General features: G+C 41.1%; 41 protein-coding genes (1 of these 41 only partly in view). 25 read left to right on the top strand and 16 right to left on the bottom strand.

All coding sequences use genetic code 11. The features are described from left to right. Positions 1-206 precede the first annotated feature (206 nt). The 6 genes from AC1HJP_RS17900 to AC1HJP_RS17875 all read right to left on the bottom strand — a co-directional run bounded on the left by AC1HJP_RS17900 (position 207) and on the right by AC1HJP_RS17875 (position 6,618). A complete protein-coding gene (locus tag AC1HJP_RS17900; RefSeq protein ID WP_480362932.1) occupies positions 207-1,769 on the bottom strand; it encodes a PepSY-associated TM helix domain-containing protein in 1,563 nt (520 codons plus the stop codon). Further along, positions 1,766-2,035, bottom strand: coding sequence for a hypothetical protein (locus AC1HJP_RS17895; RefSeq protein ID WP_480362931.1), 270 nt, complete (start codon positions 2,033-2,035; stop codon positions 1,766-1,768). Before AC1HJP_RS17895 ends, AC1HJP_RS17900 begins: the two co-directional genes overlap by 4 nt. Next, entirely contained in the window at positions 2,035-2,370 is a 336-nt protein-coding gene (locus AC1HJP_RS17890; protein WP_480362930.1) for a hypothetical protein, read from the bottom strand. The genes AC1HJP_RS17895 and AC1HJP_RS17890 overlap by 1 nt, the downstream gene beginning before the upstream one ends. A 95-nt stretch (positions 2,371-2,465) precedes the next feature. Then, complete coding sequence (locus AC1HJP_RS17885) at positions 2,466-4,808, bottom strand: TonB-dependent receptor (RefSeq protein ID WP_480362929.1); 2,343 nt, start codon at positions 4,806-4,808, stop codon at positions 2,466-2,468. 316 nt (positions 4,809-5,124) lie between these two features. After that, complete coding sequence (locus AC1HJP_RS17880) at positions 5,125-5,673, bottom strand: hypothetical protein (protein WP_480362928.1); 549 nt, start codon at positions 5,671-5,673, stop codon at positions 5,125-5,127. Between the two features lie 93 nt (positions 5,674-5,766). Beyond that, a complete protein-coding gene (locus tag AC1HJP_RS17875; protein WP_480362927.1) occupies positions 5,767-6,618 on the bottom strand; it encodes a LytR/AlgR family response regulator transcription factor in 852 nt (283 codons plus the stop codon). A gap of 183 nt (positions 6,619-6,801) precedes the next feature. On the opposite strand from AC1HJP_RS17875, the gene AC1HJP_RS17870 reads away from it, so the two are divergent. Further along, positions 6,802-8,073, top strand: a complete 1,272-nt coding sequence (locus tag AC1HJP_RS17870; protein ID WP_480362926.1) for an acyltransferase family protein — start codon at positions 6,802-6,804, stop codon at positions 8,071-8,073. Positions 8,074-8,078: 5 nt separating this feature from the next. On the opposite strand, the gene AC1HJP_RS17865 is transcribed toward AC1HJP_RS17870, so the two are convergent. Further along, positions 8,079-9,206, bottom strand: coding sequence for a sensor histidine kinase (locus AC1HJP_RS17865; protein WP_480362925.1), 1,128 nt, complete (start codon positions 9,204-9,206; stop codon positions 8,079-8,081). A gap of 204 nt (positions 9,207-9,410) precedes the next feature. Further along, positions 9,411-10,880 (bottom strand): sigma-54-dependent transcriptional regulator, encoded by a 1,470-nt coding sequence (locus AC1HJP_RS17860; RefSeq protein WP_480362924.1) that lies wholly within the window; start codon positions 10,878-10,880, stop codon positions 9,411-9,413. Positions 10,881-11,303: 423 nt separating this feature from the next. On the opposite strand from AC1HJP_RS17860, the gene AC1HJP_RS17855 reads away from it, so the two are divergent. The 8 genes from AC1HJP_RS17855 to glmS all read left to right on the top strand — a co-directional run bounded on the left by AC1HJP_RS17855 (position 11,304) and on the right by glmS (position 24,054). Beyond that, positions 11,304-12,554 (top strand): efflux RND transporter periplasmic adaptor subunit, encoded by a 1,251-nt coding sequence (locus AC1HJP_RS17855; RefSeq protein WP_480362923.1) that lies wholly within the window; start codon positions 11,304-11,306, stop codon positions 12,552-12,554. A gap of 11 nt (positions 12,555-12,565) precedes the next feature. Further along, positions 12,566-13,273, top strand: a complete 708-nt coding sequence (locus tag AC1HJP_RS17850) for an ABC transporter ATP-binding protein (protein ID WP_404392305.1) — start codon at positions 12,566-12,568, stop codon at positions 13,271-13,273. 2 nt (positions 13,274-13,275) lie between these two features. Further along, positions 13,276-15,672: an ABC transporter permease gene (locus AC1HJP_RS17845; protein ID WP_480362922.1), complete on the top strand. Its 2,397-nt coding sequence runs from the start codon at positions 13,276-13,278 to the stop codon at positions 15,670-15,672. 83 nt (positions 15,673-15,755) lie between these two features. Then, positions 15,756-18,179, top strand: a complete 2,424-nt coding sequence (locus tag AC1HJP_RS17840; protein ID WP_480362921.1) for an ABC transporter permease — start codon at positions 15,756-15,758, stop codon at positions 18,177-18,179. A gap of 36 nt (positions 18,180-18,215) precedes the next feature. After that, positions 18,216-20,618, top strand: a complete 2,403-nt coding sequence (locus AC1HJP_RS17835; RefSeq protein ID WP_480362920.1) for an FtsX-like permease family protein — start codon at positions 18,216-18,218, stop codon at positions 20,616-20,618. An 86-nt stretch (positions 20,619-20,704) separates the two neighbouring features. Beyond that, positions 20,705-21,001, top strand: coding sequence for a DUF6482 family protein (locus tag AC1HJP_RS17830; RefSeq protein WP_480362919.1), 297 nt, complete (start codon positions 20,705-20,707; stop codon positions 20,999-21,001). Positions 21,002-21,280: 279 nt separating this feature from the next. Beyond that, positions 21,281-22,048, top strand: coding sequence for a DeoR/GlpR family DNA-binding transcription regulator (locus AC1HJP_RS17825; protein WP_480362918.1), 768 nt, complete (start codon positions 21,281-21,283; stop codon positions 22,046-22,048). Positions 22,049-22,233: 185 nt separating this feature from the next. Further along, positions 22,234-24,054 carry a glutamine--fructose-6-phosphate transaminase (isomerizing) gene (gene glmS, locus AC1HJP_RS17820; protein ID WP_480362917.1) on the top strand — a complete coding sequence of 607 codons (1,821 nt, stop codon included), beginning with the start codon at positions 22,234-22,236 and terminating at the stop codon, positions 24,052-24,054. 142 nt (positions 24,055-24,196) lie between these two features. On the opposite strand, the gene AC1HJP_RS17815 is transcribed toward glmS, so the two are convergent. Next, the gene (locus tag AC1HJP_RS17815) at positions 24,197-24,406 is read right to left on the bottom strand and encodes a hypothetical protein (RefSeq protein ID WP_480362916.1); all 210 of its coding nucleotides are present in this window, start codon (positions 24,404-24,406) and stop codon (positions 24,197-24,199) included. 167 nt (positions 24,407-24,573) lie between these two features. On the opposite strand from AC1HJP_RS17815, the gene AC1HJP_RS17810 reads away from it, so the two are divergent. The 11 genes from AC1HJP_RS17810 to AC1HJP_RS17760 all read left to right on the top strand — a co-directional run bounded on the left by AC1HJP_RS17810 (position 24,574) and on the right by AC1HJP_RS17760 (position 39,866). Beyond that, positions 24,574-25,401, top strand: a complete 828-nt coding sequence (locus AC1HJP_RS17810) for a TnsA endonuclease C-terminal domain-containing protein (protein WP_480362915.1) — start codon at positions 24,574-24,576, stop codon at positions 25,399-25,401. Next, positions 25,385-27,472 (top strand): Mu transposase C-terminal domain-containing protein, encoded by a 2,088-nt coding sequence (locus tag AC1HJP_RS17805; RefSeq protein ID WP_480362914.1) that lies wholly within the window; start codon positions 25,385-25,387, stop codon positions 27,470-27,472. The genes AC1HJP_RS17810 and AC1HJP_RS17805 overlap by 17 nt, the downstream gene beginning before the upstream one ends. After that, positions 27,469-29,139 carry an AAA family ATPase gene (locus tag AC1HJP_RS17800; RefSeq protein ID WP_480362913.1) on the top strand — a complete coding sequence of 557 codons (1,671 nt, stop codon included), beginning with the start codon at positions 27,469-27,471 and terminating at the stop codon, positions 29,137-29,139. Before AC1HJP_RS17805 ends, AC1HJP_RS17800 begins: the two co-directional genes overlap by 4 nt. After that, entirely contained in the window at positions 29,105-30,658 is a 1,554-nt protein-coding gene (locus tag AC1HJP_RS17795) for a TnsD family Tn7-like transposition protein (RefSeq protein WP_480362912.1), read from the top strand. Before AC1HJP_RS17800 ends, AC1HJP_RS17795 begins: the two co-directional genes overlap by 35 nt. Further along, complete coding sequence (locus AC1HJP_RS17790) at positions 30,645-32,264, top strand: Tn7-like element transposition protein TnsE (RefSeq protein WP_480362911.1); 1,620 nt, start codon at positions 30,645-30,647, stop codon at positions 32,262-32,264. Before AC1HJP_RS17795 ends, AC1HJP_RS17790 begins: the two co-directional genes overlap by 14 nt. A gap of 197 nt (positions 32,265-32,461) precedes the next feature. Continuing rightward, entirely contained in the window at positions 32,462-34,141 is a 1,680-nt protein-coding gene (locus AC1HJP_RS17785; protein ID WP_480362910.1) for an N-6 DNA methylase, read from the top strand. A 112-nt stretch (positions 34,142-34,253) separates the two neighbouring features. Further along, positions 34,254-36,602: a sensor histidine kinase gene (locus tag AC1HJP_RS17780; protein ID WP_480362909.1), complete on the top strand. Its 2,349-nt coding sequence runs from the start codon at positions 34,254-34,256 to the stop codon at positions 36,600-36,602. After that, positions 36,592-37,752 (top strand): protein-PII uridylyltransferase, encoded by a 1,161-nt coding sequence (locus tag AC1HJP_RS17775; protein WP_480362908.1) that lies wholly within the window; start codon positions 36,592-36,594, stop codon positions 37,750-37,752. The genes AC1HJP_RS17780 and AC1HJP_RS17775 overlap by 11 nt, the downstream gene beginning before the upstream one ends. Continuing rightward, positions 37,736-38,482 carry a hypothetical protein gene (locus tag AC1HJP_RS17770; protein ID WP_480362907.1) on the top strand — a complete coding sequence of 249 codons (747 nt, stop codon included), beginning with the start codon at positions 37,736-37,738 and terminating at the stop codon, positions 38,480-38,482. The genes AC1HJP_RS17775 and AC1HJP_RS17770 overlap by 17 nt, the downstream gene beginning before the upstream one ends. A gap of 467 nt (positions 38,483-38,949) precedes the next feature. Further along, on the top strand, positions 38,950-39,198 hold the full coding sequence (locus AC1HJP_RS17765) for a hypothetical protein (protein WP_480362906.1): 249 nt from the start codon (positions 38,950-38,952) through the stop codon (positions 39,196-39,198). A 110-nt stretch (positions 39,199-39,308) separates the two neighbouring features. Continuing rightward, positions 39,309-39,866 carry a hypothetical protein gene (locus AC1HJP_RS17760; RefSeq protein ID WP_480362905.1) on the top strand — a complete coding sequence of 186 codons (558 nt, stop codon included), beginning with the start codon at positions 39,309-39,311 and terminating at the stop codon, positions 39,864-39,866. Between the two features lie 93 nt (positions 39,867-39,959). On the opposite strand, the gene AC1HJP_RS17755 is transcribed toward AC1HJP_RS17760, so the two are convergent. The 3 genes from AC1HJP_RS17755 to AC1HJP_RS17745 form a co-directional block, all read right to left on the bottom strand. Further along, positions 39,960-40,127, bottom strand: coding sequence for a hypothetical protein (locus AC1HJP_RS17755; protein ID WP_157599098.1), 168 nt, complete (start codon positions 40,125-40,127; stop codon positions 39,960-39,962). Between the two features lie 217 nt (positions 40,128-40,344). Further along, positions 40,345-40,548, bottom strand: a complete 204-nt coding sequence (locus AC1HJP_RS17750; protein WP_058031413.1) for a hypothetical protein — start codon at positions 40,546-40,548, stop codon at positions 40,345-40,347. 215 nt (positions 40,549-40,763) lie between these two features. Next, entirely contained in the window at positions 40,764-40,976 is a 213-nt protein-coding gene (locus AC1HJP_RS17745) for a cold-shock protein (protein ID WP_058031412.1), read from the bottom strand. A 478-nt stretch (positions 40,977-41,454) separates the two neighbouring features. Between AC1HJP_RS17745 and argA the strand changes: the two genes are divergently transcribed. Further along, positions 41,455-42,795 carry an amino-acid N-acetyltransferase gene (gene argA / locus AC1HJP_RS17740; protein ID WP_480362904.1) on the top strand — a complete coding sequence of 447 codons (1,341 nt, stop codon included), beginning with the start codon at positions 41,455-41,457 and terminating at the stop codon, positions 42,793-42,795. A gap of 106 nt (positions 42,796-42,901) precedes the next feature. On the opposite strand, the gene AC1HJP_RS17735 is transcribed toward argA, so the two are convergent. The 4 genes from AC1HJP_RS17735 to AC1HJP_RS17720 all read right to left on the bottom strand — a co-directional run bounded on the left by AC1HJP_RS17735 (position 42,902) and on the right by AC1HJP_RS17720 (position 45,797). Next, complete coding sequence (locus AC1HJP_RS17735) at positions 42,902-43,978, bottom strand: SMP-30/gluconolactonase/LRE family protein (RefSeq protein WP_480362903.1); 1,077 nt, start codon at positions 43,976-43,978, stop codon at positions 42,902-42,904. A 173-nt stretch (positions 43,979-44,151) separates the two neighbouring features. Beyond that, positions 44,152-44,544 (bottom strand): ribbon-helix-helix domain-containing protein, encoded by a 393-nt coding sequence (locus AC1HJP_RS17730; RefSeq protein WP_480362902.1) that lies wholly within the window; start codon positions 44,542-44,544, stop codon positions 44,152-44,154. A 19-nt stretch (positions 44,545-44,563) separates the two neighbouring features. Then, on the bottom strand, positions 44,564-45,127 hold the full coding sequence (locus AC1HJP_RS17725) for a DJ-1/PfpI family protein (protein WP_480362901.1): 564 nt from the start codon (positions 45,125-45,127) through the stop codon (positions 44,564-44,566). Between the two features lie 181 nt (positions 45,128-45,308). Next, positions 45,309-45,797, bottom strand: coding sequence for a DUF2938 domain-containing protein (locus tag AC1HJP_RS17720; RefSeq protein WP_480362900.1), 489 nt, complete (start codon positions 45,795-45,797; stop codon positions 45,309-45,311). A 76-nt stretch (positions 45,798-45,873) separates the two neighbouring features. Here AC1HJP_RS17720 and AC1HJP_RS17715 point away from each other — a divergent pair, with 76 nt between their 5' ends. The 4 genes from AC1HJP_RS17715 to AC1HJP_RS17700 all read left to right on the top strand — a co-directional run. Beyond that, positions 45,874-46,275: a helix-turn-helix domain-containing protein gene (locus tag AC1HJP_RS17715; protein ID WP_480362899.1), complete on the top strand. Its 402-nt coding sequence runs from the start codon at positions 45,874-45,876 to the stop codon at positions 46,273-46,275. Positions 46,276-46,349: 74 nt separating this feature from the next. After that, positions 46,350-46,793, top strand: coding sequence for a hypothetical protein (locus AC1HJP_RS17710; RefSeq protein ID WP_480362898.1), 444 nt, complete (start codon positions 46,350-46,352; stop codon positions 46,791-46,793). Between the two features lie 262 nt (positions 46,794-47,055). After that, positions 47,056-47,487, top strand: a complete 432-nt coding sequence (locus AC1HJP_RS17705; protein WP_480362897.1) for a TraR/DksA C4-type zinc finger protein — start codon at positions 47,056-47,058, stop codon at positions 47,485-47,487. Positions 47,488-47,606: 119 nt separating this feature from the next. After that, on the top strand, positions 47,607-47,867 hold the 5' portion of the coding sequence (locus AC1HJP_RS17700; RefSeq protein WP_480362896.1) for a DUF6841 family protein. Its footprint extends 240 nt past the window's final position; the window shows 261 of its 501 coding nt (coding positions 1-261); it begins with the start codon at positions 47,607-47,609; the stop codon falls past the right edge of the window.

Below are 47,867 nucleotides of genomic sequence, written 5' to 3'. Positions count from 1 at the left end.
CTGTAGGTCGTGCTTTAGCGGGACAAAGAGTAATTAAAGATATTTGTCGCCGTAAACGACGACCTACAAGTGCAGGTTAAACTTCTGTAGGTCGTGCTTTAGCTCGACAAAGAGTAATTAAAGATATTTGTCGCCGTAAACGACGACCTACAAGTAAAGGTTAAACTCCTGTAGGTCGTGCTTTAGCGCGACAATATTTTCGCTAATTAACTGACCGCAGGCGCTAGATTGAACGCTTTTGCTCTTGGTCTGTGATGTCTCACCAGCAATAAACAAAATCCAGCGACTAACATTTGAGCTATGGTCACCAGCCAAACATCCACAATGAGATAACTCGGTGGCGTGTGGCCAAGCAGCATCTGGATCAAGTCGTACAGTGGGCAAATTAGCGCTAACACCGCAGCAATGTAAAGCTGTTGGATCATGCCGCCTCTGACGTTTTTACTAAACCAGCCATGTACTAAACAGACTAAGATCATCACGCCAAACAAAGGCGGGAGTAGACTGACTTGTGACCATGACTCTGGTGCGAAGCGTGCCGCAATGAAGGTGCTGGCAACGGCGATCAAAGTACCGCTCGATAGCGCTAAGGTCATGGCTTTCACGAATTGCAGGCCGCGTTTACTTTGTTTACGGTTATTTTCACGCTTTTCTAGCCAGATTAGATTACCTGTTAAAATCATATAACAGCATGCTAAACCGAGTAAGAAATAGATAAACTTCAGCATATTGCCGCCATATTCACCGAAATGCAGAGAGCTGAGTACACTATATGTGCCTGCGGTGGCTGATTGGCTTGGCTTATATTCTTTGATTAAACGGCCATCTGCTAACGAGTATGTCAGGCGAGTCAGTTGGTCGAGAGTATGGTGCGCTGTCATTGCAACTTCAACTTGGCCTGCTTGATCGTTGGGCGCAAATATATTCAAAAAGTACACGCTTTGTTCTGGGTAGCGACGCTGTGCATCTTCCACCATATCATCTAGCAAAGTTAAGTCTGCAGGCTGACCCGAGAGCTCTGTAATTCTTGGTGGCGCGTAAAAGTCTGCGGTTGCCATTAAAGCAGGAATATTGCCCTTAAATACCGCAAAGCCAAACCCAGCTTGCAGTAAAATACTCAAGTTGAACATCACACCCGTGAGGGCAAATAAAAACGTATAGGGCAAGGTGCTAATACCTATGATGCTGTGGCCATCAAGGTAGGTGTCTTTGCGGCGGTCTACTCGGTATTGGTAATAATGACTGATGATTTTCTTCAGCAGGATCAGCGTGCCGGTAAACACCATGACAAAGAAGATCAACGATACAATACCCACCAACTCGGTTCCACCGGGTAGCATCAAGTTAATATGCATACGATAGAGCATGTTACCAAGATAAAAGTCTTCTTGATCTAATTCGTAACGTTGACCTGTTTCTGGATCAAAGCTCTGATTGACGTCGATATGTTCACCTTCAGATGTCTCTATCTCAAAATAACTGACATAAAAAGGCTGGGCTTGGGTGGGAAGTTCGATAAACACACCATGATCCGCCGGCATGGTATGCCCTTGGTCGCTGATCTGTTTGGCAATCGTCGACACCGGTACGTGTTGTTTCTGACTGGCTAAGTCTGTTTTCGGTGCATCATATTGCATATCCCACAATACAATGTTTTCTCTGAAAAACGACATTGAGCCACAAACAAAAACGATCATCAAAACCCCTGAGATGATCAAACCAAGCCATGCATGTGCATGGGTAAAATTCTTTAACGTAGACTGTTTCATCCTGTTGGTCCTGCTGCAGTAAAGAAGGTGATCACAAAAATTATGATGGTGGGAATGGCCAGTATGCCGGCTCGTTGCCAAGCTTGTTTGCCACTTTCAGCGCCATAGCACCAAGTCATTACGCCTGCCCAAGCTGCTAATGCCAGTACCAGTGAAGTGGCTAAGATCACATTGATGTGAGCGACTAACCACAGGCTTAAAATACTGGGCACTAAAATCATCACGACGACGCCAGATAAGAACCCAGCAAAGGTTTTATGCCACATTATTGGCCTCCCGAAATCAGCTGCAAACCTGCACTAAGCAAACAGATAACAATAATGCTTGCGATGGCCCACTGAGGTTTATGGTTAAGTAAGAACACTGGCGCGGGAATAAACAGCATTAAACCAAGTAGCGCAAAAATTCCGGCGACCACAGGGCTGAAGTGCGCACTAATCAGCAATGACAGAGTAATTACACTGAGTATGGCAATGGTGACTAATGCCAACCAGCGAGGGGGTTTAAATTGTTGTGTCTTTAAAAACTGTTGCCGAGGGCTTGAGGCATAGAGCAACATGCCTGTTAACCAATAGGCAGGAAGGAGGTAAAAAAAACTCATATTTAAATCCTTGCTACTGAGTTATATTTCCTAAAACCGCGAAAAGATGTCGCATTGCTACGACATCTTTTTATAGGGGTTAAATGTTGATTGTCTTACCAGTCGAATACGCCACGGAACGAAATCGCATATTCCGCTGGCGCACCTAAGCGTGCATTACGGGCACGGTGTGCGACGTAATATTCTTCATCAGTGATGTTTTTACCAATGAAGTAAATGCCGTAGTTATCCCATTCGTAACCAAGCTGTAAATTAACCAGCGTGCGCTCATTGTTATGCAAATCAAAGAATGCATCGCCAGGCTGCAAACCATCACGGTATGGGTTTGGTCTATTCGGTGCATCACTGGCATAGTTAATATTGATGTTCGCGAATAAGCCTTCAGGTCCTTGATAAGTTAAGCCTGCGCTTTGTGTACGCTCAGGTGCAGAAAACTGTCGGCCAGTTAAGTCATACTCGGTTTCTGGAGTTGTGATCTTAAAGTCAGTGAACTCAGTGCCTGCATAACCAATCGCTGCATAGGCTTTTAGGTAATCTGTTACGTTGTAATTCACTTCAAACTCGAAGCCTTTCACTTCAGAGCTACCCGCATTGACTGTTTCTAGATCAAAATTGTTTGAAGAAAGTTGTACAGAAACTTGTTGATCAGTCCAATCTGTATAGAAGAAGTTAGCATTTGCAGTTAATGCGCCCTCTAACCAAGTAGAGCGAACTGCTAATTCATAGTTGTCTGTATATTCAGGCTCATACTCGAATGTCACTGATTTCGCTTGGTTGATACCTACACCGCCCGAACGATAGCCTTTCTGGAAAGTAAAGGTTGAGGTGATGTCGTCATTCAGATGATAACTCACGCCAATTTTAGGCAAGAAAGTATTGAAGCTGGTATCTGATAGAGCGGCAGGCTTTGAAGCGTCAGCTGCAAGACCTAGCAATAACCCGTTAATACCTGTGATAAGCGGCGCAATACCTTCATAAGGCGTACCCACATAACTAGCAGGGTTTGGCATTTTATCTTGGTTTAAAATGGTGTATTTCGCATCATTGCCATTCTTTTGCTCTTCACGATCAAAACGCACGCCCGCTAAAATATCCCACTGATCATTGAGGTGCCAAACACCATCAGCGAAGAGTGCATAGCTCGTCACTTCTGTTTCAGTAAGAGAGTAAATTTGCGTTCTGGCAGGGTCAAAATCTGCATATTGTGCAATGACCAAGTCAGCAATTTGTGGGCTTAGTTTATATCTTGCTTGTAACACGCTACTCGATAAGCCAAGACGAGATAAGTTGTAGTTGTTTAAACCATTGCTCAGAGCTTCTCTGTCGCCATTAAAATAGTAAGCGCCCGCTACACCGCTAAAGCTTTCATAATCAAATGTAAGCCTGAATTCTTGAGTCAATGTCTTTTCAGTATTGTCGTAGAGTGTGCTACTGCCTGTGTCGACGATTGGTGTGTTACCTAGACCTTGTGGGTAGTCCGAGTCCCAGTCAAACGCTTCAAGCACATCTGAGTAAGTTGTATAAGATGAGAACGATAACTCGCTATTGATGTCATAATTCAAAGTTAAAGAAACCAGTTCAGTTTCGGCTTTACGCTCTCGAGTGTCGTTATAAATTGTTGTACGGTTATCAAAGTCAACTTCACCGGCATTGGTGGCTAAGTTTGCATCACCGTATACGCGCTCTGCATTCATGTAGCTGAGCATTGCCGAAAAGTCTTCAAATCCTGCCGGCTCGTATAAAAATTTTAATCGGTAAGTATGTTCTTCATTAAAATCTGAGTCAGAGTTGTCATGAAGGTTAATAACGTTACCATCGTAGCGCTTTTCTTCACCGCTGAATCTAAATGACAACTCATCTTCAATCAAGCCTCCGCCAATGGCAATACCCGCTTCTTGCTGGCCATTCTGGCCAATCAGTAATTTGTATTTACCCTCGTTTTCATGGCTTGGCATTTGGGTATTTAAAATAACTGCACCAGCAAGTGCATTGCGCCCTTGCAATGTAGACTGTGGGCCACGCAATATTTCAACTTGCTGTGCATCCCATGTTGAGAAGCCACCATTACGAACTAAGCCTTGTGGTAGCGGCGCGCCATCAATATATACACTTGCTAGGTAGCTATTACCACCGCCAGATACATTAAAGCCATCAATGCCTCGAATGCTGAAACCATAGGTATCGCCATGGGTATTGGCGGTATTCACCATCACATCGGTGAAAGTGTTGATCTGTTGTTGCTCGATCATCTCAGGAGTCAGTACAGCAACACTCGTGGTGGTTTCTTGCAAGCTGCGCGCAACTTTTTGACCTGTGACCACGATGGTTTCGATTTCTTTTTCATCACCTTGATCATCGGCAAAAACAAGTTGGCTAGACAGTGCCATAGGAATTGCAAGAGACGCACGTAGTGCAAATGAGAGCGCAGAGAGTTTCATTATTCGTCCGTATAAAGTATTTGCTCAAAAAAACAGGTTGCAAATACTAACATGACCAAAATTGCAAATCATTATCATTTCGACTCTTGTTGTTGGTGTTTTAATTTTGCTTTTTATTCTGTGCTGAGTAAGGTGAGGTAATAAAATTATATAGAGTTGCTTTTAAGATTCTGATTTATAAAGTTAAGAAATTATTCTGGCTGCTTTGTATGAAAGGTTTCTTAGCTTAAATGTAATTATAAGTTTCGATAAAAAGAATGCATATATTCATAACTGTACCGATATATGCATTAATAACGTCAGTAAAAACAGTTGTTTAGAAGCTAAAAGAGAGCTGCAACCCAGTAAAATGGTTATCTTCTGCCTCCCAGCCATTGCCATCAATTTGTCGATAACGAGTGTAGGCTTCGAGTTTAAAGTGTTCAATCTGCACACCGATGCCTGCACCTAAGTAAGCATCAATTTCGTTGTTAGGCGCATTGTAAACGATGATACTTGAATGGTTACTATAGCGGTCATTGTTACGTTGGTCGTGAAACATAAGCTCAAAAGCATCAAAGCCCAACTCACCATACGCGTAAACAGTAGAGAAATAACCAAATTTAAGTCCAGTATCTAATGTGAGAAAGTCCTCGCGATAGCCTTGCTCGGTAGTCACGCTGGCGTTGCCTAAAGCGCTAATAAAACCAATACCAAAAGGGGTTTGATTGAAATAGCCAATCATTTCAAATCCAGTTGAAATGATGTGATCGTCAAGTGCATTAAACTCTGATTTGGCAAATACAGAAAAGTCGAAATCATCATTGGCGACACAAGGTAGTGAGGTTAAACCGAGTAAGAAAAGAGAAGCAATGTAGCGCGTCATGCGGGGGTCCTTGCAAGTAAAACTGATGAAATTGTAAGATGAGTAAAGGGCGCTAACTGTAAGAAAGTGTTCATACTTTGTAAGTGTCTTCGGCTAATTAGGCCTTAATTGACCTTTAAACTGTTCCTTATAGCGTCTAGAAAGATTGAGCTTTTTACCGCTTTGCATAGTGATTTCGCTGTCACCACTTTGGATGGGAGTTATGGAACTAATGGCATCAAGCCTTACCGCGTGACTACGGTGAATGCGACAAAACCCCTGAGGTTCAAGTTGTTCACTGAGTTTGGTCAAGGTGGCGCGAAGTGGATAAACACGTCCATCAATATGTAAATTGACATAGTTACCCGCAGATTCTAACCACTCAATATCACTGACTTTGATAATAAATTCTTTGCCGAGTTTTCTAACCAGCAAGCGCTCAAATTGCGGTTGTACAGACTCTTCGGTTTGTTGCAGTAAATGGGCTTCGCCCTTTAATTGACCGATAAGATAGTGATAGCTTTTGATCACCACAATTAAAAACACAAACCCCCATGCATCTTTGCGGTATTCATACAAAAACTCATACCAGAGCAAACCAAAATCGTAGCTACCTGCTTGGCTCCAATAAACGAGTTTGCGAAGCGCCACCATAATACTGACGTGTAACACACTAAACACGACTGACGCGAAAAAATACAAACCGAGAGAACGCGCTATGGCTTGAAAGTTAAAAGCTTGGTATTTAAGAAGAAAAATTATACCTGGCACTAATATTAGCGTGCTTAAGGCGCTGCTATATTCCCAAACAAATGGTTCCCACAACTGAAAAGGCAGTGCGCCATCACGTTTCGCTTCCATAATGTCAGAAGTAGCATTAATGGTGTTGTTGATAAAAATATAAGCCATCAAAAACAGCGCACCATATTGATTTGAATAGTGCAGAAAGTGAGGTGAGCGCGCCATATATGATCCTCTAACCGTGAAACTAAAATCAGCTTAACAACTAACCTTGTCAGTCCCAAGTGGTTTATCCCACAATCCCACCGCTTATCCCTAGTCGCTGTTTTTTAAGCACATATTTATTTTATTTCGACAATTACTCAGAAATTATAAGACAACCAAGTTTGAGAAACTGACGGAAAAGGTATGTTCAAATCTATCGCTAAATGGTGGCAGCCCACTACTTTTGTAAGCCAACCGAAAGAACGCTTTGTTGAATTAGACTGGCTGAGAGTACTCGCGTTTGGCCTGTTGGTGTTCTATCACACGGGCATGTTGTATACGCAAAACTGGGGCTTTCATTTTAAAAGTGCCTTTTTAAGTACAGAAATAGAAAATCTGATGTTGCTTCTCTCACCTTGGCGTATGGGACTGATTTGGTTTATCTCAGGTGCCGCATTGAGTTGCTTATTACAGAAGTCGCCATTACCGCAGTTTTTAATGAGTCGCACCGTAAAGATCTTACTGCCCCTGCTGGTGGGTGTGTGGTTTGTCGTGCCTATTCAATTGTATGCGCAAATGCAGCAAGAAGTTGGCTTATCGCTTAGCTATATTGAGTTTTACATCGCGTTTTTTGACCTATCTAACCCGTTATTTGCACAATATCAAGCGGGCATTTGGCCTCATGTCGATGTAAATCACCTGTGGTACTTGCGCTCATTATGGCAATTCACCTTGTTGCTGGTATTGATGTTACCTGTGCTGCAAAGTCGCTTGTTACATAATGGCATAGCGCGCTTCTTAAAGCTTCCTGTGCTTTGGGTGTATTTAGGTTTACTGGTGCCGCTTTGCGTTTTGAAACTTTCATGGCCGAGTGACACGTTTCGTTACCCTATGGGATTTATTTTTTTACTGTATGGCTTTTTATTAGTTCATCACCGAGCGTTTTTTGCATCGCTGGTTCAGTGCTGGCACATTTTACTCGGGTTATTTGTTTTAGGTTATCTTGGCGTAGTTTGGGGGTATCAGAGTATTTGGCTAGACAGCCAAAGCGTGCAATGGCAGATCACCAGTATGGATATGTTGTACACTGCACAAAGGCTATTAGGCGTGATGACCATACTTGCATTGGCAATGCGCTTTTTAACTCGTCCTCATCCTATTTTAAATAAGCTCAACGGCTGGGTGTTTCCATTTTATATTTTTCATCAAAGTGTGATCATCGGCTTAGCTTATTACTTTAGCCCATTACAGTTAGGCCCATGGTTAGAGCCAACATTCATTATTGTGCTGACATTTGGGTTGTGTGCGCTAGCTTGTTGGGGGTTGAGTTATGTTGCATTACTTAGGCCGCTATTTGGCATGAAAGTAATTGGTAAATACGATAAAGCGTCGCAGTACATAGGCTATGCCTTAACTTTGTTATTGCTTATGCCTTTGCTTTTTAAATTGCTTTTTAGTTGGCGCTATATGCTATGAGTACATCATCCAAATACGCACCTAAAGCAAGCGCCTTGCTCACGTTGGATGTAAATTAAATCTCCGCCATGGTTTAACATGATCTGACGAGACAAGCTTAAACCGATGCCTGACCCCTTTTGCTTAGTAGTAAAAAATGGCACGAACATCATATCGACCACATGCTCTGCCACGCCCGGGCCGTTATCGCTGACTTCAACATAGTGCTGGCCTGCTTCGTTACAGCCTGTTTTTAATTGGACGGCTGCCGAGGCTTCGTTGCTATTTTGCTGCACCGCTTCAATGGCGTTTTTGGTTAAGTTAATAAGTACTTGCTCAACTTGTGCGTTATCTAACATAGTCAGTTGTGAATGTGATACGTCTAGTTGGAAGTCAATATTCGCAGTGCTACAAGTTTGTTGATGGAGCTGGAATACGCCCTCAACCAATGGAGCGAGTTGCTCAGGGTTAAGCGTAGGCGCAGGTAAATTACTGACTTCTCTAAAGCGGCCGATAAAGTCACCTAAATATTCGGTGCGTTTTGCCAGCGTTTTTAACGCCATAGCCAAATCGTCTTTGTCTTCTTCATCATCAAAGGTAAGTGTTTCTGGTAAAAGGCTTTCACAGCTTTGTGCAATTGAAGCGAGCGGCGTGATGGAGTTGGCAACTTCGTGAGTGAGCACTTTAGTAAGCCGCTTATAGGCTTGTTGCTCTTTGTTTTGTAAGGCATCACGAATAGAGTGCAGGGTAATAATTTTGCGGATCTTGCCTTGAATATGGGCGACACTCACTTGTATAGACAAGGTATCTTGCTGTTCACCATATTGCCAATTGGCAATGGTTTTGAGACTGCGCTCACAACTTTCGACTAAGGGTGCGATATGCGCCAAATCATCACAGTGGCGAACTGCTTTACCGAGTAATTTGGCAACAGCTGGGTTTGATTCAATCACGTCACCTGTGTCATCACACACCACGACGGCCAAATCAATATGCACTAATAAGGCCTGTAAAAAGTGTGCCTGTTGCTCGGCATTAAAGCGCGCACTTTGAATGTTTTCTTTGATCTCTTCAAGGTGGCTATGCATAGGATGGTGTTTACTTAACCCCAAAGAGCTATCGCCATTCGCCAAAGACTTTAAAACAAAACTCATGTGCTTGTTTTGCTTATTAAATTGCGAAATAAGCGAGAACAAAGTTGCGGACGAAAATAAGCTTAAAAGCAGTAAAGTTGCTGAAAACCCACTTTGTATATACAAGTTTGCGCTAGTGGTGATTAGCACGCAAAGTAACAAGATGGTGGCAAAAAATACCGTTGTCGGATGCTTGGTAAAGTAACTCAAAATACTCAGCTCCGGTTATAAGTCGTATTTTTCGAGGCGGCGGTACATGGCACCACGGGTTAACCCAAGCGCTTTGGCCGCCTGTGATACATTACCTTGATAATGCTTTAATGCCGCGCGTACAGTGCGGTGTTCGAGTTCTTCAAGGTTAAAGGTGTCAGCATTTATCAATTGATTGCTCTCGTTTTGTGTACTCTCAGCTTGGCTTGGTTGTGCGGTAGTCGTTACTTGGCCAACCACAGTGCTGATATCGAGTAGTTCACCTTCACTTAAGATCACAGCACGCTCAATAGCATGGGCCAACTCGCGCACATTACCCGGCCAAGTGTAGGCACTCAAGGTTTGCATGTCGGTGTCACTGACACTTAAGGTGCGTTTGTATTTGTGGCAGAAGTGCTCGAGGTAATAATTCACTAATAACGGAATGTCTTCACAGCGCTCACGCAACGGTGGTAAACGGATCTCAATGGTGTTGATACGGTAAAGTAAATCTTGTCTAAAACGCCCTTCGTCTACGGCTTGTTGTAAGTTATCGTTGGTGGCACAAATGAGGCGAATATTCACATCGATGGCTTTATTACCGCCAACGGGAGTGACTTGACGGTTTTGTAGCGCGGCTAACAAGGTGGTTTGCTGGCTCAGTGGCAAGTTGCCTAGCTCGTCTAAAAATAGGCTGCCTTCGTTGGCAAGTTCGAAACGACCGACTTTGTCTGTTTTGGCATCGGTGAACGCGCCTTTCTTATGACCGAACAGTTCACTTTCAAATAGGTTGTCAGCAATTGCGCCCATATCTAAGCTTATTAGTGCATTTTCGCGACGTAAGCTAGCTTGGTGAATGGCATGTGCAGCGAGCTCTTTACCTGTACCACTCTCGCCGGTGATTAAAATATTGGCATCGGTTAACGCGGCTTTTTCTATGGTGCTAAATACTTGCTGCATGGCTGCACTTTGACCTAAAAAGTCGAAGTTTTTACCTCCTGCGCCTTGGTTAAGTGCTTGATTTAAGCCTTGTGTTTGGCGAGTCAGTTGCCCAACTTTCTGTTTGTCTTGGGCGTGTGCATAGGCGGCCGCAACCGCCCCTAATAGTTGGTCGTTTTGCCAAGGTTTGGCAACAAAATCAGCAGCGCCAGCCTTAATAGCGTCAACGGCTAATTGAATATCGCCATATGCAGTCATCAGTAGCACTGCAATGCTGGGGTCTTGCTCAACGACTTTCTTTAACCAGTAAAACCCTTCTTTGCCGCTTATGGCGTCTTGGCTGAAGTTCATATCGAGTAAGATCACATCAATAGGCTGCGTTTTTACGATCTCTTCAATATCAAACGGATTATCTGTGGTGTGTACTTTTTGATAGTGCTTTTTTAGCAGTAGCTTAGCCGCGATTAAAATATCGGTGTTGTCATCGACAATTAAAATGTGTCCAGCTTGTTTGGCGGTTTGAGTCATGATCCTTGCCTGTTGGTTTTTTACTGATGCATATGTCATGAGACCCCGAAACAAGTTCGGGATGACACTGATTTTACCCTACCAGAGCTAAAACGCTGGGTCATTCTGAACTTGTTTCAGAATCTATTGCGTACGCGATGAGATGCCGAATTAATTTGGATGATAGCTGTTTTAACGTTTATCAGGGCTTTGTACATCAGCTTTATTATTATCTTTTTAGCCTACCTCATTTAGCGACAGCGCGTCTATCAATGTGTTCATAAATGGACATATTACGGTTTTCGATGTGTTCTATTTCCGGACACTCGGATTATTACCAAAAACATCAATGATTATAACTTGTTGATTTGTAGGTGTTTAAAAGTTGGCATAGAGTTTGATTTATCTCTGCCATATTCGGACATCGTGTCTTAGTTGTCGAAACGAACATCAATCAAACTCTCAACGATTTAGAGGTGTGCTATGGATAAGAAAATTGAACGCTCAGGATTACAAAAACATCTTAAGAAAGCCGTTGCTGCGGGTGTGCTACTGAGTATTGCTGCTGCGGCATTTGCATTTACTGATTCATCATCGGGTCGCAGTCAAAACTTATCACTAAGTAGTGTCACCATTAATGCGGTTGAGCAAGGCGCGTTTGTAGATGCGTTAAGTCTGCGAGGTCAGGTTGTACCAAAAACTACCATCTACTTAGACACGATAGCGGGTGGACAAGTTGAAGAACGTTTGGTTGAACAGGGTACTTATGTGACTAAAGGTCAGCCTTTGGTGCGTTTGAGTAACACCAGCTTACAGTTAGATGTGATGAGCCGTGAAGCGCAAGTCACTGAGCAGCTTAACTTTTTACGCAATACACAAATGAACATGGAAACCAGTCGTTTGAACCTGCGTCGTGATTTATTAGAAATCGATTTACAAATTACCCATTTAGAGCGTCGTTACAAGCAATCTAAGCCACTGGTTGAGCGCGGGGTATTAGCCCAAGACAGACTTTCTGAAATCTCAGAAGATCTAGCTTACTACAAAGCGAGAAAAGAGCTGACCTTAGAGCGTCAAAAGCAAGAAAATTCAATTCGTAAAGTGCAAGTCGAGCAGCTAGAAGATAGCGCCGAAATGCTACAGAAAAACTTACAGTTTGCCCGTGCAAACTTAGATAACTTATTAATTAAAGCGCCTGTGTCGGGTTACTTGAGTGAGCTTGATGTAGAAATGGGTGAATCAAAAAGTCGTGGCGCGCGCCTTGGTCAAATCGATATTCCAAATGAATACAAACTAGTCGTGCGCTTAGATGAATTCTACTTAAACCAAGTTCAAAAGGGCATGGATGTCAACGTGCACTTAGATGGCGGTAGCGTGATGGCAACAGTGAGCAAAATTGATAGCCGCGTGACCCAGTCGCAGTTTCAGGTTGAAGTGGCGCTACCAAGTGGCCAACAAGATATTAAACGTGGCCAAAGCATCGATGTTGAGCTGATGCTAGGTGGCAACAAAGACAACGCATTATTACTAAAACGTGGCGCATTCTTTACTAGCTCAGGCGGTAACTGGGTGTACGTACTATCGAGCGATGGCACAACAGCAGAGCGTCGAGAGATACGCTTAGGTAAGAAGAATCAAAATTATTTCGAAGTGTTAGACGGCCTGTCGGCGGGTGAACAAGTGATCACCTCAGGCTACAGCAACTTCGACAAAGCACAGACATTAAAATTTTAAGGACCAGCTTCATGATCAAATTAACTAACTTAAATCGCGTATTCCGTACTCAAGACGTTGAAACAACTGCTTTAAACGACATTAATTTAACTGTAGAACAAGGTGAATTCGTCGCCATCATGGGCCCTTCTGGCTGTGGTAAGTCAACGTTGCTGTCGATTTTAGGCATGTTGGATTCACCAAGTTCAGGTAGCTTTGATTTCGATGGTACCGATATCGCGGGTTACAACGAAAAGCAGCTATCACAATTACGTAAAGCCTCAATTGGCTTTGTATTCCAAAGCTTTAACTTGATTGATGAGCTTACGGTATTCGAAAACGTCGAGCTGCCACTGCAATATCAAAATATCTCAAAAAGTGAGCGTAAACAGCGTGTTGAAGCCATCTTAAAGCGTGTTGCTATCGATCACCGTGCCGATCATTTACCGCAGCAACTATCGGGCGGTCAGCAGCAGCGTGTGGCTGTTGCCCGTGCTCTAGTGATCAATCCAAAGCTGGTATTAGCCGATGAACCAACCGGTAACCTAGATTCTAAAAACGGCGAAGAAGTGATGGCCATGCTGCGCGAGCTAAACCGCGAAGGCACAACCGTGATCATGGTAACTCACTCAGAAAAAGAAGGTGCGTATGCTGACCGTTTAGTACGTCTATTAGACGGCCAGATCATGTTAGACAAAGCTAATAGTGTATCTCAAGGACTTGAAAGCGAGGTTGCATAGTTATGATAGTTAATTACTTAATCACGGCACTTCGTGCCTTTAAGCAACAAAAACAGCACTTTTTATTGAATGTCATTGGTTTGAGTGTGGGTCTTGCAGCGGCGATTCTCGTGGCGTTATTTGCGAAAAATGAACTGTCGTTCGATCAGCACCAGCCTAATGCGGAGCGTGTTTATCGTGTCGGTCAGGATTATTCAAAATTAGGGCTAGGGGTTATTCCTATCTTTAATTATAACCAAGGGGTTCGCGCGACAGAATTCAGCCAGGTTGAAGATGTCTTCGCACTCAAATTGATTGAATTTACCCGTGAGGCCGAAGTCGATATTAAGCATAATAATCAAGGCTTTAAACTGAATAACTTATATGCTGCAACGGCTAATATCGAAAGCTTTATTGATATCAAAACACTTGATGGTGATTTAAAAGAAGCCATGAGTACGCCAGAAAGCCTAGCGTTAAGCAGCTCTGAAGCACAGCGTATTTTTGGTCGCACCAATGTCGTTGGTGAAACACTTAATCATGCCAAAGGTAAATATACGGTTCGTGCGGTCTTTGCTGACTTACCTGAGAATACCCACTTTGGGTTTAAAAACTTAGCGTATGTAGATAACGACCCTAAAGATTTAATGATGACGGCCCATTATGTCTACCTAAGAGTGGCGGCTGGTACAGATATCAAATCGCTAGAGCAGCAGCTGACGGAGCAAACTTATACTGGCGAATATAAAGGGCAGATGTTTGTCGAGTTGCACCCATTACTCGACTTGCATTTAACCGCTAAATCACCGTTTGAGATGAAAACAGGTGGCACTAAGCAAGTGGTCACCATCTGTGTTGGTTTAAGTATTTTACTTGTCTTGATCGCGAGCTTTAACTTTATCAACATGACCGTCGCGCAATCGACGAAGCGTGCAAAAGAAGTGGGTGTTCGTAAAGCATTGGGTGCGAGCAAAACTCAGTTAGTCAGCCAGTTTTTGTCTGAATCTGTATTAGTTGCTGTGCTGTCTATGATGTTGGCTTGCGTGTTAGTTGAGTTAGTTATGCCAAGCTTCAATAACCTAGTTGATCGCGAATTGGTACTTAACTATGCGTCAAGCTTTGGTGCGGGCATTGTGGTTGTTGCCATTGCGGTTGGTGTGTTGGCAGGTCTATACCCAGCGTTCTTTATTTCATCATTCAGCGCTAAGCGTGTATTAAGTGGTGACTTGCAACGCGGTAGTACAGCAATCTGGATTCGTAAAAGCTTACTTACTTTTCAAGCTTCTTTAGCCATAGGTTTAATAGTTGGCTCTGTGACCTTACTACAGCAGTTATCGCACTTACAAAACTTGCCGCTAGGCTATCAAACTAATCAGCGCTTAGTGATCTCAGAAGTGCCGGTTGGCAACATCTTTACTCAGCAGCCTAGTGCGGTATTTAACAAATTGTCAGCTATCAATGGTGTGCAGCATGTTGGTGTTATCGACACGCAATTAACCCGCTCGATTAACAATACCTTAAAACCAACTTGGCCTAATGGCGAACAATCGAGTGGTTTGACGCCGATTATTGGTAGCGGCTATGAAGTCGTAAAAAGCTTAGGTTTAGAGCTGTTAGCTGGTCGTGATTTCTCTTCGCAATATGCAGGAGATTGGGCAAACCGCGCTAATGGTGTAACGCATGTAGGTGTGATTATTACTGAAACCGTTGCAAAACAAGCAGGTTTCAACAATATGGCCGACATCATAGGTAAAACGATTAAAGACACAGGTCGCAATGTAGAGATGCGTGTTGTGGGTGTGGTTGCAGACGTTAAAGTCGGTAACGCGCATAATTCAAATTCAGACATCATGTTCTTACTGGGCTTTAGTTACTTCAACCCAACCTCAGAAGTGGTGTTAACAGTAAACCCACAAAATGTATTGAGTATCAGACAGCAAGCCGCTGAGATTTTAGCGCAGCACGCTAACGTGTTTGAACCGAAGATCAACTTACTATCTGACAGTTATAAAGCGGTATTAAGAGGCGATGAGCGTGTCTCTCAGGTGGTGCTTATTTTTACTGGCCTTGCGGTGTTCTTAACTTGTTTAGGTACGTTTGGTTTAGCGTCATTCGCAGCAGCGCGTCGTCAAAAAGAAGTCGCGGTTCGCAAAGTATTAGGCGCATCAAGAATCAGCATTGTGAATATCTTAGCGAAAGAGTTCTTAGTGTTAGTTGGTGTGAGTATCGCCATAGCTTACCCAGTAACTTACTTGTTAGTGGGTGATTGGTTAGCCAACTTTAACGACCGCATCGACCAAGCTGTGTGGGTATATGGTGTGGCAGCGATAGTGGTTGCAGGTATCACTTGGGTAACGGTTGCAAGCCTCGCTTTCAAAGCAGCTAGCACTCGCCCTTCGCTAATTCTTCGTTATGAATAAATTAAGTTTCTAGCCAAAGCTATGGTCTATCGGTGTAACTGATAGGCCATTTTTGGGTGAGAGCAAGATCGAATGGGTGAGATATGTTGATATCACATGTAACAACAGCATTTCGAGTATTCAAGCAACATAAGTTGTACTCGTTATTGAATGTTTTTGGGTTAAGTATTGGCTTGGCGGCTGCACTTCTGGTGGCATTATTTGCTGAGTATGAATTGTCGTTTGATGAGATGCAGCCCGATCATCAGCAAGTCTATCGTTTGCATGTTGATGTGAATGTACCAGGGTTAGAAGAAATTCCACTGACTATGGTGAACATTGCGCAAACTTTAACAACGCGAAGTGATGTCGCCGATCTTTTTATACTCGCGGATGTGGTCGATAGTGGTTTGTTATCTGAGCATATAAAAATTGCTGATCAGGCATTTAAACTAAACAACCTGTACGGTACAGCCAAGAATATTCGTGATTTTGTAAATATCTCAGTCATTTTAGGTGACCTTGAAGCGGCTCTTTCAGCACCTCAGCAGATTGCTTTGAGTCACAGTGAAGCCAAGAGACTATTTGGCAGTGCAGAAGGTGCACTCGGGCAAACGATATTGATCGAGGCAAAACGTTTTACCGTTAAAGCCATTTTTGAAGACTTACCTGATAATAGCCACTTTTTGTTTCATGCCTTAGTGCCCATTGATTTCACAGAACATAGCGACATTTCGAGCTATATTTACCTCAAAACTCAACAAAATGCTGATTTAAGAGCGATAGAAAAGCAGTTAGCTGATCGACTCATTGAAAAATACCAACTTAAAAACAGTCAGCTTGAATACCGTTTAGTGCCGATGCGAGAGGTTTACTTTAAAGCCCATTCGCCCTTTGAGTTAAAAACGGGTGGCTCTGCCTTTTTAGTCACTTTGAGTGTAGCGCTGAGTGTTTTATTACTCGCCATTGCCGCAGCCAATTACATCAATATAGCGGTGTCGCAATTGTTGTATCGCAGCAAAGAGATCGCCATGCGTAAGACTTTAGGGGCGAGCAAGCGTCAGCTCATAGCCCAATTCTTGTTAGAAGCCTTATTGATGGTGATGTGTGCCACATTACTTGCGGTGTGTTGGGTTGAACTGCTTTTGCCAAGTTTTAGTGACTTTGCAAATCGACCGCTTGACTTAGTGTGGGGAGCTGCAGAGTTTGCGGTGATCATAGCTATAACCGTTTTGTTAGCATTCATATCAGGTGCTTATCCTGCATATTGTGTCGCACGCGCGCCGTTAAACACCTTGCTTGCAGGGCAATTAAAAGCAGGCCAGCTAGTTCGAAAAGGACTATTGGTCTTTCAGTCTGCAATGGCAATAGCCTTGATTGTTTGTACTTTAGTGAGTTTACAGCAGTTGTCGTTCTTACAAAGCTTGTCGGTAGGTTATGACGCGACAGATCGCATCGTGATACACGATTTAAGCAGCAGGCAACTCATGGAAAAAGAACATGCAATACTCAATGAGATCCGTGCGCTGCCAGGCGTTACTCAAGTTACAACAACCGATACTGACTTAACCGATAGCATCTTAGAAAGCTTTTATTTCCGTTGGCCAAACGGCTATGAAGAAAGCGAACTGCCACCCACTATCGGCACCGGTTTTCATGCCGTCGAAACTCTAGGTCTAACACTACTCGCTGGTCGAGACTTTTTACCAGAATTTCAGAGTGATTGGCTGCACTATTTAAATAAAGTAAATAAAGCGTCAGATGATCAGCCAGATGAAGAAGCACCTCAGGCAATGGCTATTTTGGTGACCGAACAAATGGCCAAGCGCGCAGGCTATGACAATGTGAGTGAAGTGGTGGGGCTACAAGTTCAGGGGCTTTATCGCAACATCAATGCAACCATTGTCGGTGTAGTAAAAGATATCAAAGTGGGGTCGGCGAAAGATGATTGGCTGCCAGTCTCATTTTCAGCAGGATACAGCTCGCAATCAACAGTTCGATTGGTGATAAACACCGAGCAAGCAAATTTTCCGCAGTTATTTAATCAGTTACGCCAACTTTTAAAACAGTTTAACTTAACCGCTGATCCGCAATTTAGCCTGATGCAGCAAGACTTGGCTAAGGTTTATCGCGTCGAGCAAGACTTGTTTGTGCTTATCAGAAACTTCTCCGTGCTGGCTATGCTTTTAAGTTGTTTAGGCTTATTTGGACTCGCGGCATTTGCAGCTAAACGTCAGCAAAAGCAATTAGCAATAAGAAAAGTGCTTGGTGCAACACGCATCAGTTTAGTGAATCTACTCGCCCGCGAGTTTCTAGCCATAGTGCTTGCAGCAGCGGTAATCGCCTTACCATTTGCTTATTGGCTCATGGATAACTGGCTGCAAGACTTTAACGACCGTATTGAGCAAACCATTTGGGTGTATGGCTTAGCAGGCCTATTAGTGGCTGCGTTCACTTGGTTTATAGTTGCGGCGTTGGCATTTAAAGCGGCCAGTGCGCGCCCATCAGAAATTTTACGTTATGAATAACAACACAGATATACAGCAGTCAAAAAGGAACACAGTATGTTAGCGTCATATGTTACTACCGCTTTAAGAAGCTTTGCACAGCATAAACAACATGCCTTGTTGAGTTTGGCTGGGTTAAGTTTAGGCATGGCCATGCTAATGTTGATTGGGCTTTTTATTCAGCATGAGCTGTCTTTTGAGCAAAGCCAGCCGGATCCGCAAAACCATTATCGACTGGTGATGTATGCCCAAGAGAATGGCAACGAATATATTCTTACCACCCCAAGAGCACATCAGCAGTTGCTCGATATTCCTGGTGTTGAGTCGGTTTTTTATTTATTGAAAACGCAGATGGTCAGCGACGATAAAGTAGCGATTGACAATAATGCATTTCAGCTCGCTGCAAACTACGCTGCGACCCCAAATCTAGCCAAGTTAGTCAATATTGATGTGCTGGCAGGCGATCTCGTAACAACCCTTAATACACCCGAAAAAATAGCGTTATCACGCTCTGAAGCCGCGCGCTTGTTTGGGGCTTTTGCTACGCCAGATAAGATAATAGGCCGTACCTTAAAGCTGCAAAGTAACAATCGACTACTTACGGTCAGTGCGGTGTTTGCCGATCTTCCAGTGAATAGTCACTTTTACTTTCACTCATTAACCAGTGTTGAACCCTATATGGGCATTCGAGGTAATGTAATGCATACCTATGTTGCGCTATTACCTAATACAAATATTGAGTTGGTTGCACAGTCGGCAACTGAAATCTATGCGCAAATTTGGCAGTGGCAAAACATTCATTATTGGTTGCAGCCTATCAAAGACATTCATTTAGGGCCTAACTTTGCCCAAGATATGAAAATAGGTGGAGACGCTACATCAGTGATGATCTGTGCAGTTATGGCGCTGGTTTTACTAATCATCTCGTGTGTGAACTATGTCAATTTCAGTGTTGCGCAGTCCTCTAATCGTGCCAAAGAGATTGGTGTACGCAAAGCCATGGGCGCGACGCGCGCTCAACTGATTACCCAGTTTATGAGTGAGTCTATTTTGCTGGCATGGTTCGCTATGTTAGTGGCCTGTGTGCTGGTTGAGTTATTTTTACCTGGTTTTATGCAACTGATTGGCCGACCACTGCCAGCACTGGAGTGGCCGATGTGGTTAGGGCAGGTATTTGTTTTGGCAACAGGGATTGGTGTGTTGTCGGGCTTATACCCAAGTATCTACATGGCAGGGTTTAACACCAAAGCCATTCTGAATGGTGAGCTAAAACAAGGTCGACAAGGTGTGTGGATCAGAAAGGCTTTATTATTGCTGCAAATGGCCTTGTCGGTGGGTTTATTAATAAGCGCTATGATGTTGAGTAAGCAACTGCATTTTTTACACTCTCTACCAGTGAATTATCAAAAGTCGCAACAACTAGTTATCAATAATATGCCGCAAAAAGCATTATATGGACAGCAAAGTGCATCATTTTTGGCAAGTGTTGAGTCTATTCCTAGTGTGACAGCCAGTGTGGCCATGGACTTCTCAATCACACAGTCTACCAACGCTGGCCTCTTCGTTAAGCTCCCTCAAACACCAGATACACCGCTGTCGTTATCGCTTGCTGGGGTACATGGCAAAGTAGTCGAAACTTTGGGGTTAACCTTGTTGGCTGGTCGCGATTTTTCCGACGAGTTTGCATCAGACAGATTCAATCGAGACACCGAGCAAGGCAGTATTATCGTGCCTGAATCTGTGCTCAATACGTTAGGGTTCAGCAGCCCAGCAGATGCGATTGGCAAACCAATCTCATTTTTTGCCGGACCATTCTCGAATGCAACAGGCACCATAGTGGGTGTGGTTAAAGACATTAAAGTTGGGCCAGTCAATCATCAAGGCGCGCCTGTAGTATTTGTAAATGGTTTAGGGGTAGGCGGCACGTATTCGTTGCTGGTTAAAGTTGAAAACCCCAACGATGCCCAACTAAAGCTCGATTTACAAAACTTTGTGAAAGCGCGCTTGAACATTGCACCTGTCGACATCACCTTACTTGAAGATGACTATCAAGCGCTTTATCGCGAGCAACAAAAGTTATCAGAGGTGGTAGCTATCGGCGGTATTATTTCATTGACCCTAATTTTGATGGGCGTGTTTGGTTTAACGGGGTTTATTGTTAAGCAGCGTCAAAAAGAGGTGGCTGTTCGTAAGGTACTAGGGGCAAGTCGTTTGGTGATCATTAATGGGCTCGCTAAAGAGTTTATGCTGCTGGTGTTATTTGGGTGTGCGATCGCTTGGCCTATTTGCTTCTTGATATTGAGTGATTGGCTAGCGAGCTTTGAACAAAGTGTTACGCAAAGTATTTGGGTTTATATGGTTGCTTCTTTGCTTATCACTATAATCACTTGGCTAACCGTGGCGGGCCTTACATATAAAGCTGCGAGTATTCGACCTGCTCAGATCTTAAGGTATGAATAATAGGCTTGAATAAAAAGTGAACAAACCCGGTGTTTGCTTCGTTTAATTACTACACTCAAATAACACTTGTTGGTCAGAGGTGAGTTATGCAAGCAACCGAATTGAAAATGCAGTTTGAAGAGCAAAACCTAGTCGCCGTTATCTTAAGTTATGCCGACTCTAATCATTACCTTGCGGGGGGCGTCGATACGCAAGGTAATTACTACTTATTAGAGAATAGAAAAGGCAGTACTGAAACTTTTAATTCAATGCGCGAAGCCGAAGTGACTTTGGCTGAACTTGGTGCTGAAAGTGCGATCTTTGAAATGGAAACCGCCTATGATGAGATGATCGGCAACGCGAAAAGTGAGCGTTGTAAAATGATGGTGCATTTGGTCCATTAACTGGAGTCCATTAATTGGGGTCCATTAATTGGGATCCGATAACGGAACTTAACAGTATAATTTTATTTTTGTACCTATTTCCTACTCGATGGCTTACTGATTTTTATGCCCAAGTAAGCCATTTTTCTTTCTTTAATACCTCTATTTCGCCTTCGGAATGAATTTTTTATTACTAGAATAAAAATCGATCAATTAAAACTTGCTCAATTGCAAAGGTTTCGTTTAAACTTTCGCAAAAGTTACGAAACGAAACTTATCAATCTGCAAAGATAACGGATTATGACCAAACGCAACACTCAACAACGCCGACATACTATTCTTGCCCGTGTTAACCAACATGGCGAAGTCAGTGTCGAAGCACTTGCTTTAGAATTTGAAACTTCAGAAGTTACGATCCGAAAGGATTTAACCGCCCTTGAAAAGAGCGGTTTATTGTTGCGTCGATATGGTGGTGCGATTGCATTACCAAAAGAAATCGTGGCAAAAGGCAATGAAAAACGCGATACGCTTCGCAAAATGGCAATCGCCAAAGCCGCTTCAGCTTTGATAAAGGATCACAACCGCATCATTATCGACAGCGGCCGCACGACAGCAGCGATGATCCCTGAGCTGTCTAAAAAGCGTGGTTTAGTGGTCATGACCAATGCGATGAATATCGCTAATCGTTTGTTATCTTTAGAAAATGAGCCAACACTTTTGATGACCGGAGGGACCTGGGATCCTCATTCGGAGTCATTTCAAGGGCAGGTAGCAGAACAAGTTTTACGTTCGTACGACTTTGACCAGTTATTTATCGGTGCCGATGGCATCGATGTTGAAAGAGGTACAACCACTTTTAACGAATTAGTGGGCTTGAGCCAAGTGATGGCCGAATCAGCGCGAGAAGTTATCGTCCTGGTGGAGTCAGATAAAATTGGTCGCAAGATCCCAAATTTAGAACTGCCATGGCAGCAAGTAACTACCTTGATCACCGACAACCTCCTTGCAGATGATACGCGCAAGGCGATCGAGGAAAAAGGCATACAGCTGATCTGTGCAGAGGCTTAATAAGTTCAGACGACAACACCTGAATTTATAAATCATTATGACAACAGCCTAATTAGTCTGATGACGTGCAAATAATTCAACTGTTTAACGGTGGCCGAATTATGTTCATCAACTAAATTTTACCTAAACTACTTGGAATTACAGGTAGGGTAAATGGGCAAACAACATGCAAAAATGGAGCATCTATGTGTGGCATTGTTGGGGCGGTAGCAGAGCGTCCAGTAAATAAAATCCTAATCGAAGGCTTAAAGCGTCTTGAGTACCGTGGTTACGACTCAGCAGGTGTAGCACTGAGCTTAAACGGCGAATTAAATACAGTTAAAGCAGTAGGTAAAGTTGCTAATTTAGATGCAGCATTAACTGATGCAGGCGTGAAAGGCACTACAGGTATTGCACACACGCGCTGGGCAACACACGGTGGCGTAACAGAAGCAAACGCGCACCCACACATTTCAAATGATGAAATTGCGCTAGTACACAATGGTATTATCGAAAACCATTCACAGCTTCGTGACGCACTGAAAGGTGACGGTTACGAGTTCTTATCTGAAACTGACACAGAAGTTATGGTGCACCTAATTCACCAGCTTCGCCAGCAGCATTCAACGCTATTAGAAGCGGTAAAAGCAGCAGTAAAACAGCTTGAAGGTGCTTACGGTACCGTTGTATTCGACAAAGCAAACGACAATGAAATCATTGTTGCGCGTTCTGGTAGCCCACTGGTAATTGGTTTAGGTCTTGGCGAAAACTTCATTGCCTCTGACCAACTTGCACTTCTTCCTGTAACACGTAGCTTTATCTTCTTAGAAGAAGGCGACGTAGCGCGCATCACCCGTGAAACGGTTGAAATCTTTGATAAAGATGGCAACCCAGTTGAGCGTGAAGTAGTTGAATCAAACATCACCCAAGACGCATCTGGCAAAGGTGAATACCGTCACTACATGCTGAAAGAAATTTACGAGCAGCCAATGGCAGTTCGTAATACGCTTGAAGGTCGTTTGGTAAATGACACAGTCGCAATCGATGCATTCGGTGACAGTGCACAGCAAATTTTCAAAGATGTGAAACATGTTCAGATCATCGCATGTGGTACGTCTTACCACTCAGGTATGGTTGCTCGCTACTGGCTAGAGCAGTTCGCTGGTGTAAGCTGCAACGTTGAGATTGCCTCTGAGTTCCGTTACCGCGAATCTTTCGTACACGAAAACAGCCTACTTGTGACGATTTCACAGTCAGGTGAAACGGCAGACACATTAGCCGCTCTTCGTCTTGCAAAAGAGCAAGGTTACATGGCTTCAATGACTATCTGTAACGTACCGGGCTCTTCACTAGTACGTGAATCAGACTTAGCATTCATGACTAAAGCCGGCGCAGAAATTGGTGTTGCTTCAACTAAAGCTTTCACCACCCAGCTAGTTGGTTTATTAATGCTTACAGCCTCTATCGCGCAAGAGAAAGGCCGTGATCAGAGCGTGATTGTTAACGCAATTAAAACGTTACCAAACAAGCTTGAAGAAGCACTTAGCATGGCTGAAGGCATTGAAGATCTTGCTGAAGAGTTTGCAGACAAGCACCACTCACTATTCTTAGGTCGTGGTTCACAATACCCGATCGCGATGGAAGGTGCGTTAAAACTGAAAGAAATTTCATACATTCACGCTGAAGCGTATGCTGCAGGTGAACTTAAGCACGGTCCTTTGGCGCTTATCGACGCAGATATGCCAATCATTGTTGTTGCACCAAACAACGAACTACTTGAAAAGCTTAAGTCGAACGTTGAAGAAGTACGCGCACGTGGTGGTATCATCTACGTATTCGCAGACAAAGACACTGCGTTTGAGTCTGACGACACAATGCGTGTAATGAACGTAAACCATGTAGAAGACGTGATTGCACCAGTGGTATATACAATTCCACTACAATTACTTTCTTACTACGTAGCGGTTATCAAGGGTACTGACGTTGACCAACCTCGTAACCTTGCAAAATCGGTGACGGTTGAGTAATTAAAGAATTTGAGGGGATACTTGTGTGGCTTAGGAATAAAGATTCATACTAAGTATTAAAGTGTCATCCTAAGTAATAAAGTCTCATACTCCAATAAACTATAAAAGCCGACGAAAGTCGGCTTTTTGTTTGTATTGTTAATTATTCGAGGCGAAATTTTTGTGTTAAAACGTACTTATGGAATTCGCCATGTTGTAATCGGTACTTCCCTGTACTCGCTTTGAGCTCTTCGCCCATCACTTTTAAGATCTCTCGGTTTGACTCTGTTTGTCGCTTGTCAACTTTTCTTAACTGATAATTAAGCTCATATTCTTCAGAAAAATTTACATAATCGTGATCACTTATACCCATTCTAATATCCTTGTATAAAAATAAAACAGCATCTCGAATGAGGTGCTTAAGTTTTGTTTTGGTGATTACTTGGCTGCTTTTCAAGAAGAAAAATTAGAAAGTAATAAATTTGCATACCAAAACCGCACTGACTATGATGAAATTTCAATCAGTTATAGCGGTATATTATGTCTAGGAAGATTGGCCATACTGAGGCTCAATATCGTAAGTGGATCAAAGCAGGTCGAGGTTCTGGTGAATATCGGGACTATAAGCCTTGGCTAACGGTTTATGATTCACCATCAGATGGTCGTGTACATCGCGTCTTTGGTTATAAGACTAAAAGAACTCATCATTTATTATCTGACCTTGAACTATCAATGTTCTATCTGCTCGAGTGGCGTAAAGAAGTACTACAAATTAAAGAGCAATTTCCATTAGAGCGAGACTTAACCGCTGAATTAGCTAAGTCAGCGGGTATAAAACACCCTAGTGTAAGAGGTGTTGACCAATATATGTCGAGCGACTTCCTCGTTGAAACATCATCAACAGAGCTCCCCTATTATGCATTGCAAGTGAAATACATAAATGCACTTGAAGAGCAGCGAAAGATAGAAATTCTTGAGTTAGAGAGGCGCTATTGGTTAGAGAAAAATATACCTTGGCAAATAGTGACTGAAGCAGAAATCCCCAAAGTCGTTAAAGCCAATATTGAGTGGATTTACCCTATGCAGGGCGCTTATGAAGAAGCCCCTCATTCAGCTGTAGATCAAGCTCTTTTTTATGCAGATTACTTTTCTAAATACCCAACTAAAACACTAATAGCAGCCTGCAAAGAGATAGATACAGCCTATGGACTAGACTTAGGTGAGTCACTGTATGAAATTCGCTGTTTATTGGCTGATCGATATTTCACTTTTGACATTTTCAAGCCAGTTCAAAAGGTGCATGTAGGTGATTTTAAGCTAGGTGAAGTGGGTATCATTCAGGAGGCTTTCCGTGTTTCGAATCAATGAAGTATTGCAATACGAGCAAACTCTTTATCGCATTCTAATGCTTTTTGAATATTATGTACTCTGGATAAAAGTACATGATGATAAGGCTTTTCCTCAGCTCATTGAAATTGCTGAGTTAGAACAAGGCTTTCAAGATGAAATGCTAAAACGTGTGGATGACCCATATAGTGACTTAATCACTGCAACTCCTGAATATGGTTCTACAGCTCAGATAAAGCGCGATGAAAATTATGAAGTAATTAAACCGCTAGTAGATTTTGAAAATAGCTATCAAGCAAAGGCTCGTGGCAAAATCGTCAATCAAATTGTTGCTGAGACAGGAAAAACGAAACAAACAATATATCGTTTTGCTCGAAGGTATTGGCAGCGTGGCCAGATCCCCAATGCACTATTACCAGACTATAAAAATTCAGGCGGTAAAGGCCAAAAGCGAAGAGCAACGACTAAAAAGTTAGGGCGTCCCCGCGTATATATGCCGGGTGTTGGTGCTTTAATCGATGATTTTACTGAAAAGCTCTTCAGAGTCGCTATCGATCGTCATGTAATGACTGATAAAAGCAAGTCCTTTCGTTATGCGCATAATCGGCTTAAAGATATTTATAGCCAGTATTTCCCTGAGCTACCAGAAGAAGAACTGCCTACATATTGGCAAATGGAGCACTTTTATAAGCGCGAATATAGGCAAGTAGAGAAGCTCGAACTACAAGCTGGTAAAATCAGATCTAAGAAAGACATTCGCCCTTTATTTGGTACTGCTACAGCTGATGTTTTAGGCCCTGGTATGCGTTATGAGATTGATGCAACGATTGCTGATATATATCTAGTATCCAGCTCTGAACGAGGCAACATAGTCGGCCGCCCTGTCGTTTATATGGTAGTAGATGTGTTTAGCCGTATGGTAGCTGGATTCTATATCGGTTTTGAAAACCCTTCTTATACTGCTGCTATCCAAGCTTTGTATATGGCTTCTACAGATAAATCAGAATATTGTCGAGAGCAGGGCTTTGAAGTAAAGCCCGAGCAGTGGCCATGTATTGGCTTACCTTCTGCATTGCTAGCTGACAGGGGGGAGTTAATGGGTCATCAAATTGAGTGTTTAGAAAAAGGCTTTGGAGTACGCCTTGAAAATACACCGCCTTTCAGGAGTGAAGCAAAAGGCATTGTTGAGAGGTCTTTCCGCTCTTTTCAGCAAGTATTTAAGCCATTTGCACCTGGCGTGGTTACTGGTACAAAAATTAAAAAGCAAGGAGATCGAGACTATCGCTTAGATGCCAAGGTTACGATAGAAGACTTCACTAAGATAATCTTAGCATCTGTGCTTTATCACAATCAGTACCATGTTATCGAGCGCTATGATAAAGCCTCTGATATGCCGACGGATTTACCTAATAACCCATTAGCTCTTTGGAACTGGGGGCTTCAGCACCGTACTGGTCGATTAAAAAAATCTGAACCTGAGCATTTGCGTGTGGCACTTATGCCTCGTATACGTGGAACTGTGTCTGAATCAGGCGTTTGTATTTTTGGCTTGTACTACACGAGTTCTGAGCTTGTGCAGCTCGGTTGGATGCATCGAGGAAAAGAGGTTAAAAGGCCAGAAAAAGTTGATGTTGCTTACGACTTAGCAACGGCTGAGTACATATATGTCTACCCAGAGGCTAATAGTAACAAGTACTTTGTTTGTCAGTTAGCAACACGCTCAAGGCAGTTTACAGGTGCTAGCTTTTGGGATGTTTGGGAGCAGAATGAAGCCTTAAAATATACAGAGGCTCAGGCTAAGTTAGTAGCGAATGAACAAGAGCGAGCGCTCGAAAGAAAGATAATAGAAACCATAAAACAAGCTGAAAAAGCAGCACCTGTTAATTCAGGGCTTTCCGATGCTGAACGCATTAACAATATTCGAGAAAATCGAAATGCAGAAAAAACAAAAGAGCGACAAGCGCGAGCATATAGGCCTGTAGAAATCGATACGAGCCAATCAGCTCAAGTGCACTACCTTTCTGAGCCAGATGATGAATTAGACTTTCCTGATTTTTCAGATGAATTATTTGGTGAGGATGATCAGTCATGAGCTTACCGCAGAATATATTTCGAGCTATTTATGCTGATTCAGATATTGCGCGTTATAAAGGAAACCCTTTTATTGAAGCACTGCCTGCAATAAGCACAATTAGAGGCATCAAGAGTAAACTTGAAGGAAAAGTGATATATAACCCGACTGCTAGTTACCTTGATGCAAGGCAAAGAGCGCATGAGTTATGTGGTCTGCTAGATGATTTTTTTCAGCCTTTATCTATGCATGTTGCACTTGAAGAGAAAATCTCTCTCATGATACGAGGAGGTTATGTTGCTAGAAACATAGAAACCGGCCAATTGCAGCAACACTTACAAAATGGTTATGAGCGAATGATGACGGGTGATATTACCAGTTTTCGTTTCGCTGAAGCGCCCTCTACGGCTCGATGCTTGTCACTTATAGGTTGCTCTGGAAGTGGTAAAAGCTCAAGTGTGATGCGCATTTTAGCCACTTACCCTCAGGCTATTTATCATGAGAAATACAATACACATCAACTGTCGTATTTGCGTATAGAGTGCCCTGTAGATGGTTCTTTAAAAAGTTTATGCTTAAACTTTTTCCAAGAGGTAGATAAACATTTACATACAGACTTAACTGAGCGATATGGACGTAAAAGACACAGTACAGAAGTACTTCTGTCTTTCATGGCGCAAGTAGCAAACCAATATGCCATTGGCGTATTAGTAATTGATGAAATCCAGCGTTTAAGTCGCAAACAAAAAGCAGGACAAGAGCGAATGCTCGAGTTTTTTGTAGCCTTAGTAAATATTATTGGTGTGCCTGTTATTTTGGTTGGTACCCCCAAAGCAAGACCTATTTTTGAACTTGAATTGCAATCGGCAAGAAGAAGTACAGGAATTGGTTCAATGGTTTGGGAACCCCTACCTCAGAATAAAAATAAGATTGATAAGGTGACAGGTAAGCCAAAACCTTCGGAGTGGCGGTTGCTGACCGATAAACTTTGGCAGTACCAGTGGCTTATTCATCGTGATGAGCCACTAACCGAAGAGATCCGCAATGCTTGGTTTGAGCTATCACAAGGCGTACTAGATATTGTTGTAAAGTTATTTGTATTAGCACAACTTCGCGCAATAGTTACTGGTGTTGAAAGGTTATCTTCAAAATTACTCATTAAAGTATACGAATCTGAATTACAGCCAATCCACCCTATGATTGAGGCGCTTAAATCAGGTAAAGCAGCTACTATCGCTAAATATTCAGATTTAAAATACAAAGCAATCGATAAGCGCTTACTAGAACTGAGTAAGCAAATTTCGGAAATAGAGATATCTAAAACAGAAACGATACCTTTTGCGAGTAACTCTGAAGGGATGAGGCTTTATAACCTACTGTTAGGCATGGGCTGCGAATCTAGTTTACTTGTCCCTTTAGTGCAAAGAGCAATAACAGAACACTCAAACTTACAAGTTAGAGCGCTTATTCCACTTGTTCTTGAGTGGTATGAACAAAAACCAAATGAAGCTGAAGAGATAAAGGAGAAGCCAAAGCTGGTCAATGCAAAAAGTTGGCATACGTTACCTAGTGAAGACTTACGTTATGGCTACTCTCAACACAAAAAGTGCTCTGCGGAACTACATCAGTTTTATAAACAACAAGGAAATGTATTTGATATGGCATCATGGCTTAAAAAAAGCATTTAACATGGCATGTTTACCCATACCTTACCCAGATGAATTGCTTTATAGCGTTATAGGGAGGTATGGGGTTCATACACTAACTACTTCACCAAAGCAGCTATTGGATGATGTGTTTCAAAATAGACAAATTGTTGCTTCAGTAGCCTTTCAAGGGCATTTAGGTAAGATCTCATCACATTATCAAGGTAATCCTAACTTAACCCCGCACAAGCTTTTACAGAAGCATACGCTTTACCCCTTATATGCTCCTTTTGTACATCCAGAGAAGGCTTACCTCTCAAAACAGGCCTTGTTAAAAGATGAGTCTCACTCAGCCGATGTGCAATTAGGTAAAGCTGCTTCATGCGTAAAGAGCCCGGTATATTTAAGGTATTGTCCTAATTGTGTAAGTGAGCAATTAAATAGATATGGCGAAGCATTCTGGCAACGCGGTTTGCAAATACCAGGCATGTCTGTTTGTCCCAAACATGCTTGTATTTTATTGAATAGTAATGTGCAGATTAGTGGACTACACAAGCATGAATTCATTGCTTTAAACCCAAGCTCATTGCAAAGCGGAGTTATCCAATATGGCAGAAGTAAGCAGCTATCACTTGCTACAAATGCAGTAAGATTTTTAGAGTTAAAAGCACTAAAGATATATCCAGAGCAATGGACTTTATTCTACAAAAAGCTCGCGTTAGAGCATGGTTACAACCATGGCGAGCATATTGATCATGATAGGGTTCTTGAACAGGTAGAAAGCTATTGGCAAAGTAACTTCTTGGAGCAATTAGGTTTAAAAGTGGATGCTTGCAAAGACACTAATTGGCTTAGGTCTATATTCAGAAAGCATAGGAAGTCATTTAGTTACCTTCAACATTTATTAGTTTGGCAAGCTTTCTTTGGTAATGGGTTAAATATCGAAGCGGTTCTAAGAAAAGCCTCTAACCAAAATTTAGATAAGTCGCCTGAAAGTTATGATTCGGCTCAAGAGGTAGTAATAGATAAAAATAAAAGAGCACTTTGGCAGACCTCAGCAACTAAATTAGGCATTAAACAGGCTAGATTATTAGGGTTTGGCAGCCTTTATGCTTGGCTGTATCGGCATGATAAAAAGTGGCTTTTGGATACTAACTCTAAACTAGGTCTGCCAACTGTAAGCATTAATAAGCGAGTTAATTGGAAGGCAAGAGACTTATGTTATGTGAAGCGATTTATCAGTCTTCGCAACCAGACTGAAATGCATTTAGAGTCGGAGCACTTTTCAAAAAATTGGTACTTTATCAACGCTGATATTTCTTTATCTCAGATCAAACATATTGATAAGTTACCATTATGTAAATTGTTTTTGGCTAAATATTGTGAAACTATAGAAGAGTACCAATGCCGTCGTATCGCTGTGGCATACATCAAAAGTGAAAGAAATCATCACGACTTAAGGAAATGGCGCATACTGCGATTCGCTCGGCTCAGTAAGGATAGGATCTGCCCCCTAGCGGCAGAATTATTGGGATATGTAGTAGCGTATGACTCAAGCTGATCGCTTTAAAACTCTGCCTGACAACGCCAGAATTCAAGGCATGGGAAATATTTTCAAATACCACGATCGTAAAACGTGGGATATTGGCATTCGTTTCAACAACACATCTCGTAAGTCACTTAAATTTAGTCAACTTCCTTATTTGAGTCGTCAGGTTGTATTAAACCAAACGGAATCATTACAACAATTAGGCTACCCCATTGAGTTTACTTTTCCTAGTGTAGCAGACTTGCTAATCGCTCAAGTGAGTGACAGTGGATTAGTCAAATTTCGAGATAAAGAAGAACAAAGCCAATGGTGCTTTGTTCTTAAGAGCCAAGATAAAACTATCTATTTACCTCAATTAGAGCTAGCAAGGGCGCTTTTTTTTACTAATAACTACTTCGCTAATGCTGCGTTAGAACTAAATATATTAGATCTAGAGTTTTATGTTGATACTGCACCAGAATTAGATGAAGAAGCTGAACCCGCTGATGCCATTATTCATGCACTTTCTGTTACTCAATGCCCTAAAGTGCTTTTTGATAATCTGAAATTTCGACAACTTTTAGCTTGGCTATTGCTCAACTCTGAGGCCAAATCATCTTTTAATAGTATCTATAAACACTTTATTCATGAGCGTGAACAAAACGCTAAGTCGATTCGTTGGAACTTCAAATTTGAGCCCCCTAATTTAGCTGGAGTAACAATTAAAGGTAGTGGTTGGCATTCAGAAGATGGGAAAGTTAGCTTTATCAACCGAATAAATTCAGTTCTAAACATAGATTTTCCTGATATACAAAATATAGGGTTTACTCACCCGAACTTTGTAGAAAATAAGCAAGGGACAGGCAAAGCAAGTGGCGGCACTTATCCACAAAAACCACATGAGAGAGACATTAATGCTGATAGTGATGGCAGTAATGAAAATCAACCAGCTCTAATTATTTGTGATGCAACAGTTATCCAATTTAACAGGCATGTAAAAAGTCATAAAATCTATAAGAAAGCTAAAAAACCTAGTGGTGCAAATGAGGATGGACAAGAGCCAAGTAAACTTCCGCCTGATGTAAGTACAGATAATGAAAACTCAAGGGGTGAGAATCCTAGAGCTGCTATAGATGGGCTTGATGATAAAAATGATGATGCTTACATGTACCTCAATAAATTTGAGAGCTTTTTTCAAATGCTTGACATTCTTAAGCAAGAGCATGGAGTTAAAATAGGCAAGCCAATTATACGTAGGTTGCCAGAATTCGGCAGAAGTAAGAAGCACTTGCTCAGCTATGATGGTTCTCCCAGGTGTATTGCAATTATATACATAGAGTACCAATCAAAAGGCTATTACTTACTAGAGGTGGATACATCAGACGGTAAGGCATCTTTATCAACGAAAATACTTTCATCTGCCCCGTTAAAGGCTAAGGGGGCATTAAGTGAGTTTATTCCAGAGATAGAATCAAGATTGATGGAAGGTCAACTTGCATGGTCAAAGAAATATTTTGATATATTGGTTGGCGATGAAAGCCATAAGAGCATTCCACATCAACAATCAAAGAAAGAAAATAAATTAAATAGTGGAGATTTAAAAAAGTGGGCTGAACGATTTAGAAAAGTATTTTTTTAATAGTAAACTTGTTTTTTATTGATAAATTACACCCTACACATTGAATTTACTCGATAAAAACCTTTTCTAACTCAATGAAAACAAAGGTTAAGAGTTACCTGCTGTTTCATATGCTATTCAATAAAGAAGCTCTATAATATAGAATGCTAACTGCGCGTTTTAAAATTATGCCTAGAGGCTAAAGAGTATCTTAAACCATGAACTTGCATTCATTACCCAAAAAAAAAGAGCTTGGAGCTTATTACACTCCACCAGAGCTTAGTCAAGTATTGGCTAATTGGGCAATACAGACAAAAGATGAAAATATCTTAGAGCCAAGTTTCGGAGGGTGTGGTTTCTTTGAAAGCAGTATAGTTAGATTAAAAGAACTAAATTGCAAAAGGCCAGAAGAGCGACTTTTCGGTGTAGATATTGATAGTCAAGCATTTGATATTTTAAGCAGTAAGTTTGGTAAATTTATCGATACCCAAAGTCGATTTATTTTAGGTGATTTTATCAAACTTAAACCAACAGATTTTAAAGTCCCTTTATTTGATGTTGTTTTGGGTAATCCGCCTTATGTTTCGATGCATAACATGACAACGGAACAACGCAGGTCTTGTGAAAGTGCTCTAGCAAACTCCGATTTTGTTCAGCATTCAATTGGGAGAAACGCTAGTCTTTGGGCTTTTTTCTTATTACATAGCTTATCGTTCTTAAATGAAGGCGGGAAAGCCGCTTGGGTTTTGCCTAGTAGCTTACTCCATGCTGACTATGCAAAGAAGTTATTAGATGTACACCAAAAGCACTTTAGGCGAATAAAAGTAATTAAGCTTGCAGAACGTTTTTTTAAAGCTGAAGGAGCCGAAGAAACTTCAATCATATTGATTGCGGAAGGTTTTACTAAAAAGCCTCATGAAACCAGTGGTTTAATTATTCATTCAGTAGATAATCTTGCAGATCTTGTTGCTTGTATTGAGGCAAATGAGCAGTCAAATACTTCTGAAATAAAAGATTATAAACTTAACTTAATTTCTCAAGAAGCGAAACAAATCTATTTTCAAATAATAGGCTCTCATTTCGTCAAACCCCTTGGTTACTATGCTGATATAAAAATAGGAATGGTAACAGGCGCAAGTAATTATTTTATTGTTAATAAAGAAACTATTGATAAAAACTCTTTACCTAAAGAATGTTTAAAGCCTGTAGTTGGTAGATTTAAATCTCTAACTGGTCTTACTCATGGGAAAAAGCAGCAGGACTTAATCCAAAAAGATGGACATAGAGCTTTTTTAGTTTGTCCTACCAAAGAGCAAATGCAAGATTTAAGTAGTCCTGTGACTAAGTATTTACTGCAAATCTCTCCAGAGGAGATTAGGAACAACAAAACCTTCAATAAACGGCTTAATTGGTTTTCGCCTGGAGAAGGTATTGACGGTATTGTCGCTGATGCATTCTTATCTTATATGATTCATCGTGGCCCTCGCATAGTGATAAATAAAGGGCGTTTTAACTGTACTAATTCAATTCATAAAGTGATCTTTCATGACAAGAAGTTAAGAGCTAAGAAAAAACTCGCTTTGGCAATCTCAATGCTGTCAACATTTTCACAGCTTTCAGCCGAAATAGAAGGTAGGGCTTATAGTTCTGGAGTCTTAAAACTAGAACCTACAGCTGGAAAAAAGATTATGTTACTTTTTTCAGATGAATGTGTGGAGCGTTTATGTGAGTTACAGAAGCCAATTGAAAAAGCACTACGGAACGAAAGATATGATTATATATCTGCTCTTGTTGATGAGGTTTTGATAGAAAATGGTTTGATATCAAAGCCTATGTGCGAGAATTTAAGGGATGCAGTGAATGATTTAAGAGATGAAAGGTACAAAGGAATTAAATAGTGCAACGTTAGTTACTTTCTGGAGTTAGTAAATGCTAGTTAACTCAGAAATAAGCTTTCAAGTTGCTGCAGAAATATAAAACTTTAAATAGCTCTGAAAGGAATAAGATCAAATGGCAGAAGAATTTGAGTTAAAAGAAAAATTAAAAGCCCTAATTGATAATGAGGAAATCGATTATGGCGCAGTGTTAGAAGCAGCCTCAGAGTTATCTGAATTTGATAATCATAATGTCAGATTTTCCGTAGATGCCAACTTAGTAAAGAGGCTTGGTGAGCAATTAGTTGCAAAAAAAACAACAGCGCTTAGTGAGCTGATAAAGAATTGTTATGATGCGGACGCAACTGAAGTAAAAGTTGTATTCGAGAATACTGATTCACCTGGTGGGAGTATCACTGTTTTAGATAATGGCAGTGGAATGTCAAAAGCAGCATTAATTAGAGGTTTCATGAAAATAAGCACCTCTGAAAAAGAACATAACTCTTCTTCAGGCTTATTTGAACGCCCAAGAGCTGGTAGAAAGGGAATTGGCCGTTTCTCTGCTCATAAGATTGGTAGAGAGTTAACTGTTGTAACACGTACTTCAGAACATAAACCATTTTACGTACTTAAGATCGACTGGGACAAGTTTAAAGCGGATATTAATTTAACAACTATAGCAAGTTCTATAGTTGAGACATCGGAAGACATTGGACATGAAACATTTAAGAGGTTTGGTTTTAAAACAGGAACCAAGTTAATTATATCGAACACTAGAGAAGCATGGTCCTCAGATAATGTAGTTACTGCATTTAAATATACCAGCCAAGTAATTAGAGTTGCTCCAAAGTCTTTACCATCAGGTGTTGTAGATCCTGGCTTCGTTCCAACTTTTTATGATCGTTTACCACTTTGTGATGAGCCTGTACCAATAGTTAGTGATGAAACAGAATTTTTGAGTGATGCTAAAGCTATTATCCAAGCCAACATCACCGATGAGGGGAATTTACGAATTAATATTCAAGGAAGGCATAACCTATCGGGAATGGATGAGTCCTATGAGCTAAACAGTTTGAATTATCAGGCTCTTCAGAAGACAAAGTTTTCTTTTAAAGCCCATTATTTCCCTCTTGAGAAAGGAGAGAAAAAACCTCCTCATTTACAAACTTATTTAAGGGAAAATGGAGGTGTAAAGCTGTTTCGTAATGGTTTTTTTGTCCCTCCATACGGTGAAAGGCATGATGATTGGCTCGGACTGGATGATTCATCACGCCGGCGATTACTATTGACCCCTCACGCTAATACCAACTTTATAGGTAATATTGATATTGTAGATAGTGAAGGTTTGTATTTTGAAGAAACGTCATCAAGGGAAGGGCTAATAGAAAATGAGCACTTTCATGAATTACACCGTGTCGGTTATGAAATAATCAAAAGTGCTGTTAAGAGAATTTCATCTGAACGAGGACGAAAAGTCACATCTAGCCAAAAAGGCTATATTGCGGCAGAGAAGACCTTAGAAGATAAGTTACTACAGAGCTTAGAACGAGTATCTGCTGGGTTGGAAACTCTAGAAAGAGACTCTGTAAGAGTTGAAAAGGAAGTTCTAGAAGTGGACAACAGAGGTGAGAATGAATTAGTAAAACCACTAGTGAAACATGAGGAAATTCGGCAAATTCGAAATGTTCTCGAAGAAAGAGAAGAGATCATAAGAGAAATTATTGACGAAAAAAATATGTATCGCGTATTAGCATCTTCTGGATTGGCAATAGCTGAGTTTACTCATGAGATTCAACTCTATTTGAATAACTTAACCCTAAATAGCAAGCAACTTGCAAGGTTATTACAAGAGTGTGCAGTACCCTTAGACTCTATAACTGATATGCGATCAAATATTGAAATGCTGGTGTCATACACTGACTTTTTTACAGACACAATTCGTAGTAACTCTCAACGAAAAAAGCAAGTGATAGAGTTAAGGGATGTTATTAACAGCTTTGTTGATGCTATGTCACCTACTATTGAAAGAAGGGGATATGACTGGAAAATAGACTTTCAAGGAGATGAGTTTTGGACAAAACCAGTGCATTTATCTGAACTGTCTTCAATACTTATGAATTTATTTACTAACTCATGTAAGGCTATAGTGCGTGCTGGTAAGTCGAAAGGTTCAATGCTTCTTGAAGTCAAGGCGAATTCGGATGATATTGTGCTCAGATTTGAAGATAACGGTGATGGAATACCAAAAAAAGATTGGGGTAGGGTATTTAATGCGTTGTTTACAACTGAGATTTCATCAGAAGCTTATGCTATTGAGAGTCAACAGCTAAGAGGAATGGGGTTAGGGTTGGCTATAACAAGAGATATAGTTGAAGGTTTTGATGGAGAAGTTTCAGTAGTAGAGCCTAGCACTGATTATGCAACATGTATTGAAATAGTAATTCCTAAAGCTGATGAGAGTGAGATCCCAGATAATGCCTATTAAATTCTTATATATAGATGATGATCAACATAAGGATCTAAGCCCTTTAATTAAAGAATTAGAGCATCACGGTAACGAACAGCTCTCTATAAAGCACATTAGAGTCAAGCCTATGAGTGAGGTAATGAGTGAGTTCATAGCGGGAAGCTTTGATGGACTTCTTGTCGATCAAAAGCTGGATGCTTCAAATGATGAAGGTGAAACAGTTGATTATTGGGGAACCTCCTTAGCGCAAAACTTTAGGACTGAAATGATTGGGAAAAATATTGATAATGCTCCGATAGTTTTATTGTCTAATGAAGATGTCTTTGTTCAATATTATGCTCCAGATGAGAGTGCCCATAATTTATTTGACTTTACTGTAAAGAAAAAAGATATCGCAAGTTGCTCCTCTCATGCAGCTAAAGTAAGCCAAATTATGTTGGCGTTAGCTCGAGCTTATAAAGTTGCAACAGAAAAAGTTTTACCTGAATCAGGAGGGGAAAAGGGTTCTTTCGAATTACTGATGCCTCTTTTGAAATGGGATGAGGCTATTTATAAATACACAGATCCGAGACTCATCGAATATTTATCTGTAAAGACTCATGATACTCATACTTTAATTTCTCTGATACTTAATAACTTGGTTCGTAGTGCCGGAATTTTAATAACAGAAGAAATGTTAGCTACAAAACTTGGTATCGATATAGCTAGGTCTGAGGATTGGCATGTTTTAAAGAAAAAATTTAATGACTGTAAATATCTTGGGGTTTTTTCTGAGCTAAAAGAACGTTGGTGGTTTTCTAGAGTTGAGGATTGGTGGTTTGAACATGTTTCATCCCAAGAGTCTATTAGAGGGTTTAGCGCTTTAGAAAGAGTGGCTCTGTTGAAGGAAGTAACTGCATTAGAAAAAATAGAAGCGATAGCTAAGAAATATCCAAAACAAAGTGAAAAGTATTGGGTGAATTGTGTTTTTTCAGGTACGCCGCTAGATCCTCATGATGCTTTAGTCGCCAGCTCTGTTGACTTAAAGTCTTGGGAGCAACAAATGTATCTAGATGTAGAAGTTGTTTATACAAGAAAGCATAAGCCAAAATATTCGGTACATCCTGATTACCAAAAGAAAGTAAGACCGCTCTATAATAGGTTGCACCAAAATGACATACAAAAATAATTTGGTGAATCAAATAAGGGATTTTATTAGAGTTTTAGAAGAGCATTGTGTAATTGCTAACTCGAGCCCTTTGCATGAATTGATAAGAGGTTTAGAACGAACAACTGAGAGTAAAGGTTTGTCGTATAGGCTTATCGAGTTGAAATTTCTTAAAGTTTCTAGTAAGCAGCTGATAGCAAGCGATAAATGGGATGGAGACTCCTTATCAGTATACCTTAACGTACATATTTCGTTAACTGAGAATGGAGAGTTTAGGTTCGGTGATGTAGATAGCTCTGTTATTGAAATTGTTTATGAAACGTTGTCTGAAGAAACAATCGAATTAGCTAGGGGAGCATGGCATTTGGATTATCATATGGACAAACCTGGTTCAAATAAGCCTCATTTTCTTCATCCAAGCTATCACTTTCATCATGGGGGAAGAGCTATAAAAGATACTATCAGCAACTATGGTGAGATAGTACTTATGGATGCTCCTCGTGTAATGCACCCTCCATTAGATTTGTTCTTGGCTGTAGATTTCTTATTAACAAACTTTTTAGAAAAGCGGGTTTGGAGCAATGTGAGAGCAGACACAACCTATCAGGAAATAGTGCAGCAGTCACAAAAAAACTGGTGGAAAGAATACTTTCAGCAAATTGGTGAATATTGGAATCATCTAGGCATGAGTGGAAATGAAAGTGTAAATGCCCGTGAAACAGCTAAGCTTGCTAATCCATACTTGTTTTAGTATGAAACTTTATTACTTATAAAAATGTGGAGTTAGTCGGTTTTATTTATCAGGTATGAAACTTTAACTTTCTAGCCCTAAGTTCAATATCACAATATTAAACCTAATAGTTTGGCTCAGTATGAAACTTTATTACTGGGCCACAACTTGTCCCCTTAAAATCAAGACACTAAAGGCGCATTCAGCGCCTTTTTTATGACTATGCCAAAATAATTTCTTTTTAAAACAGCTTATAATCTGCTTCCCCTCATGGGCTTCTGAAGTTTGCATTCATAAAAACTAAAACAAAAAACTTATTTATAAAATACATATTCTTACCAGTTATTTTTCTATTTTCTTGAGTTGTAAACTTAGGGGGCTGGGCACTTAAAAAGGCTTCATTAACAACAATCAGGCACAATTCATCAGGTTTTTTGTATTTGAACTGCTAATTTCAGTAGTTCTTAAATCACCATTAAGGATAAATCATGAAGCCGAATTTAACTTTACTCACCCTATTATTTTTAAGTCTCAGCGGTTGCTCTATGAGTCATACTGAAGACAAACCTAATGTAAAAGAAAGTGCGTATTTTGGTGAGCAACCTCCGGGTTTAGTGCCTAAAGTCTTTGAGCCTAAAATAGTTTCACCAAACGGAGAATTTGAAAGCGGTACATTCACGCCAGATATGCAGTCTTTTTACTTCACAAAAGCGATAGGCGAAGACAAAAAGCGATAGGCGAAGACAAAAAGCGAGGCTTTTTTGTTACCCATAAAGAAAATAATCAGTGGGGAAAGGCGTCAGAATCAGATCTACGTTGGCCTCAGTTTTCAAACGATGGCAGCAAAATGTTCATCGGCAAAATGTATCGAGAGCGTCAAGGTGATGGTTGGTCAGAGCCTAAAAGCCCAGGTGCATTTATAAAACATATGGCGCATGGCAGGTCGGTGTCTGCGAGTGGTACTTATTATTTTACCGGATATAAAGAGCGGGGTGTTGTCGGCGCTTTGTATTATTCGCGTCTTATTAACGGGCAGTATGAAGAGCCCATAAAACTAAGAGACGATATGAATCAGGGTGAGTACATAGCAGGTTCTATGATAGCGCCCGATGAGTCTTATTTGATTTGGAGTGTGCAACGAGCAGAGGGTTTTGGGCAATCTGATCTCTACATTAGTTTTAAAAGGCAAGATGGCACTTGGTCAAAAGTTATAAACATGGGAGTAACGATTAATACAGAAAAACAAGAAAGCTCTCCTCAATTATCACCTGATGGAAAATACTTCTTTTTTAATCGGGGTGATTGGCGTGTGAATGGAAGCGGCAAACGTGTTTATGAAGGAAAACAGCATTGGGTAGATATTCAACTGATTAAAAACTTAAAACTAAAAAGTGAGTTAACTTAATTATCTTGTGTTTACAAACAAAGGCGCATTTGGCGTCTTTTGATTAATATCTATAGGGCACGTGACCGCTCAACGAGTATGCTTATTTACGAGTTACATGGTAAGTAACCAAGTGACAAACTGCTTAGCTTCTAATGTATTGCTAAGGCTTACTTTTCTGAAATTTGAATGATCTTTATAAACAACATTTTGTTTGTTTACAGAGATCGATGAAATCGGTGGTGTGGCTTCAATATTTGAGCCATTAAATCTATGTGTCATATTTTTCTTAAATGGTATTAATGGTTTTCTTTGAAAGTAGATAGTATTGGGTCTTTATTTAACTAATTTAAAAATACTATTACTTAACAGACATGCTAGGTTATATAGCTAGCTGGTTTTTCAGGGTATTTCTGATGCGCTTTAATTTAAGTTTCCATGTTTATATTTAATTATATAAATCAAAATGGAACATAAATATAAAGGCGAAAACGAGGCGTTACTTCTGTCTTTCCACAAAACGTTTAACATTAGCGCTAAGCTTATCGCATTTACTTTTCTGAGCGTTATATTCAGTTGAGCCTTCTTCAAGCGCTTCAAGTATCTCTTGCTCTTGGCGGTATTCGCCAACTAACTGAGCCAGCTTATCTTCGAAACTCACTCTTTTCGTTTTTTTACTATTACTTCGGTTTGTCTTACGCATGGTACATGTAACCCGTGGTTCTGATTCTTTACTTACTACTTAGTTTTGATGTCTTTAATCGTATTGCTGAAAATGATTTTATTCTTTTTTAAATCAATAGTTTGATTTAAAAATAATCGCAGTCAGTTCGTTGCAAGGGGTGATTTAGAAGTGCTTTAAAGCTAAGTACTTAAAATGTGAGGTGCCTTTAATGTAAAAGCACCTCTGCAAAAAGCTTACGCGAGTGTAACGCTATTTGCTTGAGGACCTTTAGCGCCCTTTTCGATATTGAAAGCAACACTTTGACCTTCAGTCAGAGTTTTAAAACCTTCAATTTCGATTGATTTGAAATGAACAAAAACATCTTGGCTACCATTATCAGGTGCGATAAAACCAAAACCTTTTAATTCATTAAACCATTTTACTTTACCAGTTGTCTTATTTGACATATATGCCTCTATCTACGAGTGAATACTTTGAAAAGCTACTAATTCTGTAATGTAGGAAAAAAATCGCAGGGTATATATGACGAACTGAGTCGAAAAGAAACTGAGAAGAATTTGAACTAAATATATTTCATTAATAGCTCGCTGTTTGAGCTAAGGTCACTATACAGTAAAAGAAACTAATAGATAGCTATTTATTTTTTATTTTTATATGTTCATTAAAAACAATAACTAAAAGTTATATCTCTAACAGGCTGATTGCGAGTATGTCGTGCTCAGTGGCTGATGGCCTTGTTTAGCCTTATTTTTGCTCTGTTGTCAGATTCATTTCTCTTCCTCCTTAATATTTATTTCAAATGATTGATGTAGCCTCAAGATCTAAAAATGCACAAATAAAGAATATTAATTCTTTATTTGTGCATAATAATTCTTTAAAGTTGTAGCCAATATCCATTGATGGTTGAACAAAGGTAAGCGGCAGGTGCGTACAACAGAACTCGTAGACGGTTTTCGTCAATCAACGCCTTATGTAAATGCGCATAGGGGGAAAACATTCGTAATCATGCTTGGTGGTGAGGCCATTGATCAGCCTGGCTGCCGAAGTATTATTAATGACATTGCGTTACTAACGAGTCTCGGTATCAAGATTGTATTGGTATTTGGCGCGCGACCTCAAATTAATGAGGCGCTGAGTGATGCTGGCATAATTACCCAGTTTCATAATGATGTACGGGTGACCGACAATGAGTCGCTTAAAGTCATTAAGCAAGTTGCTGGTGCCATGCAGCTCGATATCACCGCGCGTTTGTCTAAATCGTTAAGCAGCACCCCTATGTCTGGCTCTAATCTCAACGTTGTCAGTGGTAACTTTGTGATCTCCCAGCCTTTGGGCATTGATAATGGTGTCGACTATCACCATTCAGGCAAAGTGCGCCGCATTGACGTAGATGGTATTCGCCATCAATTGAACAACAACAGCATTGTCTTACTTGGCCCGATCACCGCATCAGTTACTGGTGAGAGCTTTAATTTAACAGCAGAAGAAATTGCCACTCAAGTCGCGCTTAAACTCAATGCAGATAAAATGCTGGGTTTCTGTAAAGAGGCGGGGATCTTAGATGAAAATGGCGAAGCGTTGGCTGAATTAATGCCTAATGAAGCGGAGCAGGTATTAGCGCGTCATCGTGAACACAGCTCTGCCTGTATGAGTGCCTCGGTATTTTTGCAAGCGGCCATCGATGCGTGTCGTGGCGGTGTGCACCGTTGTCACCTTATGAGTTATGAAGAAGATGGTGCCTTGCTTCAGGAGCTATTCTCTCTCGATGGTATTGGTACACAAATCGCACCGCAAAGCTCTGAGCAATTACGTAGCGCAACGATTGGTGACATCAATGGCATTATCAATTTAATTCGTCCGCTCGAAGAACAAGGGTACTTAGTTCGCCGCTCTCGTGAGCAGTTAGAAATAGAGATTGAGCAGTTTACCGTGATAGACCGCGATGGCGTGATCATCGCGTGTGCCGCACTTTATCCATTTGACGAAGAGAATATGGGCGAATTTGCCAGCCTTGCCGTCCACCCGCAGTATCGCGATGCAGATCGTGGCAGCATTCTACTTCGATCGGTCATCAATAAAGCTAAGCGCATCGGCTATAAGAGTTTGTTTGCGCTGACAACACGCAGTATTCATTGGTTTTTAGAGCAAGGCTTTGATTGTGTGGGTGTCGAAGACTTACCTGATAAAAAGCGTTCGCTTTATAACTACCAAAGACGTTCTAGGGTACTAAAACTGGATCTAACAAGACTGCCGAAGAATAGGTAATCAGCTTCAGATTTTTGATGTCTTTCTAGGCGCGACTTTATGTCGCGCTTGTTATTGCGGTTGCTTGCGTGGGGTAAACCCGCACCCACAGTGTTTATTTCAGTTGCTATCGTCCAACCGTTGCTTCGGTGATGGCGTCAAAACGATAAATCGCGAACTTTCCGCTGCTTTCATCTTTGCCCATGTTTAAAACGGGTGATTTATGCAATTCATTAACCGTGAAATAGATTTGATTATTTGTGCCAACAGCAAACCCATCTGGCCAGCTTAAATATTCACCTTGATATAACGTAGAGTACTGACCATCAGGTTTTACTACGCCAATACTGTTGTCAGTAATTGAGGTCACATAAACATTACCCGCATTATCGACGGTGATACCATCAGAAATTGGCTTGCTGCCATAGCGAACGACATGGCTTTCAAGCTCAGAATTAGTCAATGTGTTATCTGCAAGGTACTTTGTCTCGATGCGATAAAGACTTAAGCCACTCATCGCGCCAAAATATACCCATCGATTATCAGGACTGATGGTAATCGGATTTGCGCCAATGCGTGCAGGCTGGTCACCAAGCGTGATAACACGGTCATCAATAACCATATTGAGATCTTCAGGAGAGGTATACTTACTGCCTTCAAGTACTCTGCGAGCTTGGCCCGTCGTGAGATCGACCACGATAAGCGCCGACGTTTTTGCTGAGCCAACATCGGTGATATAAATGGCGTTGTTGCTGTAATCAATGGCTAAGTCATTAACGAAGCTCGTATTATTGGTGACCGGAAAACCAAGATAAATAATTTTATGCAAAGACTCAGTGTGGGTATTCCAAGCGACTAAACGCGCGTTACTTGTTGGCGTCGCGCTATCAAGCAACCATAAAATACCTCTGCGATCGACATTTAGACCTAGCACATCGTTAAGACCTTGTCCTAGCTCGTTTGGTTGGTGTGCCCATGCTTTATTTGGATATGGCACCGTTTGGCCATTCTCTTTTAATTCCATGACTTTCACTGAATGGCCGTAAAAACCGTGCACACTAAAAAACACTCGGCCTTCGGAGCTGATTGCGATGTTGCCTGGGGGGGTGGAATTAGGCAATGAAGCGACTTTGGAGAGTGTTGCTTGAGCATCGAATAAGCTCAAACTAGCAAATAATAACATCAAGATTTTGATGAGTTTCATAGGGTATCCTCTGTGTGTTTTTCAGGGCAATTCTTGGCGCCATAGCAGTGCCTACATATTGACCTGCATATGCCGACTTATCTTTCAGGAATGAGCGCCGTACTTGAAGGGGGGGGAGTTGCACTAAGTTAGCGCTACTAAAATTGTTTGTATTGGGTAAACCCAAACCAACTTTAATGCGGGTTGGGATCACTTTTGGCAAAGCGGGCTTTGCGTTTTTCAGCTGCCGTTTTTTCGCGTTCAAGTAACTTTTCTGCATTTACCTCAACCAATGGGTCAAGTGCATCTCGGGTTATTTCACCATCAGCCGCCAATGATAAATAACGGCCACAACACACACGCAAAAATGACGTGAAGTTACCAATATCATGGTCGGCGTCGAGTGATTCGTGATACAAACGAGTGATCAGTTGCCCAACACTCAAGTCATCACGAAAAGCGATTTCTTCTAAAATTCGCCAGAAAAAATGCTCAAGACGAATTGACGTGGTGACGCCATCAATACGCAACGAACGGGTGATGTTCTTCCAACAATCTTGGTTGGCTCCGATAAAAAGTTGGCACATAGTGATGGCTCCTCGTTGGTTATGCTTTGTTTAACAGTGCGATAAACTGTTTTAAAAATTCAGGATGTGCAGGCCACGCTGGGGCTGTGACTAAGTTACCATCGGTGATGGCCTGATCCATCTCTACTGACACATATTCAGCGCCCGCAATTATAATCTCTGGTTTGCAAGCCGGGTAAGCAGAAATACGCTTGCCAGTAATAATGTTAGCAGCCGACAGCAATTGCGGGCCATGGCAGATAGATGCGATTGGCTTGTTTTTGTCTGCGAATGCTTTGATAAGACCGATCACATTTTCATCCAAACGCAAATACTCAGGCGCACGACCACCAGGTAAGTAAAGCCCATCGTAATCGTCGGCACTTACTGCATTAAAGTCAGCGTTTAATGTGAAGTTATGGCCGGGTTTTTCGGTATAAGTTTGATGCCCTTCAAAATCATGAATAGCCGTGGCAATCACATCGCCCGCTTTTTTATTCGGGCAAACAGCATCAACCTGATAGCCCACAGCTTGCAGTGCTTGAAACGGCACCATGTTCTCATAGTCTTCTACAAAGTCGCCGGTGATCATTAAGATTTTCATTGTTCTTCGCCTTCTTCCTGTTGTTGAGTATTGTGCTGCTTATTTAAGCAAAGAATGGAAGGCGGCGGGTAACAGCCAATTACTACACCTGTACCCCTCGCTTATTACCCCTTGTTGAGTTGCGACAATAGGTTGATTTAACGGGCGTTTATAGTCCTAAAAGGTGTCGGTTAAGTGAGTTTTAAAATAAATTAACTAGCAGAGCACTCGCATAGACTCCCAACCCGAACACCAAATGGGTGCAAATACTTTTTAGTCTTGCCCTATTTGCTGACGGTAGCCTTGATGCCGCAAAGCCCATACCAAAGCAAGGTTGCATGATAAAAAAGGGAAGTGAAACGCTCAAAAATGAAAACAGCAAAATCGGTAGCAACTCAGGCGCGCTTAACCAATTTAGCCCAGTGATACTAATAAATATAAAAGCAAAGATGACACCGATTGCATAATGCGCTGACCACCCTATGAATACTTCACCTCTTACGTAATGTGTTGAAGCAATATTTTGATGGATGAGCTGGCCGCGAGGCATGAGTAAAAGCCACCGACCGAGCATCGCGTAATTAAGAGAGGGGATAGCAAATAGCTTTTTTATCAGTATTGCGTATAAGTCCATGGTTACCGTGGCACCGATACCTATAAGTGATATATAAAAGAAAGTTTCTTGGGTCATATAGCATGTCTCTGTTGAAAAATTAACCTTACTTTCATAGCATGCCACTTAAAGTTAACTTTAAGTCAAGGCCATAATGAAAGAGAAAACATTGGATATTGGTGAGGTTGCAAAATTGTCAGGGTTCAGTGCTGCAACGCTTAGGTATTATGAGCAAAGGGGGCTGATCAAAGCCGTTGCTCGCAAAGGTTTGCGTCGTCAGTTTGATGGTGCAGTTGTAGAAAAGTTAACTTTGATCTCACTTGGTCGCTTGGCTAATTTATCGTTAGATGAAATAGCAGATATGTTTGGTGAGAAATCACAGCTAGAAATAAATAGGGCAAAACTGCGACTCAAAGCACAAGAGGTAGATGAGCAAATTGCACGTTTAAAAGCCACACGAGATAGTTTGCTACATGTTGCAGAATGCCCTGCAGAGCATCATTTACAATGCCCTAAATTTCAAAAATTAATGCGTGTTGCGAATAAACTTAAATAAAAATTAATGAAGAAAATATCCTTGTAGCCGATACCTTAATTAGTAACAGACATTAATGTATTTAAGGATAAAACATGAAATTAGAAAACACGATAACTGAGCCAGTCAAGCTACCCCTAAGACAAGCGTCTTTTGATGATACAAAGCCTAAGACTACTGACGTCGATAGCGATGCTGAACAAAGTGAAGATGATAATGTCACGATTTCCATGGCTGGATTGAAAAAACTAAAAGAAGAGTCTGAAGATCCTAAAGATAAACTTCCTTCACATATTAAAGAAATGATAAAGGCGATTGAGCGTTTAATCGAAATGATTGAAGCCGCTGAAGAAGCATTAACTAAGGCCAAGAAAGCCGATTACCCCGATGATGATACCAAGCGTGATGTATTAGAAATGCATCAAAGCCAGATAAATAGTTTAGAGTTTGCAAGAAATGATGCAATAAATGGCTTAATGGAGGCAATGAAAGAAGCGGGGATCTCTGAGCCGGGAATTATTATTGAGTTAATGCGATAAGGGGCTCAAGAGCTTAAATCGGACAACTAAAATGTCGTGTTATTTTTGAATGTCTCCGGTTTTTAGTGGACATTAAAAGTTGCTGTTGGGGTTTGAATAGCTTGTTTGCAGTTGGGAATTACAATCTAAGTCATCTGAGCACTATTTATCTCAATTTTGAATATTAGCGTTTAATTTATATCTCAAAAACTAAAATCTGCTACATTTGTTATGTTATAACAATTTAAATTGTCGTGTTGATTTAACAGTAGTGGTGAAGTTTATGGAAACAATGAGTGTAGAGTCTCTTGCTGAGATGGAACAAAAAATCATTAATGCGCCAGAAGAGGAGTATATGAATGACGAGCAACTGGCGTTTTTTAGACTGAAGTTGGTAGAGCTTCACGATACGACACGTGAGCGTATTCGAGAAGCGAAAGAGCAAATGCTGAATAAACCTGATACCACAGATCCGTTAGATAAAGCGGCTTGGGAAGAGCAATCTAGTTTATTAATTCGTATTGTCGAGCGTGAGCAGCGCTTGTTGCCCAAGATCCAACAATCGCTTGAGCGTATTCGTCATGAAACTTATGGTTTTTGCCTAGAATCGGGTGAGCCGATTGGCATTCCTCGTTTGTTGGCGAGACCGACTGCTGAATACAGCATTGATGTTAAATCAGTGATGGAGATGAAAGAGCACTTACAGAAAGATTAAAGTAGTCTTATAACGATGCAGTGGTGCAATTTTGCACCGCACATTCTTGAAACCTCTCCACGACGACGCATACTTCCTTTGCTAACATCAAAATGTTTGCAACAAGAAGGAAAATTGAAATGCGTTACTTATCTATTTATATCAATGTATTGGCTTTGTTTTTTGTGGCGGGTGTGAGTGCATATCAAACGCAAAACGAAGCTGAAATTGAGCAGTTGTTTACCAATTATATGGCGAAATATAACCATTATATTCAGACTGGGGAGTTACAACATGTACCGGGGCTGTATCACCCGCAGGTGATGTTGGTGTCTGATAAGCGGGTGCCGAGTGTAGTAACAGAGGCGCAGTTGTATAGCCAAATCGAGGTGTTTTTAGAC

The organism is Pseudoalteromonas sp. NFXS53, from assembly GCF_056629255.1.
The sequence above is the reverse complement of the archived record's forward strand: the minus strand, read 5'-3'. Positions and strand labels throughout refer to the sequence as shown.

What these genes read in the sequence shown, in the direction of transcription:
- AC1HJP_RS17900 (WP_480362932.1), bottom strand. Translation starts at nt 1,769, where the DNA reads ATGAAACAGTCTACGTTAAAGAATTTTACCCATGCACATGCATGGCTT.
- AC1HJP_RS17895 (WP_480362931.1), bottom strand. Translation starts at nt 2,035, where the DNA reads ATGTGGCATAAAACCTTTGCTGGGTTCTTATCTGGCGTCGTCGTGATG.
- AC1HJP_RS17890 (WP_480362930.1), bottom strand. Translation starts at nt 2,370, where the DNA reads ATGAGTTTTTTTTACCTCCTTCCTGCCTATTGGTTAACAGGCATGTTG.
- AC1HJP_RS17885 (WP_480362929.1), bottom strand. Translation starts at nt 4,808, where the DNA reads ATGAAACTCTCTGCGCTCTCATTTGCACTACGTGCGTCTCTTGCAATT.
- AC1HJP_RS17880 (WP_480362928.1), bottom strand. Translation starts at nt 5,673, where the DNA reads ATGACGCGCTACATTGCTTCTCTTTTCTTACTCGGTTTAACCTCACTA.
- AC1HJP_RS17875 (WP_480362927.1), bottom strand. Translation starts at nt 6,618, where the DNA reads ATGGCGCGCTCACCTCACTTTCTGCACTATTCAAATCAATATGGTGCG.
- AC1HJP_RS17870 (WP_480362926.1), top strand. Translation starts at nt 6,802, where the DNA reads ATGTTCAAATCTATCGCTAAATGGTGGCAGCCCACTACTTTTGTAAGC.
- AC1HJP_RS17865 (WP_480362925.1), bottom strand. Translation starts at nt 9,206, where the DNA reads ATGAGTTTTGTTTTAAAGTCTTTGGCGAATGGCGATAGCTCTTTGGGG.
- AC1HJP_RS17860 (WP_480362924.1), bottom strand. Translation starts at nt 10,880, where the DNA reads ATGACATATGCATCAGTAAAAAACCAACAGGCAAGGATCATGACTCAA.
- AC1HJP_RS17855 (WP_480362923.1), top strand. Translation starts at nt 11,304, where the DNA reads ATGGATAAGAAAATTGAACGCTCAGGATTACAAAAACATCTTAAGAAA.
- AC1HJP_RS17850 (WP_404392305.1), top strand. Translation starts at nt 12,566, where the DNA reads ATGATCAAATTAACTAACTTAAATCGCGTATTCCGTACTCAAGACGTT.
- AC1HJP_RS17845 (WP_480362922.1), top strand. Translation starts at nt 13,276, where the DNA reads ATGATAGTTAATTACTTAATCACGGCACTTCGTGCCTTTAAGCAACAA.
- AC1HJP_RS17840 (WP_480362921.1), top strand. Translation starts at nt 15,756, where the DNA reads ATGTTGATATCACATGTAACAACAGCATTTCGAGTATTCAAGCAACAT.
- AC1HJP_RS17835 (WP_480362920.1), top strand. Translation starts at nt 18,216, where the DNA reads ATGTTAGCGTCATATGTTACTACCGCTTTAAGAAGCTTTGCACAGCAT.
- AC1HJP_RS17830 (WP_480362919.1), top strand. Translation starts at nt 20,705, where the DNA reads ATGCAAGCAACCGAATTGAAAATGCAGTTTGAAGAGCAAAACCTAGTC.
- AC1HJP_RS17825 (WP_480362918.1), top strand. Translation starts at nt 21,281, where the DNA reads ATGACCAAACGCAACACTCAACAACGCCGACATACTATTCTTGCCCGT.
- glmS (WP_480362917.1), top strand. Translation starts at nt 22,234, where the DNA reads ATGTGTGGCATTGTTGGGGCGGTAGCAGAGCGTCCAGTAAATAAAATC.
- AC1HJP_RS17815 (WP_480362916.1), bottom strand. Translation starts at nt 24,406, where the DNA reads ATGGGTATAAGTGATCACGATTATGTAAATTTTTCTGAAGAATATGAG.
- AC1HJP_RS17810 (WP_480362915.1), top strand. Translation starts at nt 24,574, where the DNA reads ATGTCTAGGAAGATTGGCCATACTGAGGCTCAATATCGTAAGTGGATC.
- AC1HJP_RS17800 (WP_480362913.1), top strand. Translation starts at nt 27,469, where the DNA reads ATGAGCTTACCGCAGAATATATTTCGAGCTATTTATGCTGATTCAGAT.
- AC1HJP_RS17790 (WP_480362911.1), top strand. Translation starts at nt 30,645, where the DNA reads ATGACTCAAGCTGATCGCTTTAAAACTCTGCCTGACAACGCCAGAATT.
- AC1HJP_RS17785 (WP_480362910.1), top strand. Translation starts at nt 32,462, where the DNA reads ATGAACTTGCATTCATTACCCAAAAAAAAAGAGCTTGGAGCTTATTAC.
- AC1HJP_RS17780 (WP_480362909.1), top strand. Translation starts at nt 34,254, where the DNA reads ATGGCAGAAGAATTTGAGTTAAAAGAAAAATTAAAAGCCCTAATTGAT.
- AC1HJP_RS17775 (WP_480362908.1), top strand. Translation starts at nt 36,592, where the DNA reads ATGCCTATTAAATTCTTATATATAGATGATGATCAACATAAGGATCTA.
- AC1HJP_RS17770 (WP_480362907.1), top strand. Translation starts at nt 37,736, where the DNA reads ATGACATACAAAAATAATTTGGTGAATCAAATAAGGGATTTTATTAGA.
- AC1HJP_RS17765 (WP_480362906.1), top strand. Translation starts at nt 38,950, where the DNA reads ATGAAGCCGAATTTAACTTTACTCACCCTATTATTTTTAAGTCTCAGC.
- AC1HJP_RS17760 (WP_480362905.1), top strand. Translation starts at nt 39,309, where the DNA reads ATGTTCATCGGCAAAATGTATCGAGAGCGTCAAGGTGATGGTTGGTCA.
- AC1HJP_RS17755 (WP_157599098.1), bottom strand. Translation starts at nt 40,127, where the DNA reads ATGACACATAGATTTAATGGCTCAAATATTGAAGCCACACCACCGATT.
- AC1HJP_RS17750 (WP_058031413.1), bottom strand. Translation starts at nt 40,548, where the DNA reads ATGCGTAAGACAAACCGAAGTAATAGTAAAAAAACGAAAAGAGTGAGT.
- AC1HJP_RS17745 (WP_058031412.1), bottom strand. Translation starts at nt 40,976, where the DNA reads ATGTCAAATAAGACAACTGGTAAAGTAAAATGGTTTAATGAATTAAAA.
- AC1HJP_RS17735 (WP_480362903.1), bottom strand. Translation starts at nt 43,978, where the DNA reads ATGAAACTCATCAAAATCTTGATGTTATTATTTGCTAGTTTGAGCTTA.
- AC1HJP_RS17730 (WP_480362902.1), bottom strand. Translation starts at nt 44,544, where the DNA reads ATGTGCCAACTTTTTATCGGAGCCAACCAAGATTGTTGGAAGAACATC.
- AC1HJP_RS17725 (WP_480362901.1), bottom strand. Translation starts at nt 45,127, where the DNA reads ATGAAAATCTTAATGATCACCGGCGACTTTGTAGAAGACTATGAGAAC.
- AC1HJP_RS17720 (WP_480362900.1), bottom strand. Translation starts at nt 45,797, where the DNA reads ATGACCCAAGAAACTTTCTTTTATATATCACTTATAGGTATCGGTGCC.
- AC1HJP_RS17715 (WP_480362899.1), top strand. Translation starts at nt 45,874, where the DNA reads ATGAAAGAGAAAACATTGGATATTGGTGAGGTTGCAAAATTGTCAGGG.
- AC1HJP_RS17710 (WP_480362898.1), top strand. Translation starts at nt 46,350, where the DNA reads ATGAAATTAGAAAACACGATAACTGAGCCAGTCAAGCTACCCCTAAGA.
- AC1HJP_RS17705 (WP_480362897.1), top strand. Translation starts at nt 47,056, where the DNA reads ATGGAAACAATGAGTGTAGAGTCTCTTGCTGAGATGGAACAAAAAATC.